We start from the raw sequence: 53,580 nt of genomic DNA, 5'->3' as shown, positions 1-53,580 counted from the left end.
ATTAAGAGCGATCGGACCTTGGGTCAATATGAGGGCGTTACCGGATTGCCTCGCGCGGACTGGTTTCGCGCGGAGGGAGACGGGGACGGCCGTGAACGGTTCCGCGACGAATGCGTTCTCCCAGATGGCGCACGCAAGAGGAGCGAGATGATGCCACGAGGTGACAAGAGCAGCTATACCGACAAGCAAAAGCGTCAGGCCGAGCATATCGAAGAAGGCTATGAGGACCGAGGCGTTTCCAAGAAGGAAGCCGAAAGCCGCGCCTGGGCCACGGTCAACAAGGAAAGCGGAGGCGGAAAGAAATCGGGCTCTGGCCGGGGTCATTCCGAAAATCACGCATCGTCGCGGAAAGGTGGGCGCAAGAGCGGCGCGAGCCGGAGTAGTAGCGATCGGTCGGCCGCGGCGAAGAAAGGCTGGGAGACGCGCCGGAAAAACAAGTCCTGAGCTTCACTCCCGCCGATCGGCCTTCAGCGACTTTGATCTGGGTTTATTTACCATATTTGTGTATCGGGGCTCCCGGGAGCGTGCAGAAAGACACGTGTTGCAGGGGGGCGCCGGCTTGGCACAGCAAGGCCATACCGTACTCGTGGTGGACGACGAACCACTGATCCGACTGATGCTCGAAGATCTGCTCGATGCGGACGGCTATGACGTTCTCGACGCGGCCGATGCCGACCAGGCCCTCACCGTTCTCGCGCATTGTCCCGATATCCGCGTAGTCTTGACGGACATCCAGATGCCGGGCTCGATGAACGGCCTCGAACTGGCGCATGTCCTGCGCGGAAGCAATCCAGATCTCGGGCTTATCATTGCCTCTGGCGCGACCTTTCCGCCCCGGTCCGATCTGCCGGCCGGCGCGCGCTTCTTCCCCAAGCCTTACGACATGGGCCATATTTCCTGCGCGGTGCGCGAACTGATCGAGGACCAGCGCTTTCCGGCGGAACGAAATCGCTCCGAACGGTAGCGCTCGCTCCCCTCAGAGCTTCATCAGGTTGAGACGCAGCGCGTTCAGGACCACCGTCAGAGACGATAGGGTCATCGCCGCGCCGGCGAACATGGGCGAGAGCAGCGTGCCGTTGATCGGGTAGAGGACGCCGGCCGCGATTGGCACGCCAATGCCGTTGAAGAGAAACGACAGGAACAGGTTCTGGCGGATATTGCGCATCGTCGCCCGGGCAAGGCGATGGGCGCTCACGATCGCCGAGAGATCGCCGCGCGCCAGCGTGATCGAAGCACTCTCGATCGCGACGTCCGTGCCGGTTCCCATGGCGATCCCGACACGCGCGCGCGCCAGGGCGGGAGCGTCGTTGATGCCGTCCCCGGCCATTGCGACATTTCGTCCCTCGCCGGTCAATCGTTCGACCGCGCGCGCCTTGTCCTCGGGTAGCAGCCCGGCGTGGACCTCATCGATCCCGCCCACCTTCTGCGCGACGGCCTGCGCGGTCACTTCATTGTCTCCGGTCAGCATGGCTATTCGGAGACCTTGCCCGCGCAGATAGGCGATCGCCTCGCTCGCCGCCGGCCGCACGGGGTCGGCCACCGCGACGAGGCCCGCAAAGCGGCCGTCAATCGCCACCAGCACGACGCCTGCACCCTGCGCGCGTAATTCCGAGATGCTGGCCAGGGCCGATGTCGCGTCCGCGCCCACGCTTTCCATCTGCGCTTCACTGCCGATCGCGACGATCCTGTCGGCGACCCGGGCCGTCACCCCAAGCCCCGTTTGGGATGCGAACTCGTCGCACGGCGCCAAATCAAGCTTCCGCTCACTGGCCTCCTCGACGATCGCGCGCGCCAGCGGATGTTCCGACCGGCTCTCCACCGCGGCGGCTAGGCCAAGGAGCTGGCTTTCGGACGCATCGCCAAACGTCCTGATCGCGATGACCTTGGGTTTGCCTTGCGTAAGCGTCCCGGTCTTGTCGATCACCAGCGTGTCGACCGAGTCCAGCGCCTGCAGCGCTTCGGCGTTCTTCACCAGGACGCCGGCGCGCGCGCCTCGGCCAGTCCCGACCATGATCGACATTGGCGTCGCGAGGCCAAGCGCGCACGGGCAGGCGATCACGAGGACGGCGATGGCGTTCAGGAGGGCGTGGCCGAAACGGGGTTCGGGACCCACGATCATCCACACGGCGAAGGTCACGCACGCAATGACCAGGATCGCCGGAACGAACCAGCCGGAGACGCGGTCGGCGATCGCCTGGATGGGAGCCCGGCTTCGTTGCGCCTCGGCGACCATGGTGACGATCCGCGAAAGCATCGTTCCGGCACCGACCGCGCGGGCGTCCATCGTGAGTGCGCCGGTACCATTAAGCGTCCCGCCTGTGACCACATCCCCCACATGCTTGGCGACCGGGACCGGCTCGCCGGTAAGCATAGATTCGTCGACATGCGACCGACCCTCGGTGACGACGCCATCGACCGGAATGGCCTCGCCTGGCTTGATCAGCAGACGATCGCCGACGCGAACCTCGGATACGGGCACGATCTCGCTGTTTCCCGCCGTGCCGATGCGCTCCGCGAATTTCGGCGCGAGATCGAGAAGGGCACGGATGGCCCGTCCGGTCGCCGCTCTTGCCCTGAGTTCGAGCAGCTGACCCAGAAGGACGAAGGTGACGACGACCCCCGCAGCCTCGTAATAGACCGGTGCCATGGTCCCATGGGCGTGCAGGCCCATAGGCAGGAAGGCCGGCGCGACCGTCGCTATGAGGCTATAGGCGAAAGCCGCGCCGACGCCCGTCGCGATCAGCGTGAACATGTTGAGGTGGCCCGTGCGGACCGAGATCCAGCCGCGCGTAAAGAAGGGCAGGCCGCACCAGAAGACGATCGGCGCACAGAGCGCGAGCTGCACCCAGGGCGAAAGCCGTGGCGGAACAAGGTGAAGGTCGAGCATCTCGCCGACCATCGCGACCAAGAGCAAGGGCACGCAGAGAATGACTGCGACGATCAGCCTGCGCGTGAAGTCCGCGATCTCGGGATTGGGGCCTTCGTCGGCCGAGGGAAGGGCCGGCTCCAACGCCATGCCGCAGATAGGGCAGGCGCCCGGTCCCTCCCGGCGGATGTCCGGGTGCATGGGACAGGTCCAGACGGCATGGTCTCCCGCCGCGTGGACCGGTTCCTTCGCGCCCGATTGATAGGCGGACGGATCGGCGAGATATTTTGTCCGGCAATGCCCGCTGCAGAAATAGACGTTCTCTGGTCCATCCTGGATAGTGTGCTGCGCCCCGTCGTGACGCACTTCCATGCCGCAGACCGGGTCGCGTGACACTTTACCGGGGGCCGCGCCGGCTTCGCCACAACAGCCGATAGTGTCACCGGGCATCAGAGTTCCTTCCCCTGGAAGGGATCATATGGCGATGACTGGGACCTGCGGATGTAAATGCTCATGTATGACACTTTACCGCGGGGCAAAGTGTCATACACGACAAAAACGACCCGGTGGTTCGGTAGGGATTCACTTTTCGTTCCAACTGTGCATGATTCTTCCATGCTTCACCGACCCGTTCACGCCCAACCCGACAGCGGACCGCTCGACATGCCGGGGCTGCTCGAAGTGCTCGCGCATAATTCGGCCAGGCCGCGCTATGCCTTCATGGTTCTCAACCTGATTGCCAAGGCGGCTGGCGCCAATGGCAGCGCCGGACCCGATGTGGTGCAGGGCGGGGCGGTGACGTCGCTTCGCGACTGGCTCTGCGATGCGCTCACCCCTATGGGCCACCGCGAGCCGGGCCGGATCGCGCTTGCTCACAGGGTCCGGCAGGATTTTGCGGCGGCGGGATCGCTCCCCGCCGATCCGGACGAGGCGGAGCGGCTCGTGGACGAGGAGACCCGCTCTCGCATCCGCACCTCGAGCAAGACCAATATCAGCCGCGCCGTCTCCGATCTTGTGCGTGCCGGGATGATCGTCCGCCACTATCAGGGCTACCGCGTCGATCATCACAATCGCGGTGCACAGCGGCAAGCAGTCTACACCCTAACACCGGTGGCGAGGCGGCTCCTGCAGGTCGAACCCCAGCCGGCGGCCCCGCCGCCGCCGATGCGCCAGGCAAGCTTGCCGCTCTTCGAGGCAGGCTCAGCCCGGTAGCACGGACGGGGCTGGCTGCGTCACCTTGACGATTGTCAGGCGTCGCTGGTGGCCGCTTCGGTCGGGCCACACGATGGATTGTCCCGGCCGAAGGCCGATCAACCCCGCGCCGACCGGCGTCAGGATCGAGACCCGGCCAGCCGAAATATCGGCCTGCCGTGGATAGACGAGCTCCACGGTGCGATCGGCCCCGCTCGCCTCGTCGATGAATTCGACCATCGATCCCATCGTCACGACGTCCCCGGGGATGGCGCTACGCGCATGCACGCTCGCCCGATCGATCTCGCCCAATAGCAAACTGCTGACCTCAGGCGACCGCCCGGCGGCACTCATGGCAAGGTCCGCCAGCGCATCGGCTTCGGTATCGATCATCGTGATGGGCGGCCGTCCGGCCGCATTGCTTCTCGTCATGGTTCCGGCTTCCCGCTGTCTGGAAGCGCCCTGCGGCCAGGTGGCGGCGAGCGCGAAATCAGAAGACTTGCCCCGGGTCCGGAGCGTCACGTGCCGGGGACCCGGGGCTAGATGCCCGCGAGCAGTTGCCCTCCATGGAGGCGAAATCGGAGACGGGCAGCGGAGTGGCGCATAAAGGGATGATGTCGAAGCCGGAGCGCGTAGTCAACGTGCGGGTGGGCGGTGCCTCAATGCGTCCACGGGGTCCGGTCGAGCAGGGCTTCGAGGCGCAGTTCGTCCTCCAGCGACACCACATCGTCTTTCGAAAGAGGCGGCACGCCGGCGACGAGGTCGATCGCCATCTGGAGATGGCCGGCGGCGCAATGCTGATTGCCGGCCCGGTCGAGACGCGCCAGGGCCTGCTTCATCAAGCCGACCGCGATTTCCGTGTCTCCCATGCGTCCTCCCCGGTCAGTCGGATTGTCAACGGCGGAGCAAGCCGTCCACGATCGCGCCGCAAGCGACCGGCGTCGAGCCTATCGCTTCCCATGACGATGGCCAATTTCTGCGCCCGCTCAGGCACAAGCGCAAACGCGTTTCTGTCCATTGCGGTTTATCTGGCTCGACGCCCACCAACCGACCGCACCTTGTGGTATCGTTTCATGCGATCGCCAGGAGCCGACTCTATTCGATGCTTGACCTATTCGCTTCCTCTTCGAGCGCAGCAGCAACCTGGCGCTTTGCCGGCGGTCCCGCCCTCATTCTCTCCCTCGTCCACATCGCATTGGTTCTTGGCTGCGGCCTGCACATTCTGCTGCGGCGACATCGCCAGCCGGAATCGCGCATGGCATGGCTCGTGGTGCTGGCGGCCGTCCCTTACCTCGGAGCCCTTTCCTATCTGATGCTCGGTACGACCAATATCGGAAGGGCGCGGATCGCACGGCTCACCGACAGCGCGAGACACCTGCCGCAGCCCTGTGTCGCTCCCGGATCCGATGGGCCCAACTGCCAGCCGGGTCCGATCGACGACTATAGCGCGCTCTTCCGGGTCGGGCAGTCGATCAGCGGATATGCGCCGGTGGGCGGCAACCGCGCGGAGCTGGCGATCGATTCCGACGCGATGATCGCCTCGCTCGTCCGCGACATCGATGCCGCGAAGGAAACGGTTCACCTGCTCTTCTACATCTGGCTTGGCGATCACAATGGAACCAAGGTCGCGAAGGCCCTGGTCCGCGCGGCGGGACGGGGCGTCGCATGCCGCGCGATGGTCGACGACATCGGTTCGCGCGAATTCATCAAAGGTCCCCTCTGGCGCGAACTCGCGCAGGCGGGCGTGAAACTTCGCCGCGCGCTGCCGGTCGGCAATCCGCTGATCCGCATGATCAACGGCCGGATCGATCTGCGCAATCACCGCAAGCTCGTAGTGCTCGACAACCATGTGACCTATTGCGGCAGCCAGAACTGCGCCGATCCGGCCTTTCTTCCCAAGGCGAAATTCGCGCCGTGGGTGGATGCCGTCATGCGGTTCGAAGGGCCGATCGTTCGTCAGAACCAGCACCTCTTCGCGGTCGACTGGATGGGCAATGGCGGCGACGACATCAGCGGCCTGCTGGCCGAGCCTCTGTCGACCGTAGAGCCCGGCTTCACGGCGCAGGTCGTCGCCACCGGGCCGACCTACCGAAACGCGGCCATGCCCGAGATGTTCGAAGCGCTGATGTATGCCGCCCGGCGCGATTTGTTCATCACCACCCCCTATTACGTCCCGACCCCCGGTGTGCAGGCGGGCCTCTGCGCTGCCGCCCATCGCGGCGTCGACACGACGATCATCCTTCCCGCGCGAAACGACGACTTCGCGATCGGCGGCGCCAGCCGAAGCCACTACGAGTCCCTGCTCGACGCGGGCGTCAGGGTCTTCGAGTACGAAAAGGGGCTTCTCCACGCCAAATCCCTCACGGTCGATGGCGAGATCACCTTCATCGGATCGGCGAACATGGATCGACGCAGTTTCGATCTGAACTTCGAGAACAATATCCTGCTGCATGACACGGCCGTCACGATCGCGATGCGCGCGCGCCAGGACAGCTATCTCAAGGATAGCCGCCAAGTCACGGCAGCCGATGTGGCCGGTTGGAGTGTCGGCCGGCGGTTGTGGAACAACGCCTTGGCGATCGTCGGCCCGGTTCTGTAGATCGCCTCTGCGGCATCGTCATGGGCAGGTATGATTTCGCTGCGCAGGGTGACCAGCAAACGCATGCAGCGCAGGCACGGTCACGACCGATTTGACAGCAAAGATATTGATGGAAGTCCGCAATAGTTTGCGATTTTCTGAGCGCTCCTTTCCGGTAGACGCAGGCCGTCCGCTCGCTCCGCCCTGCTTGCCCGCCCAGGAACGCCATGAACTTGAAGACGCTGATTGCCGCCGCGCTTTTCTGTTTGCTGCCATCCCATCTCCAGGCGCGCGAAGCCGACACGGCTCCTTTTCATTTCCAGAAACTCGAGAGCGACTATGAATGGGACGAAGACCTGGAAAAGCAGCGCGCCGTCGTCGCTCGCGCCGTGCCGCGCGGCATGTCCTTCTGGACCGCCCTGGATATCCTGAAGCAGGCTGGCGCGCGCTGCGTTGGCGATCGCCACGATCCGCAGGTTGCGCGATGCGTATATTCCGACTGGATCACGGTTCACGACTATGGCCGCGCCGACCTCTTCTGGACGGCCGTGGTCAGGCTCGCCGACGGAAAGGTCGAGACCCTGTCGCTCGATCGCGTGGTCGACGAGAAGTGACCGGCCGGTCTGTCGCGGGTCCTCCACACGCCATCACGGCACGCTTGCACATCCGTTAGGCGGGATTTCCCAGACCGGCGGTGGCCCGCGGACCGACATAACGCGTCCGGCCGAGCTCGGCGCGGCGGTTCGCGCTGCGCGCCTTCAGGAGATCGTGCCGCGAGAGGATGCCGAGAACCCGGCGCGTGCCTGGCTCGACGATCGGTATGCGGCCGATCCCGGATTCGATGATCAGATCGGCAACCACGCCGCTCGGCGTGTCGGGGTAGGCGACCGGCTGCATCGCGTCCGAGACCGCATCCGACAGCGGCGTTTGGTCTCCGAGGCGCTCGCTCTGCCATAGCAAAGCGTCGGTACGCGACACGAGCCCGAGCAGGCGACCTTCCGCATCGACAACGGGGTAGCTTCGATGGACAGCCTCGGCCGCGAAGAAAGCAACCGCGGCGTCGACCGTCATCGTTCCCGGCAAGGTCGCTGCAGTGCGAGTCATGATCTGCCCAGCCTGAAGGAGATCGAGCGGATCGACAGTATATTCCTGCAGGATGTGGCGGCCGCGCCGCGCGATCTTCTCCGTCAGGATCGATCGGCGCATCAGCAGCACGCTGACCGCGTAGGCGCCGCCGGCGGCCGCGATGGTGCAGGGTATCGCGTCGAAGTGACCGGTCAGCTCGACGGCGAAGATCGCACCGGTCATCGGCGCACGCATGGCGCCGCTCATGATCCCCGCCATGCCGACCATCGCCCAGAAACCGGCATCGCCGGGTAAGAACTGACCAAGCAGGAAGCCGGCAGAACCGCCCAGAATGAGCAATGGCGCGAGCACGCCGCCAGACGTTCCCGATCCCAGCGCGACCAGCCATACGACCGCCTTCACGACGAGAAGCGCTGCAATCACTCTGAGGGCCAGCGAGCCGCTCAGGATCGCCTCGATGCTGGCATAGCCCGCGCCGAGCACATGAGCGTCGACCAGGCCGCCCAAACCAACGACGATGGCGCCGATCGCGGGCCACCACATCCAATGGCACGGCAATCTGTGGAACAGGTCCTCGACACGGTAAAGCGCGGTCGAAAGCAGCGATGCCTCAAGCCCGACGACAAGGCCAATCCCCGCCGAGGCGAACAGCGCCCAATTGGCGTCGGGCGTCGGCGCGGCCATCGGGAACATGGGGCCTGACCCGATCAGCCAGGGTCGCCATGCCAGCGAAACCAGCGCCGCGACCACCACCGGCACGAAGCTGCGCGGCTTCCACTCGAACAGGAGGACCTCGACCGCGAGCAGGATCGCGGCCAGCGGCGTCCCGAAGATCGCCGTCATGCCGGCCGCGGCGCCCGCCACGAGCAAGGTCTTTCGCTCCGCGGCGCTCAGATGGAAGCATTGCGCGAACAGCGACCCGATCGCGCCGCCGGTCATGATGATCGGCCCCTCGGCGCCGAACGGCCCCCCGCTCCCGATCGAGATCGCCGATGACAAGGGCTTGAGCAATGCCACTTTCAGCGAGAGCCGGCTCTCGCCGAACAGGATCGTCTCGATCGCCTCCGGTATGCCGTGCCCGCGAATCTTGTCCGACCCGAAGCGCGCCATCAACCCCACGATCAGGCTGCCGATGACCGGGATGACCACGACCAACCCGCCAACCGATGCCTCCGTGATCACCACCGGATCAGCCGACAGACGGCCGAACCAGAAGAGGTTGGTCGCGATCGCTATGAGCTTGACCAGGATCCAGGCGCCCATGGCGCCACCTGTTCCCACCACGATCGCCATTGCCGCCAGCATGATCATGCGGCGATCGACGCTATGGTCGGCGAGCTGGTGACCTTCGACGGCGCGCGGAGGCGTAAGTGACATGAGTCGGCTGCAATCCTGTGACGTTGGCACGCCGCAATATATCGTGCTACGATATAATTCAATCGAGGGGATGACATTGAAATCGAAGAACAAGCCGCTGGGCGATGCGGATTATGCGGCGCTGGCCGCGTTCCGGCACGCGATCCGCCAGTTCCAGGCGTTCAGCGAGCAAAAGGCGATCGAGGTCGGCCTGACACCGCAGCAGCATCAGGCGCTGCTCGCGATCCGGGCCTGCCGCCCGGAGGATGCGAGCGTCGGACATGTCGCCGAACGTCTCATCCTCAAGCCGCACAGCGCGACGGGCCTCGTCAACCGTCTGGAAGCTCTCGAACTCATCGTCCGCACGGTGCCCAGCGACGATCGCCGCCGCGCACTGCTGCGCCTCACACCCAAGGCCTATGCCGTGCTCGATGCGCTCTCGCTCGTGCATCGCGGGGAAATTCAGCGCATGCGGCCGCTTCTCGGCGAGATATTCGCCCAACTCGACTGAGCGGCGAGTCCGACGTTGCGGCGTTAGCGGCGGATGCGTCCGAGCGCGGTGAGCGCGGCCCGCACCAGGAAATGGCGCTCGGCCGGAACCAGCGCGCGATCCGCGAAAATCTCCCGCCGCATACGGTCGGCGACCCGTCTGACCTCGCCGCGGCTTGGCGGTCTGGCCTCGCCCAGGCAGGCGGTTATCGCAGGATAGTGTCCGTTCATGGCTTCTCTCCGCTGGGGCCGATTAACTCACCCCTTTTTTCTCATGCCTTCGCAGCCGCCGGCGCGCCGATCGCTGTCAGCAGTTCCTTCAACTGGACGGGGAAGGGGAAGACGATCGTGTTGCTTCGCTCGTTGGCGATCACGTTGAGCGTCGAGAGATAGCGCAGCTGCATCGCCCCGGGGTCGGCCGCCAGGATCTGCGCGGCCTCGACCAGCTTCTGCGCCGCCTGGTGCTCGCCCTCGGCATTGATGACCTTGGCCCGGCGCTCCCGCTCGGCTTCCGCCTGCCGGGCGATCGCCCGGACCATGGATTCGTCGATATCGACGTGCTTGATCTCGACGTTCGCCACCTTGATGCCCCAGGCGTCGGTCTGCCCGTCGAGGATCTCCTGCACGTCCGCGTTCAATCGGTCCCGTTCGGCCAGCAATTCGTCGAGCTCGTGCTTGCCCAGCACCGATCGCAGCGTGGTCTGCGCGAGTTCGCTGGTCGCCTGCATGAAATTCTCGACCTGGATCGTCGCCCGCTCGGGGTCGACCACCCGGAAGTAGATGACGGCGTTGACCTTCACCGAGACATTGTCCTTGGAAATCACATCCTGCGTCGGCACGCTGTGGACGATCGTCCTCAAATCGATGCGCACGAGTTGCTGTCATCGGCACGAGCAGGATCAGACCCGGTCCCCTCACGCCGGCGAAGCGGCCGAGCGTGAAGACCACGCCGCGCTCATATTCGCGCAATATCCGGATGGCGCTCGCGAAGAGCAGCACGACAAGCGCAAGGAGGACCGCCACCGCGATCAGCACAGGGTTCTCCAGAACGGTCATTTTGCTCTCCATCACGCTTGCGTCAGTTCACTCCGCCCCGTCCCCGTCTCGGACGTGCTCGACCTCCAGGGTCAATCCGTCGATCCCGACCACTCTCGCAAGGCCGCCAGGCGCGAGGGCAGCGCCGCTTGCGCGCCACCGCTCGCCATGCACCAGCACATGGCCGCCACTGCCTTCCCAACTCAGCACCGGCCGGTCATCCCGAGCAGGGCTTCGCGCCCGGTGCGGATACCACGCCGCCGTACCGAGAGGCTCATCGTTGTCACCAGCCCGGCGGCGACGAGGGACAAAAGGCCGCCCAGGAGCAGCACAGGGGCATTGATCATAGTCGCTGCACCGGGACAGAGCAGGGCAGCCGCCCCGCCAGTTATCGCTACGATACCGAGCCCCGCGACCACGCCATGCGCGGGAGCCGACAGCTCGCTTGCGAGCAGCAGCAGGCCGATGACGATCAATATGGTCGCGCTCGCTCCGAGCGGAAGAATGGCATCCAGCATCGCTCATCCTCACCCAGGTCAGGCAAGGTCATCGCATCCAGAGGAGTCGGCTTGCCCAGACATGAAGGCCGCTGCCTTGTCGGTACTCTTGCAGCTCCTGGAGAGTGCGCTTCAAGATCAAGTGATGCAAACGAGTTATAATGCCGCTTGAGCGCAAAGATTTTGCAGAGAATCGTCCAGCGATGGGCAGGCGGTGTGTCTAAGGGGTCCGATCAGCGGGTGCCCAGGCGCTCCATCCGCCGCCGAGCGCCAGAAAGAGCGTGACCTGATCGTCATTGATCGCCGCCTGTCCTTCCGCTTCCGCCTGCTCGGCCGCGATCAGATCGCGCTCCGCTTCGATCGCAGGCAGCTCGCCAATCTTCCCGCCCCGCCGCAGTTCCCGGGTTCGGCGGGCAACGAGCGCAGCCTCGGTGCGCGCGGCCTCGAGGCTGCGCTGCTGGTCGACCCCGGCGGCATAGGAGGTGAGCGCGCTCTCCACCTCGCGCAGGGCTCGCAGCACAGCCCCGTCAAAGGTCGCAAGGTCCGCGCGCCCCTGAGCCTCGGCTGCGGCGATCCGCGCACGTGCCGCATGGCGGTTCAGCGTCCAGCTGATCGACGGGCCTATGCCGAACCGGTTCGTCAGCGGGGACAGGAGGTCCGCGGCGGCGCCGGTCGAGCCGAGCGAGCCTCCCAACCGGATATCGGGATAGAGCGCCGCCGTCGCGACGCCGATCCGCGCGGTCGACGCGGCGAGATGGCGTTCAGCCAGCCGAATGTCGGGCCGGCGCTTCAGCAGCGCCTGCCCGTCGCCAACCGGAATGGCCTCCCGGACCTGGAGCGGTCTGTTGCAACCCAGAAGGTCGGCGTCGGCCTCGGCCGGCGCCCGCCCCATAAGCGCCGTCAGCCGGTACAGGGCGTTGCGCTGGCGCGCTGCGAGCCGCGGAAGGCGCGATCGGCTGGTTTCGAGCGTAACCCGTCGCCGGTCGAGCTCGTAGGGTGCGGCCCGGCCATGGGCGACCAGAATGCGCGTCAGCCCCAGACCCCGTTCCTGCAACGCGACCGAGCGTTCGAGAACCTGGATCTGGAACCCGCCGTTGCAGATGTCGGTATAGGCCCGCGCCGTCTCGGCCGCGACGTTGACCTGTACCAGATCGCGCGCGGCGACCGCGGCCTCCGCATCGGCGCTGGCCGCTTCGATGCCGCGCTTCAAACCGCCGAACAGGTCGAGATCATAGCTCACCGCAATGCCGGCATTGTAGATTTGCCGGACCGGAGGCTGCACGTGCGAGAGCTCCGCCTCGGCCGAGCGCTGGGCATAGTTCGTGTCGGCGTCGAGCCGGCCCTGGACTTCGCGGCTTGCACCGGATGCATCGACGAGCGCAAGCGTGCGTTCGAGATTGGCCTCGGCGACCCGCAGGTCCGTGTTTGCCGCAAGAGCCTGCGCGACCAGGCCATCCAGCAGCGGGTCGTCATAGAGTTGCCACCAGCGGTCGGGAAGGGGCTCGGCCACCGTCACGGCCTGGCCCGAGCGAAACGGACCCTGCGCCGGAGCGGCGTTGACCAGGGCGCCGTCGGGCACATGGTAATCGGGACCGACGACCGTACAGCCGGCCAGCGCGAGGGCGGCGAGAAGCGGCGCCGCTCTCCTCACCACGGCAGGCTCCGATGCACGTCGCGCCCGTCATTGCGCGGATGCACGACCACGGTCGCGGTTTGCCCCGGGATCAGACGGACGTTGGGCGGAACCTTGTTGATCGCGATCCGTACCGGGATGCGCTGCGCCAGACGCACCCAGGTGAAGGAAGGGTTCACATTGGCGAGCTGGCCGTCGGTTCCTGCCCGCTCGCGATCCTCGACACCGCCGGCGATGCTCTGGACATGGCCGCTGATCTCGTCGGCAACGCCCATCAAATAGATGCTCGCCTTGTCGCCCACGCGGATCGCCGGAAGCTTGGTTTCCTCATAATAGCCCTCGACCCTGAGCGATCTCTCATAGACGAGCGCCAGCGCCGGCTTGCCGGGGACGAGATAGACTCCAGGCTGCAGCGAGACATTGGTCGCGGTCCCGTCGACCGGCGCCCGGACAAGCGTTCGCTCAAGATTGAACCGTGCGAGATCGCGGGCCGCCACCGCTTGTCCCATCGCCGCCTGCAATCCCTCCGCCTTCGCGCGTCCCTGCTCGATCGCCTCGGCGGCGATCACATCCGTCATCGCGCGATTGCGCCGGTCCTCGCGGACCGCTTGGGCGAGCGCCGTGCGCGCGTTGACCAGATTGGCCTCGGCCTGCTCGACCGCGAGGCGGTAGCGTGGCCGGTCGATGACGAAGAGGACATCGCCCTTCCGCACCGCCTGGTTGTCCGTGACCCTGACTTCGGAGACCAGCCCGCCGACATCCGCGGCGACCGGGACCATATCGGCGCGAACCTTGCCGTCGCGCGTGATCGGCTCGACCTGGTAGCGCAGCCACAGCGCATAGATGCCACCCAGGATGACGAGGATCACCACCAAGGTAATCGCGGACCGCAACAGATTCTGACGGTGGAGCATGGTCGGCTTGAAACCAGTCGCTAGAGGAGAGCGTCGGCGAGGGCGCTCAGCCCCCACCAGAGGAGAACGAAAAGCGCGAGCTCGAGCAGACTAGGGTGCCAGAGCAGGCGATAGGCCGGCAGCCGCTGCAGCAGCGGGCGCAGCGCATAGACCAGGATTGCCGCCACCACGCCCCAGGCGAGCGCGGCGGGCACATAGACGCCCAGCAGGTCGATTTCGTCGATCATCCGCCGTGCGTCCGCACGAGTGGAGGCGAGACCGGGAACAGGTTGCAGCGCATGCCGACCAGCGCCCTCAGCGCACGGCGCCGTGGTTCGTCGAGCTCGAGCTCTAGCAGCGCGTTCAGGGCCGCATCGATCTGGTCGCGCATCGCATCGGGCGGCACCGAGGCATGACCCTGGCGCCATTGTTCGCGATAGAAGCTTGCGAGCGTCGCCAAAGCCGCACCGAGGCGATGGCGCACATCGTGAGGCACACGGGGCAATGCTCTGCGGATCGGAATGATGTTTCGTCCGATGCGAAGATCGGCAAGGCCGTCGGCCGCGTGGAGGGCGTCGCCCGGGACCGCGAACGCCATGCGCGCTGCGACCTGACCCAGGCGATCGACGGCCATCGCCGTCCATCTGTCGGCAAGGAAGGGGCGCTTGATGTCGGCGAGCCCGGCAAGGTCGCCCCAGTTGGCGCGCAGGATACGGCGCGCCGTCCAGGACGCGTTCGCCGACCGGAACATCCGCGTGACCGCCAGCGTCGCCACGATCCCGGTGAGCTGCGCCAGCCCGGTGTTCACGAACAGCGCGAAGTCGGCCTGGAACCGCGCCAGAAATCCCATAGCCACGATGAAACAGGAGAACATCGGCAAGGCTTGCGGCGATCGCTTCGGGTCAGCCTGGATGTAGCCCATCCACAACAAGGCGGGCGCGAGCGTGATGATCAGCAATTCATAGCCATCGACGCGCGGCAGCACGACGAACAGGTAGAAGGCTGCCAGCGGAAAGGTCTTGAGCGTCGCGACCAGATACCGTCCTATGACCGGCGCCGGATCGTCCTGCGCTGCGAACGAACAGGTGATGAGCGCCGCGAAAGCGGCCGTCGCCGAGCCGTTCGGCCAGGCAAGCAGGATCCAGACTGCGCAGTAGAGCATGATCGCGCTCGCCGTCGCCAAGCCGGCCAACGCCGCAACGCCATGGTCGCGCGCAAGCACGAAGCTATCGGCGGTCATGGCTTTGAGCACAGGACGGCCGGGCGACCCGATCCTGTCGGCGAGCCGGCGGCTCGCTGCAAGCGCCGTCAGAAACTCGGCTATGCGAATGCACGCGCTTGCCGCGAGCAAGCTAGACCAGTCCGCCTCTGCTTCCGCCTCCAGCGCCATTGCCTCGCAGCGGCGCACCAGCGGCCCTACCTCGTCGAGCCGGCTGTCCTCGCGCAGGAGCCAATCCCCGATGTCTTCGAGCAGCGCCTCCAGGGCGGCCGTGAGGCCCGAGCTTTCGCGCAGCTGATCGAGCCGGTTGGCCGATGCCGACGCGAGCGGCAAGATGTTGGCAAGATGCTGCTGGAGCGCGATCACCCGCCGCTTCGTGGCGGGCGCCCAGCGCTGGTCGAATGGCAAGTGGATCGCGATCATACCGAGCTCGGTCACGTCGGCCGCGAGCGTGCGACGATGCTCGTTCTCCAGCCGGGTGTGATGGCGTCCGAGCGCTTCGGCGGTCCAGAGCCGGGCATGCCCCAGGAATGCCTGCGCCCGCGCGCGGATGACCGGCGTGGCGCTCCACGGTTGCAGCAGGGCATGAACCGTGGTCACGCAGAGAATGGCGAGGGTCATTTCCTCGACGCGCGCGATGGTCGTGTCGAAGATGTTCCCCGGATCGTCGAGATAGGGAAAGCTCATCACCGCCGAGCTGAAGGCGGCCATCTGGAAGAGGAACGCGCGCGGTGTGCGGTCGAGGACGGCCAGGTAGATGCACAAGCCGGTCCAGGCGGCGAGGCACAGCACCAGAAGCTCCGGTGTCGATTGCAGATTCGGTACGAAATAGACGGTGACCGCAGCGCCGGTGGCGATGCCGCCGAGCCGATAGAGAGCCTTCGGCCGGAAGGCGCCCGCCATGGGCTGGGCGGTGACGTAGACCGTGAGGAGCGCCCACCAGGGCCGCGGCAGGCTGGCCCAGAACGCGATGCCGAGCGTGAGCGCCGCGGCGATGAAGCTGCTCAGCGAAAAGAGCAGCTTTTGCGGATCGATGTCCAGCGCGAGGGAAGGCAGGCGGCGCGGGCCTGCAAGCGAAACCGTCATCATGGGCAACCGTGACAAATGACTTGCGGGATTTGTCACGATCGCCGGCGACCGTGGTCATTACCTCCCTTGAACTGCCGCCTCCAATAGTCGAGCGGAGGGCCGGGGGCGTAGATCAAAATATTGATGGATAAGCGCAAGAATTTTGCGCTGAAGAGCAGGGCGCGTCGCGGCTGCTACATTCGCGCGGTACTGACGACGCTCTTGCAGCCCTCAACTGCTCTGATCCTTCGTTCCATCGTCGCCGCGCTGGCTACGGTCCTGGCCCGCGCCCGACAGGACGAAAACAGCGATTGGCACGGCAAGGAAGATGAGCAGCATGATCTGCTCTTCGCTCAGGATCCGATAGTCCTGGAGCGCGTACAGCCCCAGCATCAAGGCTGCCATGATCAACGTCCACAGTGCGCCCGACCACGTAAAGGGCGAGCCCGCCGTCGATCGCTCCGGTGCCTGCCCCTTCATGAGGCATCCTCTCCTAGCTGGGCTTTTGCCGATTATCATCATGACAGCCCGTCCAAGACTGCGTGACGGCCAGAACCGACGCAAACGAATGTTTTTGAAGGATGAACGCAAAGTTTTTGTGCTCATAGCGCCCGTGCTACTGCGCGCCGCGCCGCCGATATCGCTGCCTCTCAAAAATAGTCTTGGAGAACGAGGGAGATTTCCCGGCCGCGTTCCAGCGTCAGCGCCATCGTCGTGCCAACGCTCTGCCCGCCAAGGCGTCGGCCGCGGGCGGGGTTGGAGGCATCGACCGGCACGCCATCGATGGCGATGATCCGGTCGCCCTCGACCAGGCCCTGCCGGTCGGCCGGACTGAGCGGCGAGACATGGCGGACCAGCAGGTGATCGCCGAAGCGTTGCGCCCCGATCCCCGAACGATCCCGCGGCAAGGGTGCTCTCAGCAAGGTCTCATCGGCGCGGATCCGAAGCTCGCGATCGAATACGAACGCGAGGTCAAAGGCTCCGAAAGCCGGCCAGCCCAAATTCAAAGGCGCGTCGAGCGACCAGTTGGGAATGACACAAGCCGGCACGTCGCGCAGGACATGATCTCCGATCCTGAGCGCGCGCAGGGTGATCTGCATGCCGACCGCCCTTCCTTCGAGCCCCGCCGACATGGTCGTCGAGCTCGGCCGGCAAAGCAGCCCTGCATCCCGCGCATAGCGCTCCGACATTGTGCAAACGAGGTTGCTCCCGAGATCGACGACGGCCCGCTCCGCCTCCAACCCTTCGATCTTTGCCGCGATGATCGGCAAACCATGAAAACTGCGGCCAAGTTCGAGCCGGGTATAGCCGGCGACCTTCTCCGGCGCGAAATCTGCCATGATACGCAATCGGCTCTGGCTGAACTGGCATTCGAGCACCGCGCGGGTCAGGAAATCTCTGCCGATGACCATCGCCCCCTCACCGGGAAAGGCGGCTTCGACCATCGCCAGATCGTGACAAGCGACATCCAGCCCGGTGGCCGCGATGCCTCCCGCTTCCAGTCGTCCGATTCTGTACAGAGGAAGCGAGTATCGCGCCGTGAACATCGTCGCCAATGTGCTTCCGACCGGCTGCGCGCCAATCTGTCCGAGCAGTTTCGCGCTGAGGACGCTGCGCGAAGCGCCGGTGTCGACGACGCCTCGAACCGGAAGGCCGTTCAGCCTGGCGGGAACGGACAGGTAACTCGCCGTCCCGGAGTCGAATGCGATCCATTCGGGTCGTGGCTGCGGCGCGCCAACCGAGAATCCCCCAAAGCTCACATGAACATTCTGCCTGTAGTGCATCGCAGCCAAACCGTTGATCCCCCTGACATGCCCAGGTCGCAAAGCCCTCCGACGGCCCTCGCGCGGCGGAATTCAGAGGTTTCGAGGACGATGACAAATGAAAGATATTGCTGTTTTCGAGCAGACTATTTGATGGCAACCGCGTTTCGTGGCGTCGCGCAAAAGCATGCGGCCGAACTCTCTTGTTCCGGTCTCGCCGTTACTGGGCGGACTCCATCGACGCCCAGGTGGCCGGGAATTTGGTCTTGCTTCCGGCTCTAGATAATCGATCCGGCGTCGTCATAGGCAATGGTGCCGGCCTCGCCTTCATCCTCCCAGGCGTCAACCAGAATGGCGAATTTCGCGCCCGCGAAATGCACGTCCGGCCGATGCCAGGCGCGTCTGACGGTGATCAGCTTTCCTTCGATCTCGATCTCCTCGCCGGCAACGGGGCTGCGAGAAAAGTAGAAGTTTCCGCTCGATCTTGCCGCGGCCTCGTGCGGCCCGGCCAGCACTTCAACCAACATGGGCGGCCTCCTTTCATGCGTTTTCCGGTTTGGGATAGCGCCACGGCTCACCCCGGCCGAGGGCAGCGGCATATTGCCGGCCAGCAAACTCCCAGTTCGCAAGTCGCTCGAACCAGCCCGAAAGCCACTTGGCCCGATCCTGCCGGTAATCGATATAATAGGCGTGCTCCCAGACGTCGCAGGTGAGGATCGGCGTCACGCCCTCATCGACAAGCGGACTGGCCGCGTCATGGGTCGATACGACTTCCAGCCTGCCGCCCCTTGCGATCAGCCAGACCCATCCGGAGCCAAAGTGCCCAGTCCCCTCGGCGATGAACCGCTTGCCCAAGCTCTCGACGTCCCCGAATGCCGCGACAATCGCATCCGCGAGCGCTTCGGTTGGAAGGGCAACGCTTGGCGTCATGCTCTCCCAGAAGAAGCCGTGGTTCCAGGCCTGAGCGGCATTGTTGAACAGCCCTTTGGCGCCGCTGCCATCCGCGATGCGGACGATCTCCTCGAGCGTGTGCGCCGAGAAATTCTGCTCGGCGAGTAGCCGGTTGAGCGTCTCGACATAGCGCGCATGGTGGCGCCCGTGATGGATCTCCAGCGTCTCCGCCGAGAGCACCGGCGACAGATCGCTCGCGCCATAGGGCAGGGGCGGCAGAAGAAAAGTCGGCGCTACGGCATCGACATGTGATGGGCTGATGCCCGGGCTAGTCAGGGTCAAGGTTCGCCTCCCCGATACGGGCGCCGAGCGCCGCGATGCAGAGCGCGATCGCCCGCATTTCATGTGTTCCATCCCAGTCGCCATGCGGCCCGCAGACACGCGGCCCGTGCGAGCCAGCCTCGATCCAGCACCCGGCCGGAACGATCGAAGCGGCCGCTTGCCAGGATTCCGAATAACGCAGCGCCCGCACGTGGCTGCCATCCTCCTGCCGCCAGATGCCGGCCTCGACAGGAACCAGGTCTCGCAGCGACGAGAACAGCGCGAGCGCGATCTCCGCGTCGAGGCCCCTCGCCGGTCGCTCGGCTTGCCTGCAGGACGCCATCGCAGTCTCGAGCGCGGCATGGGATGCGCGCGCGGAAAGAGGCAGCACGCCCGCCATCATGGGAACGACACCCCGGCAGCTTGGGCGCCGACCGCAGCTTGCGTCATAGGGGCGCACACGGCGCGCAACAAACCATCCCCGATGCCATAGACCCATCCGTGGAGCGTGATCGGTGCGCCTCGCTCCCAGGCGTCCCGGATGACGGGGTTACCGGCCAGCGCTCTCACCTGGGCGGCGACATTGCGTTCGCACAGATCGTGCGGATCCTCTTCGCGACCGGCGGCGCAAGCCGATCCGCCGCGATGCAGCGCGCGCACGGGATCGAGCCATTGCCCGATCGCATCGTCCGTCCGGGGCTCCATGGCGGCCTGGATGCCGCCACAGCCATAATGGCCGACTACGATGACGTGCTCGACCTCGAGCGCCTCCACGGCGAACTGCAGCGCCGCCGCGAAATTGGGGTCGGACGTGCTCGCGATATTGGCGACATTGCGGTGGACGAACATCTCGCCGGGATCGAGGTCGACGATCTCCGTCGCGGGCACCCGGCTGTCCGAACAACCGATCCAGAAATAGCGAGGACGCTGCTGTCCCACGAGACGGCTGAAGAAGCTCGGGTCCGCCTTGGTCTTCGCGCTGGCCCAGGCGCGGTTGCGGGCGAACAGGGCGGACAGATCGTCGCCACCGCGGCGGGCGGTGACGGCCAACTCCTCCTCGCTCGCCCGCTCCCCGCTCATTGCCCCGCCGTCTGCAGGTCGACGATCCGTAAGTAGGGCTTCAGCGTCTTGTACCCCTGCGGGAAGAGCCGCGAAGCCTCTTCGTCGGACAATTTGGGCGAGATCACGACCGGCTCGCCCGGTGACCAGTTCACGGGGGTCGCGACAGTGCGGGCATCGGTCAGCTGAAGACTGTCGATCGCGCGCAGCACTTCGGCAAAATTGCGTCCGGTGGAGGGCGGATAGGTCAGGATGAGCCGGACCTTTCGGGAGGGATCGATGACGAACACCGATCGGACCGTCACCGTCGGATCGCTCTCCGGATGGATCATGTCGTAAAGCTTGGACACGCGGCCGTCGGCGTCGGCGATCATCGGGAAATCAAGCTTCGCGCCCTGCGTCTCCTCGATATCGACTTCCCACTTATGGTGGGCTTCGACCGGGTCCACCGACAGTCCGATCGGCTTCACGTTCCGTTTGTCCCATTCGCCTCGCAGCTTCGCTACCTCGCCCAGTTCGGTCGTGCAGACGGGGGTGAAGTTCTTCGGATGGCTGAACAGGATGCCCCAGCTCGGACCCAGCCAATCGTGGAAGCTGATACGGCCGTGCGTGCTGTCCTGTTCGAAGTCGGGGGCGATCTGCCCAAGCTGAATGGTCATAAAGGTGAATCCTCGCTGCGGTGCCCGGCATTTTGGACAAGCTCGCAGCATCAAACAAACGAATGATATTCTGCATTAACAACAAAAATACTGGGTTTATCGCCGATCGGCTCGTGATGGGCCATCTTACCGATCGTCAGGAGTGCGATAGGAACGGCGACTACGAGCATCAGATTGGCATCGTCCTCGGCGATGAGACCGGCCCTGGCGAGAAACCAGAGGCACAGGCGGATCGAAACGAGCGCAATGGCGATCGCGACGACCCAATAGAGTGCCCTCGAGGCTCGGGTCCGCCGAGGAGGCGGCGCCCCGAACGCCGGTTGGTCGATGTCACGGTTCATCGCCGTCTCCCTTCGGGGGATCACGATCGTTGGCGGCGCTGGCTTGTGGCTTGCGGGCTTGAGCCAGACCTTCTGGCGGCGGCCAGACCCGGTAGATGTCGAACGGCGGCGGAACCTCGCCTTGCCTCGCAGCCCTGTCGCGCCGCGCCTGACGGTCTGCGTCGAGGACGATGAACGCGCCGCCCGCGACGGCGATCAGCACGACAAGAATGATAAGCAGGGTCTGGCTCCCGATGACGCCGGCATCGCGGAGGCAGAAGGCCGTCAGGGCGAGACCGATCTCCGCGGCCGCGATCGACAGCATGATGGGGATAAAATCCGACTTTTCAGTCGGCGGCGGCTCGCGCCGCAAGGGTCCTGGATATCTCATGGCCTACTCGGCCAGGCGGGCTGGCCGCTCTTCGTTTCTTGGAGAGACGCAATGCCGTCTTTCCTTGTGCCGCCATCTTCCACCCGTTACCATCCATCAAGCAAATGAATATTATTGAGCATTTAGCGTAAGGAATTTGATGGATGGACATCGGCATCGCGCGCACTTTCCTGGAGGTGGTCAAGACCGGCAGCTTCGTCAGCGCCGCGAGCAACCTCAATCTGACCCAGACGGCGGTCGGCGCGCGCATTCGGGTGCTCGAGGACCAGCTCGACCGCCCCGTCTTCATCCGGAACAAGGCCGGTGCCAAGCTGACGCCCGCCGGCGAGCAGTTCCTGCGCTTCGCCACGACCCTGGTTCAGGTCTGGGCCCGCGCCCAGCGTGCGGTGGCGCTGCCGCCGGGCCGCGAGACCGTCGTGACTATTGGCGCCGAGCTCAGTCTGTGGAGTCCGCTGCTCCGGCACTGGCTGCTCTGGATGCGCCAGGAGTGTCCGGAAATTGCGGTCAGCACGACGATCGACACCTCCGAGCGCCTCATGGAGCAGATCCAGGACGGTTCACTCGACGTCGCGATCCTCTATGCGGCGCCCAGCCGTCCCGGGGTCATCGCCGAGCTGCTGTTCGAAGAAAAACTCGTGCTTGTGCGGACCACTCCCGTGACGACCCCGCTTGCGCCCGAGGATCATGTCCAGATCGACTGGGGCGAGGACTTTGCCGCCAGCTATCAGGCGGCCTTCCCCGACCAGCCCAATGCCGTGGTTTCCATCAGTTATGGCCCGCTCGCGCTCGACTATATCCTGGCGACTGGCGGATCCGGCTATTTCCGCAAGGGCTTCATCCGCTCCTATCTCGACGAAGGCCGCCTCGCGCTGGTCCCCGACAGCCCGGAATTCTCCTATTCCGCCTATGTCGTCCACTCGACGAAGGCCGACCCGGGGTTGATGGATCGCATTCGGGCCGGCCTGCGCTCGGCCGCCGCGGTGTCGGCATGACCGCGGAGCCTGCCTCGCCCGTCTGCTACGCCGCTGAGGCCGACGACGTCTATATGGGCTATGCCGGCCGCGAGGAGATCGTGACGGCGCTCAACGAACTTCTCGAAGCCGAGCGCGCCGGAGCGAAAGTGGCGCTGGTGAGCAGCAAATCCGACGGGCCCGCAAGCTATCTCTCGCTCATGCGGCAGGTGCGGGCCGACGAGGCCAAATGGTGCGCGATGCTGTCCCGCCAGATCAAGCGCCTCGGCGCCACGCCTTCGCGCAAGACCGGCACGTTCAAGGAAAAAGCCCTCGCGATCAGCGATCCCGCCGAGCGTCTCGCCTTCCTCAACCGCGGCCAGTCCTGGGTCGTCCGCAAGCTCGAAGCCCTCCAGCCCCGCATCCGCGACGACACCCTGCACAGGGACTTGCGGGAGATGCTCGACAGCCACCGAGCCAATATCGCGCAAGCCGAAAGCGAGCTTGCGTCCCACGAGTCCAAGGCCTGATCGCTTGCCTGTCGCTACGCACCAATTCCGATAGGCGATTGGCCGCTCGCCAGCCGGAGCATTGTCGCCTTGTCGGTCAGGAGATCGGCGATCGTGTAGGAATCGAACACCGCGAGCATCGCTTGGGCGCCCTTTTGCAGAACGCCGGTCAGCCCGCAGGCCGGCGACAGGGCGCATCCTGAGCAATCGGCAAGCTGGAAGCCATCCTCCGTCCGCCGCACGACCTCCCCCACCGTGATGTCCTTCGCTGCCCGCGCGAGCCGCATGCCGCCGGCGCGGCCGCGCAGGGTCTCGACGAAGCCGTCATGGGCGAGCGCGTTGACCACCTTCATCAGGTGATTTTGCGATATGTCGTAGGTGCGGGAGATCTCGCCGATCGAACAGATGCGATCCTCGTGCAGCGCGAGGTGGATCAGCACCCTCAACGAATAATCGGTGTATCGAGTAAGCCGCACGAACCTCTCCTGGGAGGAAGGCGGTCTTATACCTGTATTCAAGGCGCATGTTAAGCGTGCGACCAGGCGCCAGACAAAGCGACGTCCCTTCGCGCGCGGATGAGGGATGCGCGCGAAGGAACGTCGAGCCTCGCACCTGGCGGCGGTGCGAGGAAACGGTGATCAGGCGGCCTCGAGCATACGGCCGAGGTCTTCCTGGGCGTCGCCAGCCGGACGGATGTCGAACTTGTCGACGAGCACGCCCAGCACTTCGGCGGTCAGGAACTGCGGCAGCGTCGGCCCCAGGTGAATGCGGCGCAAGCCCAGATGGAGCATCGTCAGGAGGACGGCGGTCGCCTTCTGTTCGAACCAGCTGATCGCATAGTGCAGCGGCAGGTCGTTGACCCTGACACCCAGCGCATCGGCCACCGCGACCGCCACCTTGATCGCGGAATAGGCGTCGTTGCACTGGCCCATGTCGAGAACGCGCGGCACGCCGTTGATGTCGCCGAGATCCTCGCGGTTGAACCGGAACTTGCCGCAGCCGAGCGTCAGCACGAGGCTGTCCCTGGGCGTCGCCATGGCGAGGTCATGGAAATAGTTGCGGCCAGGGCGCGCGCCGTCGCAACCGCCGATGAGGAACAGGTTCTTCACGTCGCCGCTGCCGATCATGCCGAGTAGCGTATCGGCGACCCCCATGACGGTGTTGTGCCCGAAGCCGATGGTGATCGTCTGCTCGCCGGCGTCCTCGCTGAACCCAGGCTGCGCCAGAGCGCAGGCGATCGCCGGCGAGAAATCATGGTCGGTCAGATGCGGCACGCCGTTCCACCCCACCGGCCCGGCGGTGAAGATCCGGTCCGCATAGCCCTTGATCTCGGGGTTGATGAGGCAATTCGAGGTCATCACGATCGCGCCGGGGAATGCCGCGAAATCACGCTGCTGGTCCTGCCAGGCGCCGCCATAATTGCCAACGAGGTGCGGGTACTTCTTGAGGCCGGGATAGGCATTCGCCGGCAGCAGCTCGCCGTGGGTGTAGACGTTGACGCCCTTGCCCTCGGTCTGCTGGAGGATCGCCTCGAGATCGCCCATGTCGTGCCCCGACACAAGCAGGCACTTACCCGCCTTCGGCGTCATGCGCACCTCGGTCGGCTCGGGGTGCCCGAAACGTCCGGTGTTGGCGGCATCGAGCAGTTCCATGACCTTGAGGTTGAGCGCGCCGATCGCGAGCGATTCCGCGACGAGCGTATCGACGTCGACCGGATCCTGCGCAAGGAACGCCGAGATGCGGTGGAATTCGGCGCTCACGGCGTCTTCCTCGGTACCCAGGACCCGGGCATGCTCGCTATAGGCGGCGGTCCCCTTCAGCCCATAGAGGATGAGGTTGCGAAGGCCGACGACGCTCGGGCCGTCCCGGTCCATGAACCGCTGGATCGCAGCGAACGGCGCCGCGGCCGCGAGTTCGGACGGGGTCGTGCCGGGGTTCCAGGTCGCGGGCTCGGGAAGCGCGGACAGATCGGCGCCCGCCTTCTCGGCGAGCAGCCGGGCATCATCGCGCGTCTCGAGCGCCTTGGCGATCAGAGCGTGGAACCGGCTTTCGTCGAAATTCACGTTGGTGAGCGTGGTGAACCAAGCGTGCGGCGTGAAGGCATCGATCGCCGCGTCGCGAGCGCCGGCCCGCGCCGCGCGATCGGCATAGACCGAGATGCCCTGCATGAGGCGAAGCAGCACATCCTGAAGATCGGCGACCGTGGCGGACTTCCCGCAAGAGCCGACCTTGGTGGCGCATCCGCCCTTGTTCGATTGTTCGCACTGCACGCAATACATCAGGAAATTCCTCTTCCAAAGATGGAGACGGAATTCCACTTATCGGCGGCTTCCAATGATTCATTTGACATGAATCAAAAGGCTTTGCCCTCCCGTCGATCATAAAGGCTGGGCGCCGGCAAGGAGGGCCGGCCTCGATGCAGCTCACCCGTCACACCGATTATGCGCTTCGCCTGCTGATCTACCTCGCAGGGATCGGGGACCAGCGCGCGCAGATCGCGGCGGTCGCTGAAGCCCAGGCAATTTCGCGCACCCATCTCATGAAGATCGCCAACGAGCTCGCGCGCGCGGGCTTCATCGATGCCACGCGCGGGCGCGGCGGCGGAATCCGGCTCGCGCGTCCGCCTGGCGAGATCAATCTCGGCGCGGTCATTCGCGCGATGGAGCCACCATGTCCGATGGTGGATTGCACCTCCTGCCGGCTCGTGCGCCGCTGCTCGCTTCCCGGGGTCCTCGACCAGGCATCCTCGGCGTTCCGGGCCGTGCTCGAGAGATACTCGCTGGCCGACATCGTCCGCGAGCGGGGCACCCTTCTCGCGGCCTGAAACGTCCGACGCGGAAACTCGCTTAGGCGTCCAGCAGGCTCTCGAGACCCCGGGCGACACAATGCGCAGGCTTGTCGGCGACCACGACCTTCAAGCCGGTGCCTTCCGCGATCATGTCGCGCATGAGCGGAACAAGCGCGCCGCCCCCGGTCAGCATGATACCCGCATCATGGATGTCCTGACTGAGGTCCGGCGCGGTCCGAGCCAGCACGTCGCGCACGACCTTTACGACTTGCGCGACATGCTGTTCGACGATGAGGTCAAGATCGTGCATCGCGACCGAAATGGTCTTCGGCATGCCGGTTCGCAGGCATCGTCCGCTCACCGGAAGGTCGGACGGAGCCGCAGGGCCCGCTTCTCTCAGCGATACATAGTCGAGCTTGAGCTGCTCGGCCGAGCGCTCCCCGATCAGGAATTTGTGGCGAAGATGAACCCGGTCGGCGAGCGCCCGGTTCAGCGTGTCGCCCCCGATCCGGACTGAACCGCTTCCACAAGGCCCGCCGAGCGAGAAGATCGCGACCTCGGTCGTTCCGGCGCCGCACTCGACCACCATCGCACCGCTGGGCCTATCTACAACGATACCGGCACCGATCGCGGCGGCGAAGGGTTCGGTCAGCAAGGTGACAGGTCCAAGCCCCGCATCCCTGCCGGCGGTGAGCATCGCGCTCCGCTCGGCCTGCGTCGCATCTGCGGGAATGCCGATGATCGCCGCTGGCGCGCGCCACCGGCGCCGGCCGGTCGATTTCGCCAAAGCGTAACGCAGCATGCGCTTTGCCGCGTCGATATCCTGCAGGACGCCGCGGCAAAGCGGCCGCGCGATCCGCAGGTTCGCCGGCGTGCGGTCGACCATGGCATAGGCCTCGCTGCCCGCCGCAAGAAGACTTGTCATGCCATGCCTGCCGCGGACGCAGCACAGCGAGGGCTCGTCGAACACGAGCCCATCGCCGCGCCGCAGGACACGCATGTTCGCGGTGCCGAAATCGATCGCGATCTCGGGCCGCCGCCGGGGCAGGAAGGAACTCATGGCATCATGCCTACCTTCCCGCGGCGCGATTGTCTTCCTCCCTGCAACGCGCTTCAGCTCATAGGCTCGCTTCCTGGGCGCGGATCGCCCGCCAGAAGCCGTCGATGCACCTGGCGAGGAAGGGTGGATCGGCCGCTTCTCCCAGCACATCCCTGAGAACGGCCGTGAGAGCATCACCGAATTGCGTCTGGTAGTGCCGATCTGCCCCCCTATGATCCACGCTTGGCGTACCGCCCTCGCTCCCGGCGACGTCGATCAGAAGGCCGACCAGTTCGGCGGAGGCCTGTAGATCGGCCGGCGAAGCGTCGACCGATTGCGGCCCGGCGAAATGCTGCGCCATCGCCGCCTCGATTTCCGGGCGATGCGCAGCAAGCAGCTGCTCGGGATGACATCCCGTGGTTTCCTGTTCCATGTTTGTAATTCCAGTCCTGCGGCGCGCCCGCGACGACGCGCGCCGTGAAAAGCGAAGGGGCTCGACCATGGGCGAACCCGGCTATCGGACCTCGGACGCGGCGCTCCTAGGAGGTGGCCCGCACCGAGGGGTGCAGGCGTGTCATCAGGCTACCGCCGTGCGTCTGCAGCCGAAGGAAGGCGGGGGTGCCACTCATCCCTGAGAGATAGGGCGCATCACTCAGAAAGCAACAAACCCCTGCCGTGCCGCACGCTTTTAGCGCAATAACTTTGCGTTAAATGCTCAATAATACTCATTTGCCTTATGGAAACCGCCGTCGCACAGTGCGGCTCCTGAGTGGAAATGATGCTCGCGACAACAGTGCCCGGGAGGATCCTGAAGTCTTCAGGCCGGAGCACGGGAAGGAGCTGAACGCCGAGGAACCACACGCATGACGGCAGCGGATCTGCCAGGGAATCCCCTGACCCTGGAACAATGGCGACAGGTCGACGCTCTGACCCGGTCGCTGGATCCGATGCAGGTGCGCTGGCTCAGCGGCTATTTCGCCGGGTTAGACGCCGGCTTGCGGCAGCCCCACCCGCTGCCGGCGTCGCCATCGGCCGGGAACGCCCGATCGCTGACCATCCTTTACGGCACCGAGACGGGCAACGCCGCCGATCTCGCGCGCAACCTGCAATCGGCCATCGTCGACACGGGCATGACCTGCACGCTCGCCGACATGGCGGATTACAAGCCCCGCAATCTGGCGCAGGAGCAGGATCTTCTCGTCATCGTCAGCACCTATGGCGAAGGCGATCCGCCGCAGCCGGCGACGGGCTTTTTCGAATTCGTCGAAGGGCGCAAGGCGACGAAGCTCGATCAGCTCCGCTTCGCCGTCCTGGCGCTCGGCGATTCGACCTACGAATTCTACTGCGAAGCCGGCAAGCGCCTCGACCGCCGCTTCGAGGATCTCGGCGCCGAGCGGCTTGCGCCGCGCGTCGATTGCGATGTCGATTACGAGGAACCGGCGGAGGCGTGGACGAAGGCCATCGTCGCACAGCTCGGCGCCGAACCGCGAAGCCTTCCCGCCGCGGCCGACGCGCCAGGATCGCTTCGCAATCCGGTACCGCCGGTCGCCTATGACAAGCGCAACCCGTTCCAGGCGACTGTGATCGAGAATATCCCGATCGTGGGACGCGGCTCCTCGAAAGAGACCCGCCACGTCGAGTTCTCGCTTGCCGGCTCGGGTCTCGTCTACGAACCGGGCGACGCGCTCGGTATCGGCGCCTCCAACGACCCGGTGCTCGTCGCGACCTTGCTCGAAGCCCTTGCGCTCACATCTGGCGCCGAGTTCGAACTCAAAGGCCGACACCTCACGCTCGGCGAAGCGCTGACCCATCACTATGAGATCACCGCCGCGACGCCGCGCTTCCTCGACTATTGGGCGATGCTGAGCGAAGCCGATGCGCTGAAGCAGCTCCAGGACAGCGACCGCGCCGGCGAGCGCTCCGTTTTCCTGCGCACCCACCACATCCTCGACATCGTCCTGCGCTTCCCCGTCCGGGGCGTGATGGCGCAGGGTTTCGTCTCGGCCCTACGGCCGCTCCAGCCGCGCCTCTATTCGCTCGCATCGAGCCTCGCGGCCGCGCCCGAGGAGGCCCATCTCACCGTGGCGCCGCTGCGCTACAGCCTGCACGGTTCGGAACGCAGCGGCGTCGCGTCCGGCTGTCTTGCGGATCGTGTCGAACTCGACACGACATTGCCGGTCTACATCCAGAGCAATCCACACTTCCGTTTGCCCCGTGACGATGCGCCGATCGTCATGATCGGCGCGGGAACGGGGGTCGCGCCGTACCGCGCCTTTCTCCAGGATCGCGAGGCGCGCGGATGCGGCGGCAAGAGCTGGCTCTTCTTCGGCGAGCGCAATTTCCGGACGGACTTCCTCTATCAGACCGAGTGGCAGACCTGGCTCAAGGAGGGGACGCTCGACCAGATCGATGTCGCCTTCTCGCGGGATCGAGCGGACAAGGTCTATGTCCAGCACCGCATGCAGGAGCGGGCGCGCGACCTCTTCGCGTGGCTGGAAGAAGGCGCCCATGTCTACGTCTGCGGAGATGCGGCCAATCTCGCCCCCGACGTCCACCAGGCGCTGATCGATATCGTCGCGAGCGAAGCGCACACCAGCCACGAAGCCGCGGAGGACTATGTCCGCTCGCTGCAGGCCGACCATCGCTACCAGCGCGACGTCTATTGAGGGATCAAGGATGACCGACAATGCCCTGATCGACCGAAGCCGCGACATTTCGCAGCCGCTCGAGCAACTCGGCGCGGACGAACGCATGAAGGAGACGAGCGACTATCTGCGCGGCACGATCGCGCTCGGCCTGCTCGACCGTATCACGGGCGCCGTGCCGTCCGTCGACGACGTGAAGCTCATGAAGTTTCATGGCATCTACCAGCAGGACGACCGCGACCTTCGCGACGAGCGCCGGCGCCAGAAGCTTGAGCCGGCTTTCCAGTTCATGATCCGCGTGCGCCTGCCGGGCGGTGTCTGCACGCCCAGGCAGTGGCTGAAGCTCGATGAACTCGCCCGCGCCCACGGCGGCGAGACGCTGCGCATCACGACGCGTCAGACCTTCCAGTTCCATTGGGTGCTGAAAGACAGCCTGCGGCCTATCATCCAGGGCCTGCACGAGACACTGCTCGATACCGTTGCGGCCTGCGGCGACGACAGCCGCGGCGTGATGTGTACGGTCGATCCCCAAAGTTCGCGTTTCCACGCCGCTGTCGCGGCCATGGCGAAGCGGGTTTCCGACCATGTCATCCCTAAGACCCGCGCCTATCACGAAATCTGGTACGGCAGCGAACGCGTCGCCGGCTCGGGTCCAGAAGAACCCTTCTACGGGCGCACCTACATGCCCCGGAAATTCAAGATCGGCTTCGCGCTGCCGCCATCCAACGATATCGACGTCTATGCTCAGGATCTGGGCTTCATCGCCATCGCGGGCGAGGATGGCCTCGCGGGATTCAACGTCGCGATCGGCGGCGGCATGGGCCGGACCGACCAGGCGCCCGAAACCTATCCCCGGCTCGCAAGCGTTATCGGCTTCATCCCCGCGGACCAGGTCGTCGCCTGCGCCGACGCGGTCATGACCGTCCAACGCGATTATGGCGATCGCAAGGACCGCCAGCACGCCCGCTTCAAATACACGATCGACGACAAGGGGCTCGACTGGATCACCGCCGAGATCGAACGCAACATGGGCTTCGCATTCGAGCCGCCGAGGGCGTTCACCTTCACCTCGAACGGCGACAGCTACGGATGGAATACGACGCCCGATGGCCGGCATCACCGCACCCTGATCATCGAGAACGGGCGGCTCGACCTGAGGCTACTCGACATGATCCGCGATATCGCCCGCATCCACCGGGGTGCGTTCCGGATCACGCCCAACCAGAATGTGATCGTCGCCGGCGTGAAAGACGAGGATCGCCCCGCGATCGACGCGATCCTCGCCGAGCACTGGCCGGAAATCGATAATTTCTCGGTCCTGCGCCGCAATGCGATCGCCTGCGTCGCGTTGCCGACCTGCGGCCTCGCCATGGCCGAAAGCGAGCGCTATCTGCCCAGCCTGCTGGACCGCATCGAAGCGATCCTGGCGGAGAACGGTCTTTCGGACGAACCCATCACCGTGCGGATGAGCGGCTGCCCGAACGGTTGCTCGCGTCCCTATATCGCCGAGATCGGGCTTACCGGACGGGCCCCGGGCAAATATAATCTCTATCTCGGGGGCGGATTTCATGGTGAGCGCCTCAATCGCATGGTGCGCGAGAATGTCGGTGAGCCGGTGATCCTCGAAGTGCTAGCCGACGCGCTCGGCCGCTATGCCCGCGAGCGCGAGCCGGGCGAGCATTTCGGCGATTTCACCATCCGAGCCGGGATTGTCCGCGCGGTTACCGAGGGGCGCTTTTTCAATGACTGATCGCATGAACGACGAGGATCACCGAGACCCGCGGCCGCAAACCATTTCGGCCGCCTATGGGGTGGCGACCGACGCCGGCTTCGGAGCGGTGGCGCCGCCCATCTATCTCTCCAGCACCTACGAGTTCGCGGGCTACGACCAGCCGCGCCGCTACGATTACGGCCGCGGCGGCAACCCGACGCGCGATCTTCTTGGAGAGGCGCTCGCCAAGCTCGAGGGAGGCGCGGGCGCCGTCATCACGGCAAGCGGCATGGCGGCGCTGGACCTGCTGGTGGGTAGACGGCGGCCGGGCGATCTCATCCTCGCCCCGCATGATTGCTACGGCGGCACGATGCGCCTCCTCAAAGCCCGGGCCGACCGGGGTCACTGCTCGGTGCGGTTCGTCGACCAGGCGGACGAGGCAGCCTTCGGCGCGGCGCTTGCCGATCTGCCCGCGCTCGTCCTCATCGAAACGCCCAGCAATCCCCTGATGCGGGTGGTCGACATCGAAGCGCTTGCCGCCCGGGCACGCAAGGCCGGAGCTGAAGTCGCGGTCGACAACACCTTCCTTTCGCCAGCGATCCAGCGGCCGATCGCGCTCGGAGCCGACTATGTCATCCATTCGACCACCAAATATCTGAACGGTCATTCCGATGTCATCGGCGGGGCCGTCGTCGCAGCAGACCCCGCTGCGGTCGAGGAACTGCGCCAATGGGCCAATGTCGTGGGCTCGGCCGGCGCTCCGTTCGATGCCTGGCTCACCCTGCGAGGCCTGCGCAGCCTGTTCCCGCGCATGGAGCAGCAGCAGATCAACGCCATGGCTGTGGCAAACCACCTCCAACGCCATCCGGCGGTGGCGAACGTCTACTATCCGGGGCTCGCGTCGCATCCCGGACACCTGATCGCCTCGCGCCAGCAGCGTGGGTTTGGGGCGATGCTGAGCTTCGAGCTCGCCGGCGGCGTTCCAGCCGTTCGTCAGTTCATCGACGCGGTGGAGTTCTTCACGCTCGCTGAATCGCTTGGGGGCGTCGAAAGCCTGGTGGCTCATCCAGCGACGATGACCCACGCCGACATGGGCGAGGAGGCCCGCGCCGTCGCCGGGATCAGCGACAGCCTGCTTCGCCTATCCGTCGGCCTTGAAGCCGAGCAGGATCTGATCGCCGGACTGAACAAAGGACTTGCCGCGTGCAGCGCGTGATCACCCACCGGCTGAGCGGTGAGAGCGGACGCTGATGCCCGCCTCCGTCGTCATCGTCGACCTATTCGGTCTCCTTCTTGCCGTGACCGGCTTTACGATGGCGTTCCGCCAGCATGTCGCGCGCGGGCTTCTCGGGCGGCCGCTTCGCCCGACCGCCCGCCAATCCGCGGACGACGACGAGGATCCGCTTACCTATGTGCTGCGTATCGCGGGCGTGATGGTCATGGTCTTCGGTGTCGTCATCGCCGGCATGGTGACGCTCATCCACCTTCGGTAGCGGAGAGCCCATGGACGTTTCGAAACCGCCCGCCACGCAAGCTCCCCCATGGCGTGTTTCGCAATGGTTCAACACGGACCGGGCGCTTGGCCTCGACGATTTCGACGGCCGGATCGTCGCTCTCCATGCTTTCCAGATGCTGTGTCCGGGCTGCGTTCAGGCGGGGTTGCCTCAGGCGCAGCGCATCGCCCGGACTTTCGACCCCGCGCGCGTCGCGGTGGTCGGCCTCCACACCGTCTTCGAACATCACGATGTCATGACGCCCGCGGCGCTCGCTGCCTTCATCCATGAATACCGCTTGAGCTTTCCTATCGGCTGCGACGAGGCTGGCGATCCGGGGCCGCTCCCCAGGACGATGCAGGCCTATGGCATGCGCGGAACGCCGAGCCTCATTCTGATCGACGGCAAGGGATTGATCCGCAAGCACAGCTTCGGCGTTGAAGATGACATGCAGGTCGGCGCGGACATCGCCGCTCTGCTTGCCGAACAAGGAGCGTTAGCGTGAGCATCGAACAGATTCCGCAGCAGCAGATCGAGGCGCTCGCGCAAGCGGTGGCCGAGCGGTTCAGTACGGAAAACCAAGGTCTGGAGGAACTGGCCCGCGCGGCTGCGGCGGCGCTTCTCCATCGGACCCCAGAAGCTGCATCGGGCGCCGAGGACGCCCTCGTATCCGACATCGCCGCACGGGCGCGCGTTATCCTCGCCCGGGAGCCCGCCGCAGATCCGGTCGACGAGGCCTCCACGGAATCCTTTCCGGCCAGCGATCCGCCGAGCTGGAACGGCCACGGGACACCGAAGGCGTGAAATCGGTCACTCTGCGCGTCAAGCGCATCTATGACCCGCCGTCCGACGACGACGGCCAACGCATTCTGGTCGACCGCATCTGGCCGCGCGGGGTCAAACGTGAAGCGGCGCGTCTCTCCGAGTGGCTGAAGGCGATCGCGCCGTCGGAAGATCTCCGCAAATGGTTCGCGCACGACCCGGCCCGCTTCGACGGCTTTCGCAGGCGGTATCGCGACGAGCTTGACCGCAATGCCGATGCCGTCGCCAGGCTGCGAGCCCTCGCCGCTCGCGGGACAGTGACGCTTCTCTACGCGGCCAAGGATGCCGCGCATAACCACGCCGTCGTCCTCGCGGAATATATCGGCCAACGGTCCCCATGATGCGCCCAGCCGACTGCGTGAAACGTCGGGGCGACCCCGCTTCACTTTCACCGCCGTTGGCATGCCGGTAAAGCTGAATGGTCCGATCAGCGCGCAAGAGGGTGGCAGGGATGACCAACTGCGTTGGCCCCTTCGACCTATTCTCCACGCGCTGATCGGGCACGCCGCGACCGATTGGCGATCCAGTCCCAAACTAAGGAACAACCCGTAACGACCCGGCCTGCGCGCCTGCCTAGGCTTCGTCAACCAACCGGGCGTTCCTGCCCTCCTGACGGCCAGGCGGCCGCCAACCACGGAGCAAAACCCTATGAGCGAAGTCGGTCACGATCTCCATGCGGCCTTTCCCCAGGATGCCGCGATCCTGCACAGCCTGAAGCTGGAAGACGCACATTATCGGGAGGTCGCAGCCCGCTATCACGACACGACCCGCGAAATCTCGCGCATCGAATCCGGGATCGAAGCGAGTTCCGACGAGCGACTGGAGAACCTCAAGAAGGAGCGGCTCGCAATGCTCGACGAGGTCGCCGGCCTGATCGCGGCGCGTAAGGTTCAAACCGCCGAGTAGTTCCCGACCGAGACCGGGTGAGGAGCGAATAGCGGCAGTCGTTCGTCGTCGGTTTTTTTCCTCTTGAAACCGAAATCGCGTTCACTAGCTAATTTCGTACCGGGCGCCGTGTTCGGGTCCGGCTGGACATAGAGGGCGCCGGCTCTCCTATACCGGCGCAGCTCATGGTCCAGATCGCTTCATCAGGAGGATTTGGAAATGAGAACCAACTTTGACTTTACCCCGTACCGCCGTTCGACGGTCGGCTTCGACCGTCTGTTCAACCTGCTCGAGGCGGGCGCGCGCGAGGATGACGGCTATCCGCCGTTCGACATTCTGAAGGTCGACGAGGACAGCTTCCGCATCACGCTCGCTGTCGCGGGCTTCCGGCCCGAGGATATCGAGCTGGTCGCTCAGCAGAATCTGCTCACCGTCACCGGCAAACGCGCCGATGATGACGGCAAGGGCGAATATCTGCACCGCGGCATTGCGGCGCGCGCTTTCGAACGGCGCTTCCAGCTTGCCGACTTCGTGGAAGCCGGGAACGCAACCTTCGAGAACGGTCTGCTTTCGGTCGATCTGAAACGGGTCGTGCCCGAGGCGATGAAACCGCGCCGCATCGAGATCGGCGGTAGCCAACCTGCCGCCACTCGCCTTGGCGAGGCGAAGGAGAAGGTGAGCGAAGCTGCCTGATCCTGCGCCCACCGGCCTGCCGGCGCCGCGTCCTCCCCGTACCCCCCGCGAGCGGCGTGCGGCAGGTTAGCCACAATCCAGCCAGAAGAGGAGATGACCATCATGGCTTTTCGTGATCTCATTCCCTGGAGCCGGCAGGAAAACCGGCTGCCGGGTCCGGTGAGCGCCGAGCGTGAGCGCGAATCCCAACCCCACCCGCTGCTCTCGTTGCATCGCGACGTGAACCGGCTTTTCGACGACATGCTGCGCGGCTTCGGAATGCCGGCCTTCGGCGGTTTCGACCGCGGCCTGTCGTGGCCCCATGTCGAACTTGCTGAGACCGACAAGGAGATCCGCGTGACCGCCGAGCTTCCCGGCCTCGACGAGACGGACGTCGAACTGACCGTCGAGGACGGGGCTCTCACCTTGCGCGGCGAGAAGCATGCCGAGGTCGAGGACAAGGACCGCGGCTATTCGGAGCGGAGCTACGGCAGCTTCGAGCGCCGGATTGGCCTGCCGCAGGGTATCGACCGCGACAAGGTGACCGCCAACTTCAAGAACGGCGTGCTCACCGTGCTCCTGCCACGGACGGAGGCGGCGAATGAGAATGTTCGCCGGATTCCCGTCAATGGTAAGGCGGCATGATCGATCGGTCCGGGACTTCGGTCCCGGGCCTTCGGCCAACGACAACTCGCTCGTGGCAGGCTCCAGGCTGCCGCTCGATGCGCGCGCCATCGTCGAGCCTGTGCCGATAGCCACCAACCAGGGCGGTCGAGCCAGGCGGGGCCTGTGGCGCGTCCGGTTTCACCCCCGATGGGGTCCGTCGGCCGATCCCCTCACGGGCTGGACCGGCGGCGGCGATCCGCTCGATACCATTGAACTCCGATTTCCGGACCGCATGTCGGCCGAGGCGTACTGCCGCCGCCAGGGATTGATCTTCACGAGCCATGGCGAGCCAGCCGCTCCCATGCCGTCGGCCCTGTCGCCGGCCTCGAAGCCGATGCCTGTCATCTGCTGCTGGCCCGCCGGTCCGCATCAGTTGTGTTGCGGCCAGTACAAGCTCGCAAGTTAGGCAATGTCACATCCGCAAAGCCCAAGGCCTCAAATCATGGAGGATTATGATGAAACTGCTTGTTCGCTCAGCCCTGCTCGCCGGCATTGCTGCCCTCGCGGTCGCGGGGACGGCGCTTGCCGGCAATTTTCGGGGCAAGGTGATGACGGTGAACCTGCCCGACGGTCTGATCGCCCGCGTCGAATACCAGGGTGACGTGGCGCCGAAGGTCACCGTCGAGCCGCCCGACGGCGAGCTGGAGGTTGCCTGGTCGGGGGCAAGCGGGGCGCCATTCACGATGCTCGACCGCATCTCGGGCGACCTGGATCGCCAGTTCGACACAATGGTCCGCCAAGTTCGCCTGCTGGAGGCATTGCCCACTACCGATATGGGTCTGGCAAATTGGCCTTCGGCGCAGGCTTTGCCGGCCAATGCGACACGCTACAGCTATGTCGCGACCTCGACCGGCAAGGGCTTCTGCGCGCGCAGCATGGAAATCATCTCGGAGGGTCCCCATCAGAAGCCCAGGATTACCACCTCGACGTCGGGCGATTGCGTCGCGGGTTCAGCGCCGCCACAAAAGCCCACGGCATCCGCCCATAATACTTGAGCCTCGTTTGATGACGGAGCGGCTTCCAGGCCGCTCCGTCAACTGCCCGGGGGTCGTCCGCGCTCCTGCCTGTGTGCGGCTTCGTCGAGCGCGCCTAGGACGCGGTCGATCACGCCGGCATTGCTTGCGGCCTTGGGCAATTCCCGCACCGCGAACTGCTGGAGACGGGTGAGGTCGGCCTTGGGAACTACGATCTCAATCGGCATCTTGCCCAAATGCTCGGGCTTCACTCCCTGCGCCGTCCGCCCCGAAGCAAGGAAATGATCGAGGAACCGCTTGCGGTCAGCGAAGCTCCAGCCCAGTGCTTCGAGTTCTGTTGGGCTGATGGTCAGCAGGGCGATCGCGAATTCCATGATGTCGTCGAAAGCGAGCCGCAGGCGCACATCGTCCTTGCGCGAACGCAGACGGCGAAAAAGGTCGCCTTTCACGGAAGCGATATCACGCCATCGACCGCGCGCCACTCAGCCGGACGGATCAACCGGTCATGCTCGATCCGGACTGAATGCAGGGCGGCCTCGATCTCGCGCCGCCAGTGGTCGAGAAAATCGAACAGCACCGGGAAATCTGGCGCGAGATCATATTCCTGCCATACGAACAGCTGCAGCAGCGATGGCGCGTCGGGCCGGTAGAAGTGAATCTCCGCCGTCGTCAGTCCATAGCCCTGCAGCTGTGCGATAAAGCCTCGCTCGGTCATTGTAACGGTCGTGTAGATTCCGAGCCATTGTCCAGGTCATGCATGGCCGCGAGGATTTCGTCGATCGAAACCGCGCGCCTGGCACCGGGCGGCTTTCTCAAGGCTGGTTGGTCCCGCACCGCGGATCGATCGGACGCCCAGGATGCGAGGATGGCGCGTTTCACCTCCGGCTCCAGGCTCGGATGACGCGAAACGTCGAAGGGATGAAGAAAACGGGAAAATGGCTGCGACATGGCCGTGCCTCCTTTCCTAGTGTCGCTCCTTTCAAATGCGTGGGCTGTGCCCAGCACGATAAGATTTGGTACGACCTTGAGTCGCGTCAAGAGGGATTTTCGTCTCCTAAGCCACTGATAAGGGCGACATTGGCACTCACACTTATCGAGTGCCAAATTTTTTCGTTCCCCCTCTTGAACGGAAAAATGAAGCTTCCTAGTTCCGCGGAACCTGTCGTTCGGATGAACGCAGGCTATCACAACTACGCTTTTGCATCTGGAGGTTATGCATGCATTTCCGACCCTTGCACGATCGTGTGCTTGTTCGCCGCATCGACGCCGAGGAGAAGACCTCGGGCGGCATCATCATTCCCGACTCGGCCAAGGAAAAACCGCAAGAGGGTGAAGTCCTCGCGGTCGGACCGGGCACCCGCGACGAAAGCGGAAGGCTGACGGAATCGACGGTTAAAACCGGCGACCGCGTGCTCTTCGGCAAATGGTCGGGGACCGAGGTCAAGATCGACGGCGAGGATCTGCTCATCATGAAAGAGAGCGACATCCTCGGCGTGATCGAGACCCAAGCCGAGCTCAAGCAGGCGGCCTGAGCCGACCCGCTTTTACTCAAACATCAGGAAGGAAATCTTAGAAAGGAGTTGAGGCAATGGCTGCCAAGGAAGTGAAGTTTGCGTCCGACGCGCGTGATCGCATGCTGCGCGGCGTGGATACGCTTGCAAACGCAGTGAAGGTGACCCTGGGCCCCAAGGGCCGCAACGTGGTCATCGAGAAGTCGTTCGGCGCGCCGCGCATCACCAAGGACGGCGTCACTGTCGCCAAGGAAATCGAACTCAAGGACAAGTTCGAGAACATGGGCGCACAGATGCTGCGCGAGGTGGCGAACAAGCAGAACGACAAGGCCGGTGACGGAACGACGACCGCCACCGTGCTGGCCCAGGCGATCGTGCGCGAGGGCTCGAAGGCCGTCGCCGCCGGCATGAATCCGATGGACCTGAAGCGGGGGATCGACATCGCTGTCACGGCGGTGGTCGAGGATCTCCAAGCCCACGCCAGGAAGGTCAGCGCCAACAGCGAGATCGCGCAGGTCGCGACCATCTCGGCGAACGGCGACGAGGAAGTCGGCCGCATTCTCGCCGAGGCGATGGAGAAGGTCGGCAACGAGGGCGTCATCACCGTCGAGGAGGCGAAGAGCCTCGCGACCGAACTCGAAACGGTCGAGGGCATGCAGTTCGACCGCGGCTACCTCTCGCCCTACTTCGTGACCAATGCCGAGAAGCTCAAGGTCGAGCTCGAGGATCCCTACATCCTCATCCACGAGAAGAAGCTCTCGAACCTGCAGGCGCTGATCCCGCTGCTCGAGCAGGTGGTGCAGTCGGGCCGGCCGCTGCTCATCATCGCCGAGGACGTCGAGGGCGAGGCGCTGGCGACCCTCGTCGTCAACAAGCTGCGCGGCGGTCTCAAGGTTGCGGCGGTCAAAGCGCCGGGCTTCGGCGATCGCCGCAAGGCGATGCTCGAGGATATTGCTGTCCTGACCGCCGGCGATGTCGTCAGCGAGGAACTCGGCACCAAGCTCGAGAGCGTCACGCTCGGCATGCTCGGCCGCGCCAAGAAGGTCATCATCGACAAGGACAACACGACCGTCGTCGATGGCGCCGGCGCCCGCGCGGACATCGATGCCCGCGTCACGCAGATCCGGGCGCAGATCGAGACAACGGCGAGCGACTATGACCGCGAGAAGCTGCAGGAGCGCGTGGCCAAGCTCGCTGGCGGCGTCGCGGTCATCCGCGTCGGCGGTGCGACCGAGGTCGAGGTCAAGGAAAAGAAGGACCGTGTCGACGACGCGCTCCATGCTACCCGGGCCGCGGTCGAAGAGGGCATCCTGCCGGGCGGCGGGATCCCGCTGCTGCGCGCCCTCAAGGTGCTCGATGGTCTCAAGGTCGGCAACGACGATCAGCAGTCGGGTATCGACATCGTCCGCCGCGCTCTGCGCGCGCCGGCGCGCCAGATCGCCGACAATGCCGGCGAGGACGGCGCCTTCATCGTCGGCAAGCTGCTCGAGAGCGAGGACTATAACTGGGGCTTCAACGCCGCGACCGGCGTCTACGAAGACCTGGTGAAGACCGGCGTCATCGATCCTGCGAAAGTCGTGCGGACCGCGCTGCAGGATGCGGCTTCGGTCGCCTCGCTGCTCATCACAACCGAAGCGCTCGTCGCGGAGGTGCCGAAGGAGGAGAAGGCCGCGCCGATGCCGGCGATGGACTACTGAAGCCAGAGGCGGGCCGCATATCGGGCCCGCCTCTCTCCATCCACCCCGCTGGCGGCCCGCCGCGCGCTGATCGGAAGTTTCTCGACGAGCGGAGGTTGACCGTTCGATCGTGAAGGATCACGGCCCGGGAGTGGCGCGATCCGCGCGAACGGCGGGTCCAGCAGATTTGCAGCTGAGCGCCGCGCGCGCCGCAAGCGGCAGGCGCGCCCGCAGAGGCTGTGTTCCCGCGAGGTTCTACCGTGTCGTCGATTTCTCTAATTCTGTGGAATGGGCCGGTCGCGCAGCTTTGGTCGACCGACGTTGTCGCGGCGCCCGACCGCTTCAAGGAGCCTGATGGTGACTCTTAAAGACACCGGGCGCAGCGACAATGGACATGAAGTCGCGCAGCCCACTGGCTGGGCAAAACCGTTGACACCGACCTTCCTCACAAAGCCCTGGGGCCGCCGAGACGGGTTGCCGGGATCTGAGAATGCGCAGACGCTCGGCGAGATCGTCTATCAGTCAAACAGCCTCGGCCTGGTCATCAAGTGGCTGCAGACCAGCGAGGCCCTGTCGGTGCAGGTCCATCCGCCCGGACCCCGGCGCAAGCACGAATGGTGGCACATCATCGAGGCGCGACCCGGAGCCTATATCGATCTCGGTCTGCAAGAGACGGTGACACCTGACCGGATCGCCGCGGCGGCGCGCGATGGCAGTCTGTCGGGTCTATTGAACCGCATCGTCCCATTGCCTGGCGACAGCTTCTACATCGAAGCCGGCACCATCCATGCGTTCGGCCCGGAACTGACTGTGCTCAAAGTCCAGGAAGCGAACGACGTCACCTACCGCATGTTCGACTATGGGCGGCCACGCGAGCTACAGGTAACGCAGGCCGTCGGCGAGGCGCTGCTCACGCCGAGCGTGCCGCGCGCCTTCCCCGACGACGATGCGCCTTTTGCCGTCACGCCCATCACGCTCCGAGCCGGAGAGAAGGTTGTGGTCACGCCCGAGCGCGCCTGCCTGGCCGTGATAAGCGGCGGAGGCGATCTCGCAGATCACGCCTTCACGGCGGGCGAATGCTGGCTCGCTCGCGGACCCGTGGCGCTCCAAGCGCACACCCAATCGACGTTCGTGCTGGCCGAACCCCGGCCGCGAAATGCGCAAACATCCGATGATGGAGCCAATGATGAGTGACCATGCCTCGACTCCACCGGTCCGCCATGTCGCGCTGATCGGGAATTTTCCGCCGCGTCGGTGCGGCATCGCGACCTTCACTGCCGATCTCCACGCCGCGCTGCGCGCGGCCGAGCCGGACGCGAAGCTGTCGACCGTCGCCATGACCGATCCCGGCATGGCCTATCAATACCCGGAAGAAGTGGGCTACGAAATCGCCCAGGGGCGGCTCAAGGACTATCTCGCCGCGGTCGAGCACATCAATGCCCGCAATCCCGACATCGTCTGCGTCCAGCACGAGTTCGGCATCTTTGGCGGGCCGTCGGGCGAGCATCTGGCGGTCATGCTGGAGAAGTTGCGCGCGCCCGTTGTCACGACGCTCCATACGATCTTGCCGGAACCGGACCCGGATCAGCGCCGGGTGCTGGAGCGCGTCGCCGCGGCTTCCTCGCGGCTCGTCGCCATGACCGAGATGGGCCGGACCATTCTGACCCGCGATCTTGGGATCGCCCCCGAGAAGGTCTCGGTCATTCCGCACGGCATTCCCGACCTGCCTTTCCTCGATCCGGCTTACGGGAAGCACCACTTCGGGCTCGACGGGCGCGACGTGGTGCTGACCTTCGGCCTGCTGTCGCCGAACAAGGGCATCGAGGTCATGATCGCCGCGCTTCCCGAACTCGTGGAGCGCCATCCCGATCTCACCTATGTAGTCCTTGGCGCGACCCACCCGCATCTGATAGCGCGCGAAGGGGAAGTCTATCGCCACGAACTCGAAGCGCGCGTGCGCGATCTCGACCTTGAGGATCACGTTCGCTTCGTGAACGACTATGTAGACGCGCCGACCCTTCAGGCCTGGCTCTCGGCAAGCGACATCTACGTTACACCGTACCTCTCGGAAGCCCAGATCACGAGCGGCACGCTCGCCTATAGCGTCGGGCTCGGCAAGGCCGTCGTCTCCACGCCCTACTGGCACGCGCAGGAACTATTGGCCGAAAGGCGCGGCCACCTCGTGCCATTTGCCTCGCCAAAGGCTCTCGCCGAGGCGATCGGCATGCTCCTCAGCGACAGAACACTCCGCGACGAACTGCGGCGCAATGCCTATGACGCGGGGCGCGACATGGTGTGGCCGGTGGTAGCGCAGCGTTACATGGCGTTGTTCCAGGAGGCTCGCGAAGAGGCAGTGGGTGGTATCGACCTGACGCCTCTGCAAACGACGTCGACCACCCCGCCACAGCCTCACCTCGGCGTAATCGAACGCATGAGCGACGATTGCGGCATGCTTCAGCATGCGCGCTCGACGATTCCCGATCGCCGGCACGGTTACTGCCTCGACGACAATGCCCGTGCGCTGATGCTCGCCGCGCAGTGCGAAGCCGAGGAGATCGACGGTCGACGCGCCGTCAGCCTGGCGCGGACCTATGCCTCGTTCGTCGATTTCGCCTGGGACGAGGCTGCCGGCCGCTTCCGCAACTTCATGGGCTATGATCGCCAGTGGCTCGAACGCGAGGGCTCCGAGGACAGCTTCGGGCGCGGACTCTGGGCGCTCGGCCGCACGGCCGAGCTGACCCGTAGCCATGGCCTTAAACTCTGGGCGACCTCGCTTTCGGACCGGGTCATCCCGTGCAGCAACTTCCTAGCTAGTCCGCGCGCCCGCGCATTCGCGATCCTGGGCCTGGCGGCCTATCTCAAGGTGTATCCCGGCCATCGCGCGGCGCGCGCCCAGATCGAGATCTATGCGACCCAACTGCTCGACCTCCTCAGAGCGCAGCGAAGGGAGGGATGGACCTGGTTAGAACCGGTGCTCGCCTACGACAATGCACGGCTACCCGAAGCGCTGCTCCGCGCGGGCATCGTGCTCGAAAGCAAAGATATGCGGGAAGAGGCTGTGGCCGCCCTACGCTGGCTGTGCGGTCAGCAGACCGCACCCGAGGGCCATTTCCGGCCCGTCGGGACGCAAAGCTTCGGAGTTGCCTATGACGCGGCGCGCCCTTTCGATCAGCAGCCGCTCGAAGCCTGGGCGACAATCGAAGCTTGCGCCCTCGCCTTCGAACAGACCGCCGACCGCTTCTGGGTCGAGCAGGCCGAAGCGGCCTTCGCATGGTACTTGGGGGCGAACGATATCGGCCTTCGCCTCGCTACGCCTGACGGCGGCTGCTTCGATGGCCTCCAGGTCGATAGGGTGAACCTCAACCAGGGTGCGGAATCCATCCTCGCCTATCAGTTCGCGATCATGGCGATCCGGCGCCTGCGCACGCGGGCGAACCATTGCACCCAGCAGGCCGACAACCCGGTCGGAAGCGCCGAGGGGGCGGCTGCATGCACCTAATGAGCCCCGGCGTTTCCTCGTTGTACGCGCCATCGACGGTGGGTGCGAGGTGATCGATGTCTTCGGCTTTGCAGCCCTGCAGGCCAGCGCAGGCGGTTCGCATGCTCTGCGAACTCTGTCGCGAAGGACTTGCTGCATGGTCGGCATGGATACCGGCAGCCGGTCTTGCTCTACTCTGGCTGTCGCCCCCTCACCCCACGACAGGCACCCTCGTCCTGACCTGCATTGTTTTGGTGATGTCGGTGCTCGCGGCCGTCCACCACGCCGAAGTGGTCGCCCACCGCACCGGCGAGCCGTTCGGCACATTGATCCTTGCCGTTGCGGTCACCATCATCGAGGCGTCCCTGATCCTCTCGATGATGATCAGCGGGCCGGCGAGCGGGACGCTGCCGCGCGATACGGTCTTTGCCGCGATCATGCTGATCCTGAATGGGCTGGTCGGCCTGTGCCTGCTCGTCGGCGGGATCCGGCATCGCGAACAATATTTCGTACTCGAAGGGGTGAACGCCGCGCTGTGCGTGCTGGCGGCGTTAGCAACACTCGTTCTCGTGTTGCCGACCTTCGCTTCAAGCTCGGCCCCCAGCTACTCGAAGGCGCAGCTCGGCTTCACCGCCATCGCCTCCCTGGCTCTCTATGCCACTTTCGTTTTTGTCCAGACGATCCGCCATCGCGACTATTTTCTGCCGCCAGGCGAGGGCGATCTCCTGGCCAATGCGCACGCGCTTCCACCCACCAGCCATCGCGCTGCCCTATCGCTGGTCTTGCTGCTCATCGCGTTGCTCGCGGTCGTGCTGCTGGCCAAGCATCTCGCGGGACCGCTGGAACTGGCCATTGCCGCCATCTCGCTTCCGAGAGCAATTGTCGGCGTCGTGGTCGCGGCGCTCGTACTTGCGCCGGAGAGCGTGGCGGCCTACCGGGCCGCACGCCGGAACCGCCTTCAGACCAGCTTGAACCTGGCGCTGGGGTCCGCGCTCGCGACGATCGGCCTTACCATTCCTACAGTGGCGGTAGCAGCACTCGTTATGGGCTGGCAGCTGTCGCTCGGCATCGGCCCGCGCGAAATAACTCTGCTCGCCCTGTCGCTGGGCGTCGCGATGCTTTCGTTCGGAACCGGGCGAACCACGATATTGCAGGGCGCAGTGCACCTGGTCCTGCTTGCAACTTACCTTTTCACCATTCTCTCGAACTGAACCAAGGCAAACGCGGCTGTCGCTTTGCGGCCGCTTAAAATGGAGACCGCCACATGAAATATCTGTTGTTGCGTCAGGGGAAGGAAGACGGCGAACCGGCAACCGCCGAGCATTTCGACAGCGAGTTCGAGGCCACTAACTGGGCACGATCATGGCTGCAATCGCATGCCGAGCATGATCGCTATGTCCTCAAGCCGGAAGACGATTCCCGAAACCTGCTCATGATCCGCACGGTCGCCGGGCAGTGGTACGCCATGCCGTTAGCCGATCCAGTCCGCTGACGAACGGCGGACGGGCGCAGGCTTCGCGCCGCGTGCTTTAAACAAATCCCGGTCAATCAATGCGGCGCGGAACCATCCGGGTTGCGCCCGGTCATCATATACCATTGTTCCAAGGTGCTGGGCGCACCGATCAGCCGCTAGATGGCTTCACATACACTATAGGCCGCGGCATGCTCTTCATGCTCGTCCAGAATAGCCAATGCCCGGCTGAGCAAACCTTTGGCTTCGACCAGCTCCTCGGTCAGCACGCGCTCCGTGAAGTGCATGACGCGTCTCCTCCCGTGCGAATTCAGGCTTATTTAACACAAATACGCAGGGGAGGTCATCGAATTTAGTTTCCATTTTGGGAGAAGCCGGAACGGACGCATCATTCAAATACTGTCCGAATGCCGGCAAGATTCAGTGTTTGCGAACGAATTCGGCTCTGAGAACCAGGCCCTTTATGCCTTCGTAGCGGCAATCGATCTCCTGGCTGTCGCCCGTCAGCCGGATCGATTTGATGACGGTGCCCTTGCGGAGCGTCTGGCCCGCGCCTTTCACCTTCAGATCCTTGATCGTGATGACGCTGTCGCCATCGGCGAGCAGGTTGCCGACAGAGTCCCGCACCTCGACCTGTTGCCCGGCCTCGGCGTTGGACGCCGCCTCTGCGGCGGAGATCCACTCGCCCGATGCTTCGTCATAGACATAGTCGTCGCTCGTATCGCTCATTGGAAAGCCTCTGTGATTACCGTTCAGTCGAGATTCGCTGCGCCAGAAGACGCCGCCGTGATAGCCGCCGCGGCGCGCAGGGCTGCCGGAAAGTCTTCGCACAGGACGACCCGCTCGCTTCCCGCACCGAGCCCGACGCGCTCCAGCATCGCGCGCGGTTGCGACTGGAGACCCGAAAGGATGACCCTGGTGTTCGCCGACGCCGCTTGACGGACGATCTCCTCGATCGTCGTCACCCCGCTCGCATCGAGGAGCGGAACGCGCCGCATTCGCAGGATCACCACCCTGGGAGAACGGCCGATGCGGCGCAGCGTGTCGAGCAGCTCATTGGCGACGCCGAAGAAGATCGGTCCGTCGATCCGGAAAACCTCGACCCCATCGGGCAGGGCGTCGCGCTGATCGATCTCCTCGCTTTCGCCCTCCCGTACCTCACCACTGCGATCGTTGGCGATCTCGACCGTCCTGCTCATGCGCATCATGAAGACCAGCGACGCGAGCGTCACGCCCACGCCGATCGCGACGGTCAAGTCGACAAGGACAGTGAGACCGAAGGTGAGCAGCAGCAGCGCGCGGTCGCCATTGGGCATGCGCAGGAGCTGAATGAAGCGGTGATGCTCGCTCATGCCCCATGCGACCATGAAGAGGATCGCAGCGAGCGCGGCGAGCGGCACATAGGCCATGAGGGCGGAGCCGAAGAGGACGAACAGCAGCAGGAACACGGCGTGAATCATGCCAGCCACGGGCGTGATGGCCCCGGCCCGGATATTGGTGGCCGTGCGTGCGATCGCGCCCGTCGCCGGCAAGCCGCCGAACAGCGCGGAAGCAAGGTTCGCGACGCCCTGACCGACCAGCTCCTGGTTCGAGCGATGCCGCGAGCCGATCATGCCGTCAGCGACCACCGCGGAGAGCAGAGCCTCGATCCCGGCCAGGAAGGCGATCGTGAAAGCCGACGACATGACCGCCTGGAGCTTCGCCAGCGACACGTCGGGCAGGGCAGGGGCCGACAACCCCGTCGGCAAATTCGGAAAGCGCGAGCCAATGGTCTCCACGGGCAAATGCAGCAGCGCCACGATCGCGGCCGCGACGACCACCGCGATCAGGAAGCCCGGCCATTTCGGCGCCCATTTGCGCAGAGCCACGATGAGCGCCAGCGACCCCACGCCGATGGCGAGCGTCACGCCCTGCACGCTGCCGAGCGCGCCGAAATAGGCCTCCCATTTTGGAATGAAGTCTGCCGGTACGGCCTTCATCGAGAGGCCGAGGAAATCCTTCACCTGGCTGGACGCGATGATCACCGCGATGCCAGCCGTGAATCCGGTGACCACCGGCTGGGGAATGAAGCGAACGAGACTGCCGAGACCCGAATAGCCCGCGACGATCAGCATGAGGCCGGCCATGAGGGTCGCGAGCAGCAAGCCGTCATAGCCATGCTGGGCGATGACGTTGAAGACGACGACCACGAAAGCGCCTGTCGGACCGCCCACCTGGACGCGCGACCCGCCGAGCGCGGATATCAGGAATCCGGCGATGACCGCCGTGACGAGGCCTTTGTCGGGCGACGCGCCGCTGGCGATCGCGAGCGCCATGGCGAGCGGCAACGCGACAATCGCAACGGTCAGGCCGGCGACCGCGTCGCGCCGAAAGCGGCCCAGCGAATAGCCTTCGCCGAAAACCGTGACGAGCTTGGGCGTAAACGCAGTCAGCCGCGCGCTATGATACATTGCTCCCGACCTCCGGCGCTTCGGCCTGGTCGAACAGGACCGAAAGCACCCGTCTCGGCTGCCGGCCCGCCGCCGTCTCCTTGAGCCGCACTCCACGCCCGGCGCCATTACTCGGCGCATTCTCGCCGATGATCTCGATGCCGGCCGCCTCGAGCGCATTGATGACCTTGACCAGCGTGTCGACCACGCTGCGCACCTGGCCCTCGGACGACTCCATGCGCTGGATCGTCGGCAGCGAAACGCCGGAAAGAGCGGCGAGCTGGCGCTGGTCGATACCGAGCATCGCCCGGGCAGCCCGCATCTGCTGAGAGGTGATCAATCGCGTCTCCATGATGTATGAGACATCAAATCACAATCTTACATATCATAGCTTCGATATGCTAGATGGATATTGCATGTTGCTCCGCGCGAATGGAGCATCCCCTCTATGGAGCCTTCCGCCATGCCGAACCTGTTTGCCCGAACCCTGCTTGCCGCTCTCGACGAGGATGCGAGGGTTCAGCGCAACCTGGGGACCGCCGAGCTCATCGAGCAGGCGGTCCGCAATGGTGAGGGTCTGCTCGCCGCCGACGGGCCGTTCGTCGTCGCCACGGGCAAGCACACCGGCCGCTCGGCACAGGACAAATATATCGTCCGCGACGCCGAGACCGAGACCAGCGTCTGGTGGGGCAAGACCAACGTCCCTATGACGCCCGAGCATTTCGCCAATCTTCGCGTCGATTTCATCAAGGCGCTTGAAGGCAGGGATCGCCTCTACGTCGCCGATCTGTTCGGCGGCTCGCAGGCGGAGCACCGGGTCAATGTCCGCGTTGTCACCGAGCTCGCCTGGCACAGTCTCTTCGTCCGCACGCTGCTCGTGCGCCCCTCGGCCGACGAGCTCGAAGGCTTTGCCGCCGAATATACGATCATCGACCTGCCGAGCTTCCGTGCCGACCCCGCGCGCCATGGCTGCCGCAGCGAGACGATCGTCGCGGTCAACCTTTCCGAAAAGCTGATCCTGATCGGCGGCACCGCCTATGCCGGCGAGATGAAGAAGAGCGTGTTCGGCATTCTCAACTACCTGCTGCCGACGCGCGGCGTGATGCCGATGCACTGCTCGGCAAATATCGGCCCCGCCGGCGACACGGCCGTGTTCTTCGGCCTGTCGGGGACCGGCAAGACGACGCTTTCGGCCGATGCCAGCCGCACCCTCATCGGCGATGACGAGCATGGCTGGTCGGATACCGCGGTCTTCAATTTCGAAGGCGGCTGCTATGCCAAGATGATCCGGCTCTCCCCCGACGCCGAGCCGGAGATCTACGCCACCACCAAACGCTTCGGCACGATCCTCGAGAACGTGGTGATCGATCCCGAGACCCGCCAGATCGATCTCGACGATGACAGTCTCGCCGAGAACAGCCGAGGCTCCTATCCTATCGACTTCATCCCGAATGCGAGTGCGGACAATCTCGGGCCCGTGCCGGCGAACATCATCTTCCTGACAGCTGACGCCTATGGGGTCCTGCCGCCGATCGCCAAGCTCACGCCCGACCAGGCGATGTACCACTTCCTTTCGGGCTATACCGCGCGGGTCGCCGGAACCGAAATCGGCGTGACGGAGCCCTCGGCCACCTTCTCGACCTGCTTTGGCGCACCCTTCATGCCGCGCCACCCCTCCGTCTACGGCAATCTTCTCAAGGAGCGGATCGCCAAGGGCGGGGTGAAATGCTGGCTGGTCAATACCGGATGGACGGGCGGCGCCTATGGGACGGGGCAGCGCATGCCGATCAAGGTCACCCGCGCCTTGCTGAACGCGGCGCTTTCCGGTGACCTCGACACTATCACATGCCGCATCGATCCCATCTTCGGATTCCAAGTCCCCGTAGCCGCGCCGGACGTCGACGACCGCATTCTCGATCCTCGCTCGACCTGGGCCGACCCCGCCGCCTATGACGCGACCGCCGAGAAGCTCGCTCGCCAGTTCGCCGAGAATTTCCGCCAGTTCGAGGACGCCGTCGATGCCGCCGTCATCGCCGCCGGCCCCCGTGTGCTCAGCGATGCCTGAACCGGACGCGTTCGACGCGCTGCGCGATCGGCTCGCCAGGAAAAGCCGCCCGGCAAAGCCCGCCCCGCAGGCCGATCATGCCCCTCCGGCCTCGGTCTGGGCTGCGATCGGCCGAGCTGTTCTCGGGCGGTGTCCCTCTTGCGGAACGGGGAAACTCTTCCGGCGCTTTCTGAAGCCGGTCACGCAATGCGCCTCGTGCGAGGAGGACTGGTCGCCGCAGCAGGCGGACGACTTCCCCGCCTATGTCTCGATTTTCCTCACCAGGCATATCCTGGCGCCGCTGATCATCGCGCTCGTCAAGGATTCAGACCTTTCCGTCGCGGCCTTGATGGCCATCATCTTTCCCCTGGCGATCGTGATGATGATCGGGCTGCTGCAACCGGCCAAGGGCGCCATCATTGCCGTCCAATGGTGGTTCGGCATGCATGGATTTCCGCGGCGCCGTCAGGACACCTCCGGATGAGCACAGGCGTTTCACGGTTACCGCCAAAGTAAGCCGGGCCCTTACCGTACCGGCACGTCCGCGCCGCTTTGGTTGCCGCGCTCGGCGGCTAAGGAAAGAGACTGCTATGGAAGACATCTATATCGTCAGCGGCGTGCGCACGGCGATCGGCGATTTTGGCGGCTCATTAAAAGCCTTCAGACCCGCTGAACTCGGCGGCAAGGTCGCCGCTGAAGCGCTCCGCCGCGCCGGCGTGGCTCCGGGAGACGTCGAACACGTCGTGTTCGGCCAGGTGGGAAACACCAGCGCGCGCGACGCCTTCCTTGCGCGCGTCTGCGCGCTCAATGCCGGTATTCCGAGCGAGGTGCCGGCCTTCACACTCAACCGTCTTTGCGGCTCGGGCATCCAGGCGATCGTCTCAGCAGCGCAGATGATGAAGCTGGGCGAGGCAGCGATCACCCTCGCCGGCGGCGCCGAGTCCATGACGAACACGCCGTTCCATGACCATTCGACGCGCTTTGGCCAGAAGATGGGCAACGTCATGCTCGAAGACGCGCTGACCATCGGTCTCTCGGACCCGATCGGCGACTATCATATGGGCATCACCGCCGAGAACATCGCTGAACGCCACCAGGTGTCGCGCCGGGACATGGACGTGCTGGCCGTCACCAGCCATCAGCGCGCTGCCCGCGCCCAGGCCGAGGGCCGCTTCAAGGAGCAGATACTCCCGATCGAGATCAAGACCCGCAAGGGCACGGTCCTGTTCGACGCCGACGAGCACGTGAAAGGCGACACCAACCTCGAAACGCTCGCCGCTATGAAGGCGGCGTTCAAGAAAGATGGCAAGGTCACCGCTGGCAACGCCTCAGGCATCAACGACGGCGCTGCCGCCGTGGTGATGGCGACACGTGCTGCGGTCGATGGGCGGGGCCTCAAGCCGCTGGCCCGCATTGTGGCCTGGGGCCACGCCGGGGTAGAGCCAGAATATATGGGCGAGGGCCCGATCAAGGCCGTGCCGATCGCGCTCAAGCGCGCCGGCCTAACGCTCGATCGGATCGACGTGATCGAGAGCAACGAGGCTTTCGCTGCCCAGGCTGCCGCGGTCGCCAAGGTGCTCGGTTTCGACCCCGAGAAGGTGAACCCAAACGGCTCGGGCGTCGGCCTCGGCCATCCGGTCGGCGCAACCGGGGTAATCCTGACTATCAAGACCCTTTACGAATTGAGACGAATCGGCGGGAAATATGGCTTGATCACAATGTGCATCGGGGGCGGCCAAGGTATCGCCCTCATCATCGAAAATTTAGTCTAGAGATTGTTCGAACCGGCTTCCCTGCTGCGGGGCAGCGTGCGGAGCCATTGATGATTATAACCTCGCAGCCCGCACGACGTCGTCCAGATAGCGGTCGAGCAGCAGTTGTTGTGATGTGAACTTGGCGATATTCGCGTCGCGCAGCCGTTCGAGATTGAGCAATTTCCAACGCACGGCCGGCAGTTCCGCGAGAGCTGGGCTTAGGCCGGCAGCATTCCAGTCGGGCTCTATCGCGAGGAAGCTCGTCAGAAACCGCCGGCTGCCCGACGCCCCGGCCATCTCTCCCGCCTGGCTGATCAACCGATCCCTTGCAGCCAGCAAGGTCTCCAGGCTTTCATTCTCGACCGTCATACCCACGAACTCGGCATCATATTGCGCGGAGATGTCGAGGCAGTGAGGGGCGAGCAGTTCGTGGATGGGACGGGGATGGCTGACGAGATAGATGAGGAAGGCGCGGAAGAGCTGTTCGTCGATACCGCCGTGGGAAAGGAGATGATGGATGTCGAAGAGATCGCGGGGATGCTGGCGATCGAGCGCCGCCGCCATCTTGCCTGCGTAAAGGTCGGGCAGCGAGACCACCTGCATCTCCGCAAAGCCGAACCGGTCCTCGACGGCCGGGACAACTGTCCGCACCTCGGGCGGGTAGACCGTGCCGCGCAGAACCGGGGAAACCTCGATCTTGATCGCGGCGCCGCCCGAATGGACGATCAGGCGCTTGCCGTCCGCCAGAAGATGCCGCTCGACCTTCAGGCCCCGCGCCTCGAGACGCTCGGCGACGCGGTCCAGCCCGTCGCTCACAGCGCGCAGCGAGGTCTCGCGGTCGGCGACCGGGAGATAGACGAGATCGATGTCGACCGAGAGGCGAGGGAGGTCGCGCACGAACAGGTTGATCGCCGTCCCGCCCTTCAAGGCGAAGTCCGCCTCCGGCGCGATCTGCGGAATCGCGCGCAGCAACAGCGCCACCTGGTCGATGTAGCGCTCCGACGTCATGCCTCGCCTTCCCGCGCCGCGACGAAGGAGGCCGGTACCGTGATCTGGTAGTGCGGATCGAGCCGGCCGCCGGCCGCGAGCTGTCGCTTGCCCTTGCCGAGATCGACCTGGGTCCGGTCGACATGTTTGGACCAGCCATGTCCATGGCGATCGGCGTAGAACAGGAACAGCCGTTTCGCCCGCACGCTGCGGCAGCTTGCGAGCAACTGCGTGACGAGCCGGGGTCGCAGATTGGAGAGCCCCTGGAACATCTCGTCGGCGAGTTCGAAGGCCACGTCTTCCGGAACTTCATCCAGCATTTCGATCGACGCGCGCTCCTCGCCGGCGACTCGCAGGAAATTGTCCCAGGGATCGGACCGCGACGGTTCCTTGACCGCGCTGCCGAGCCTGCCCGTGCCGAGCTCATAGCGCCGCCACTCGACGCCAAGCGAGACGTTCGAGAAGAGCAAACGCGTGCGGACGAAGAGCGCCGCGTCGAGCGGGAGCCGCCCGAGCCAGGGCGGCGCGCTGAACTCAGGATCGTAGAGATGAACCTTCGCAGGACCCCCGAGCTTGAGATAATGCCCCTGACCGAGAAGATCGAGCGCCGTGGGGCCGCCGACATAGAAGCTCGACGGCCGCAGCGCCTGGGCGGAAGCGACCGCGAGATCCCAGCGAAGCCCGGGTGAGGAACCGCCCGACCGCCGGTAGACCCGGGAGGCGACACGCTCGAGCCAGTGGTTCTTCACATAGGCATGGATCGAGGAGCGCGATATGCCCTGATCCTGCAGCCAGGCGCTGTCGACCAGCTGCCCGGGCGCCAGTCGGGACAGGAGTCGGTTTAGCGGAGGGCTCGTTTGTTCATCCATGACGAACATTTTGACATGGATGCAAACCAGCGGCAATGAGCTGGTTTAGAAATATGCTGAAGCGTTCACCCTGAGTTTGCTTCTTGGGGCATTTGTAAACCAACGACGCCGCTTTGGCGCGACCAAGCCGGACGAAAGGGAGGGGAGATGCGCGAGGTTCTCAAAATTGCGGCGGGCGTGTTCCTCGGCATGCTCGCCTTCTGGATCGTGACGACCATCCTGCCGACCTTCCTGCCGCCGAGCGCCGAGGCGCAGGCCGCACAAGACCTGCTGGAGCGCCAGTTCGCGCCGGCGCATTGAGCGGGAAATTCAGCGGGGCGAGGGGAAGTCGGCCCTAGGCCGACTTGCGCCCCCATTCCCGGTTGATGCCGAGCGCGGCCAGCGTGCACAGCGCGCCCGAGAGCAGATAGGCCCCGACCGCGATCAGCCCGAAATTGCTCGCGAGCAGCAGCGCAGCGAGCGGCGCGAAACCAGCGCCGATCAGCCATGCCGCCGTCGCCGTCGTGCCCGCTCCCGTATAGCGGTGCTTGGGCGAGAAGCTTCCGTTGACCGCGCCCGAGGATTGCCCGAACGCAAGACCCAAGAGCAGGAAGCCCAGCATCATGTAGGTCCACTCGCCGCTGTCGCCCTTGCCGAGCAGTTGCGGTGCGAACCCACTATAGGCCGCGATGAGGGCGGCCGATACGCCGAGCACCGTGCGCCGTCCGATCCGATCCGCGATCACGCCGGACAGCATGACCGCGACGACGCCGACGACCGCGCCGACGATCTCGATGACGAGGAAGCGCGCGGGCGCCTCATCGTGGAGAATGACCCAGGAGAGCGGGAACACCGTGACGAGATGGAACAGCGCGAAGCTCGCGAGCGGCGCGAAGGCCCCGAGCACGACGGT

General features: G+C 65.0%; 65 protein-coding genes and 1 pseudogene (1 of these 66 only partly in view). 31 read left to right on the top strand and 35 right to left on the bottom strand.

The annotated features are described in order from the left end of the window. The first annotated feature begins 150 nt into the window (after positions 1-150). Both ACM61V_RS18860 and ACM61V_RS18855 read left to right on the top strand, forming a co-directional pair. Positions 151-444, top strand: coding sequence for a plasmid stabilization protein (locus ACM61V_RS18860; protein ID WP_419714469.1), 294 nt, complete (start codon positions 151-153; stop codon positions 442-444). A gap of 115 nt (positions 445-559) precedes the next feature. Further along, the gene (locus ACM61V_RS18855) at positions 560-964 is read left to right on the top strand and encodes a response regulator (RefSeq protein WP_419714468.1); all 405 of its coding nucleotides are present in this window, start codon (positions 560-562) and stop codon (positions 962-964) included. 12 nt (positions 965-976) lie between these two features. Here ACM61V_RS18855 and ACM61V_RS18850 read toward each other — a convergent pair whose 3' ends face one another. Then, on the bottom strand, positions 977-3,316 hold the full coding sequence (locus ACM61V_RS18850) for a heavy metal translocating P-type ATPase (RefSeq protein ID WP_419714467.1): 2,340 nt from the start codon (positions 3,314-3,316) through the stop codon (positions 977-979). Positions 3,317-3,481: 165 nt separating this feature from the next. On the opposite strand from ACM61V_RS18850, the gene ACM61V_RS18845 reads away from it, so the two are divergent. Further along, positions 3,482-4,078 (top strand): hypothetical protein, encoded by a 597-nt coding sequence (locus tag ACM61V_RS18845; RefSeq protein ID WP_419714466.1) that lies wholly within the window; start codon positions 3,482-3,484, stop codon positions 4,076-4,078. On the opposite strand, the gene rnk is transcribed toward ACM61V_RS18845, so the two are convergent. Together rnk and ACM61V_RS18835 are read right to left on the bottom strand one after the other, a co-directional pair. Continuing rightward, the gene (rnk, locus tag ACM61V_RS18840) at positions 4,067-4,489 is read right to left on the bottom strand and encodes a nucleoside diphosphate kinase regulator (protein WP_419714465.1); all 423 of its coding nucleotides are present in this window, start codon (positions 4,487-4,489) and stop codon (positions 4,067-4,069) included. The two genes, ACM61V_RS18845 and rnk, sit on opposite strands and share 12 nt — an antisense overlap. Positions 4,490-4,716: 227 nt before the next feature. Next, positions 4,717-4,926 carry a hypothetical protein gene (locus tag ACM61V_RS18835; RefSeq protein WP_419714464.1) on the bottom strand — a complete coding sequence of 70 codons (210 nt, stop codon included), beginning with the start codon at positions 4,924-4,926 and terminating at the stop codon, positions 4,717-4,719. A gap of 233 nt (positions 4,927-5,159) precedes the next feature. On the opposite strand from ACM61V_RS18835, the gene cls reads away from it, so the two are divergent. Together cls and ACM61V_RS18825 are read left to right on the top strand one after the other, a co-directional pair. Next, a complete protein-coding gene (gene cls / locus ACM61V_RS18830) occupies positions 5,160-6,656 on the top strand; it encodes a cardiolipin synthase (protein ID WP_419714463.1) in 1,497 nt (498 codons plus the stop codon). Between the two features lie 206 nt (positions 6,657-6,862). Continuing rightward, a complete protein-coding gene (locus tag ACM61V_RS18825) occupies positions 6,863-7,249 on the top strand; it encodes a hypothetical protein (protein WP_419714462.1) in 387 nt (128 codons plus the stop codon). Positions 7,250-7,304: 55 nt separating this feature from the next. On the opposite strand, the gene ACM61V_RS18820 is transcribed toward ACM61V_RS18825, so the two are convergent. After that, complete coding sequence (locus tag ACM61V_RS18820; protein WP_419714461.1) at positions 7,305-9,098, bottom strand: chloride channel protein; 1,794 nt, start codon at positions 9,096-9,098, stop codon at positions 7,305-7,307. A gap of 70 nt (positions 9,099-9,168) precedes the next feature. Here ACM61V_RS18820 and ACM61V_RS18815 point away from each other — a divergent pair, with 70 nt between their 5' ends. Then, a complete protein-coding gene (locus tag ACM61V_RS18815) occupies positions 9,169-9,588 on the top strand; it encodes a MarR family winged helix-turn-helix transcriptional regulator (protein ID WP_419714580.1) in 420 nt (139 codons plus the stop codon). Positions 9,589-9,611: 23 nt separating this feature from the next. On the opposite strand, the gene ACM61V_RS18810 is transcribed toward ACM61V_RS18815, so the two are convergent. The 17 genes and pseudogenes from ACM61V_RS18810 to ACM61V_RS18730 all read right to left on the bottom strand — a co-directional run bounded on the left by ACM61V_RS18810 (position 9,612) and on the right by ACM61V_RS18730 (position 21,297). Continuing rightward, positions 9,612-9,797, bottom strand: coding sequence for a hypothetical protein (locus ACM61V_RS18810; RefSeq protein WP_419714460.1), 186 nt, complete (start codon positions 9,795-9,797; stop codon positions 9,612-9,614). Positions 9,798-9,838: 41 nt separating this feature from the next. Then, positions 9,839-10,622 (bottom strand): annotated as a pseudogene (locus ACM61V_RS18805) (slipin family protein). A 27-nt stretch (positions 10,623-10,649) separates the two neighbouring features. After that, complete coding sequence (locus ACM61V_RS18800; RefSeq protein WP_419714459.1) at positions 10,650-10,811, bottom strand: NfeD family protein; 162 nt, start codon at positions 10,809-10,811, stop codon at positions 10,650-10,652. After that, a complete protein-coding gene (locus tag ACM61V_RS18795) occupies positions 10,805-11,119 on the bottom strand; it encodes a hypothetical protein (protein WP_419714458.1) in 315 nt (104 codons plus the stop codon). The genes ACM61V_RS18800 and ACM61V_RS18795 overlap by 7 nt, the downstream gene beginning before the upstream one ends. 199 nt (positions 11,120-11,318) lie before the next feature. After that, positions 11,319-12,749 carry an efflux transporter outer membrane subunit gene (locus tag ACM61V_RS18790; RefSeq protein WP_419714457.1) on the bottom strand — a complete coding sequence of 477 codons (1,431 nt, stop codon included), beginning with the start codon at positions 12,747-12,749 and terminating at the stop codon, positions 11,319-11,321. Beyond that, complete coding sequence (locus tag ACM61V_RS18785; RefSeq protein ID WP_419714456.1) at positions 12,746-13,645, bottom strand: efflux RND transporter periplasmic adaptor subunit; 900 nt, start codon at positions 13,643-13,645, stop codon at positions 12,746-12,748. Before ACM61V_RS18785 ends, ACM61V_RS18790 begins: the two co-directional genes overlap by 4 nt. Positions 13,646-13,665: 20 nt before the next feature. Then, positions 13,666-13,872, bottom strand: coding sequence for a DUF1656 domain-containing protein (locus tag ACM61V_RS18780; protein ID WP_419714455.1), 207 nt, complete (start codon positions 13,870-13,872; stop codon positions 13,666-13,668). Next, on the bottom strand, positions 13,869-15,929 hold the full coding sequence (locus ACM61V_RS18775; protein ID WP_419714454.1) for an FUSC family protein: 2,061 nt from the start codon (positions 15,927-15,929) through the stop codon (positions 13,869-13,871). Before ACM61V_RS18775 ends, ACM61V_RS18780 begins: the two co-directional genes overlap by 4 nt. 213 nt (positions 15,930-16,142) lie before the next feature. Beyond that, entirely contained in the window at positions 16,143-16,391 is a 249-nt protein-coding gene (locus ACM61V_RS18770) for a hypothetical protein (protein ID WP_419714453.1), read from the bottom strand. Between the two features lie 170 nt (positions 16,392-16,561). Next, a complete protein-coding gene (locus tag ACM61V_RS18765; protein ID WP_419714452.1) occupies positions 16,562-17,695 on the bottom strand; it encodes an aspartyl protease family protein in 1,134 nt (377 codons plus the stop codon). 257 nt (positions 17,696-17,952) lie between these two features. Further along, positions 17,953-18,201 (bottom strand): hypothetical protein, encoded by a 249-nt coding sequence (locus ACM61V_RS18760; RefSeq protein WP_419714451.1) that lies wholly within the window; start codon positions 18,199-18,201, stop codon positions 17,953-17,955. A 13-nt stretch (positions 18,202-18,214) separates the two neighbouring features. Beyond that, complete coding sequence (locus ACM61V_RS18755; protein ID WP_419714450.1) at positions 18,215-18,907, bottom strand: superoxide dismutase; 693 nt, start codon at positions 18,905-18,907, stop codon at positions 18,215-18,217. Beyond that, on the bottom strand, positions 18,894-19,289 hold the full coding sequence (locus tag ACM61V_RS18750; RefSeq protein ID WP_419714449.1) for a hypothetical protein: 396 nt from the start codon (positions 19,287-19,289) through the stop codon (positions 18,894-18,896). Before ACM61V_RS18750 ends, ACM61V_RS18755 begins: the two co-directional genes overlap by 14 nt. Beyond that, a complete protein-coding gene (locus ACM61V_RS18745) occupies positions 19,286-19,966 on the bottom strand; it encodes a carbonic anhydrase (RefSeq protein ID WP_419714448.1) in 681 nt (226 codons plus the stop codon). Before ACM61V_RS18745 ends, ACM61V_RS18750 begins: the two co-directional genes overlap by 4 nt. After that, positions 19,963-20,604, bottom strand: coding sequence for a peroxiredoxin (locus ACM61V_RS18740; protein WP_419714447.1), 642 nt, complete (start codon positions 20,602-20,604; stop codon positions 19,963-19,965). The genes ACM61V_RS18745 and ACM61V_RS18740 overlap by 4 nt, the downstream gene beginning before the upstream one ends. A gap of 50 nt (positions 20,605-20,654) precedes the next feature. Further along, positions 20,655-20,945 (bottom strand): hypothetical protein, encoded by a 291-nt coding sequence (locus ACM61V_RS18735; protein WP_419714446.1) that lies wholly within the window; start codon positions 20,943-20,945, stop codon positions 20,655-20,657. Beyond that, the gene (locus ACM61V_RS18730) at positions 20,935-21,297 is read right to left on the bottom strand and encodes a hypothetical protein (protein ID WP_419714445.1); all 363 of its coding nucleotides are present in this window, start codon (positions 21,295-21,297) and stop codon (positions 20,935-20,937) included. The genes ACM61V_RS18735 and ACM61V_RS18730 overlap by 11 nt, the downstream gene beginning before the upstream one ends. A 161-nt stretch (positions 21,298-21,458) precedes the next feature. Between ACM61V_RS18730 and ACM61V_RS18725 the strand changes: the two genes are divergently transcribed. Next, positions 21,459-22,307 carry a LysR family transcriptional regulator gene (locus ACM61V_RS18725; RefSeq protein ID WP_419714444.1) on the top strand — a complete coding sequence of 283 codons (849 nt, stop codon included), beginning with the start codon at positions 21,459-21,461 and terminating at the stop codon, positions 22,305-22,307. Then, positions 22,304-22,795: a DUF6306 domain-containing protein gene (locus ACM61V_RS18720; protein WP_419714443.1), complete on the top strand. Its 492-nt coding sequence runs from the start codon at positions 22,304-22,306 to the stop codon at positions 22,793-22,795. The genes ACM61V_RS18725 and ACM61V_RS18720 overlap by 4 nt, the downstream gene beginning before the upstream one ends. A 14-nt stretch (positions 22,796-22,809) precedes the next feature. Here ACM61V_RS18720 and ACM61V_RS18715 read toward each other — a convergent pair whose 3' ends face one another. Together ACM61V_RS18715 and hcp are read right to left on the bottom strand one after the other, a co-directional pair. Then, positions 22,810-23,250 (bottom strand): Rrf2 family transcriptional regulator, encoded by a 441-nt coding sequence (locus ACM61V_RS18715; protein WP_419714442.1) that lies wholly within the window; start codon positions 23,248-23,250, stop codon positions 22,810-22,812. 162 nt (positions 23,251-23,412) lie between these two features. Continuing rightward, positions 23,413-25,053 carry a hydroxylamine reductase gene (hcp, locus tag ACM61V_RS18710; protein ID WP_419714441.1) on the bottom strand — a complete coding sequence of 547 codons (1,641 nt, stop codon included), beginning with the start codon at positions 25,051-25,053 and terminating at the stop codon, positions 23,413-23,415. Positions 25,054-25,190: 137 nt separating this feature from the next. On the opposite strand from hcp, the gene ACM61V_RS18705 reads away from it, so the two are divergent. Next, positions 25,191-25,598, top strand: coding sequence for an RrF2 family transcriptional regulator (locus tag ACM61V_RS18705; RefSeq protein WP_419714440.1), 408 nt, complete (start codon positions 25,191-25,193; stop codon positions 25,596-25,598). 22 nt (positions 25,599-25,620) lie between these two features. Here ACM61V_RS18705 and ACM61V_RS18700 read toward each other — a convergent pair whose 3' ends face one another. Together ACM61V_RS18700 and ACM61V_RS18695 are read right to left on the bottom strand one after the other, a co-directional pair. Then, the gene (locus tag ACM61V_RS18700; RefSeq protein ID WP_419714439.1) at positions 25,621-26,622 is read right to left on the bottom strand and encodes a rod shape-determining protein; all 1,002 of its coding nucleotides are present in this window, start codon (positions 26,620-26,622) and stop codon (positions 25,621-25,623) included. A 58-nt stretch (positions 26,623-26,680) separates the two neighbouring features. Next, positions 26,681-27,034, bottom strand: a complete 354-nt coding sequence (locus tag ACM61V_RS18695) for a hypothetical protein (RefSeq protein ID WP_107394438.1) — start codon at positions 27,032-27,034, stop codon at positions 26,681-26,683. A 430-nt stretch (positions 27,035-27,464) separates the two neighbouring features. Between ACM61V_RS18695 and ACM61V_RS18690 the strand changes: the two genes are divergently transcribed. From ACM61V_RS18690 to ACM61V_RS18635, 12 genes are all read left to right on the top strand, one after another. Beyond that, positions 27,465-29,267, top strand: coding sequence for an assimilatory sulfite reductase (NADPH) flavoprotein subunit (locus tag ACM61V_RS18690; RefSeq protein WP_419714438.1), 1,803 nt, complete (start codon positions 27,465-27,467; stop codon positions 29,265-29,267). A 10-nt stretch (positions 29,268-29,277) separates the two neighbouring features. After that, entirely contained in the window at positions 29,278-30,996 is a 1,719-nt protein-coding gene (locus ACM61V_RS18685; protein ID WP_419714437.1) for an NADPH-dependent assimilatory sulfite reductase hemoprotein subunit, read from the top strand. Positions 30,997-31,000: 4 nt separating this feature from the next. Then, on the top strand, positions 31,001-32,173 hold the full coding sequence (gene metB, locus ACM61V_RS18680) for a cystathionine gamma-synthase (protein ID WP_419714436.1): 1,173 nt from the start codon (positions 31,001-31,003) through the stop codon (positions 32,171-32,173). 34 nt (positions 32,174-32,207) lie between these two features. Continuing rightward, on the top strand, positions 32,208-32,450 hold the full coding sequence (locus tag ACM61V_RS18675; protein ID WP_419714435.1) for a hypothetical protein: 243 nt from the start codon (positions 32,208-32,210) through the stop codon (positions 32,448-32,450). A gap of 10 nt (positions 32,451-32,460) precedes the next feature. Next, positions 32,461-32,955 carry a peroxiredoxin family protein gene (locus ACM61V_RS18670; protein ID WP_419714434.1) on the top strand — a complete coding sequence of 165 codons (495 nt, stop codon included), beginning with the start codon at positions 32,461-32,463 and terminating at the stop codon, positions 32,953-32,955. Continuing rightward, positions 32,952-33,254 carry a hypothetical protein gene (locus ACM61V_RS18665; protein ID WP_419714433.1) on the top strand — a complete coding sequence of 101 codons (303 nt, stop codon included), beginning with the start codon at positions 32,952-32,954 and terminating at the stop codon, positions 33,252-33,254. The genes ACM61V_RS18670 and ACM61V_RS18665 overlap by 4 nt, the downstream gene beginning before the upstream one ends. Next, the gene (locus ACM61V_RS18660; RefSeq protein WP_419714432.1) at positions 33,251-33,613 is read left to right on the top strand and encodes a DUF488 domain-containing protein; all 363 of its coding nucleotides are present in this window, start codon (positions 33,251-33,253) and stop codon (positions 33,611-33,613) included. The genes ACM61V_RS18665 and ACM61V_RS18660 overlap by 4 nt, the downstream gene beginning before the upstream one ends. Before the next feature lie 307 nt (positions 33,614-33,920). Then, the gene (locus ACM61V_RS18655; protein ID WP_107394446.1) at positions 33,921-34,178 is read left to right on the top strand and encodes a YdcH family protein; all 258 of its coding nucleotides are present in this window, start codon (positions 33,921-33,923) and stop codon (positions 34,176-34,178) included. Positions 34,179-34,376: 198 nt separating this feature from the next. Then, positions 34,377-34,850: an Hsp20 family protein gene (locus ACM61V_RS18650; protein WP_419714431.1), complete on the top strand. Its 474-nt coding sequence runs from the start codon at positions 34,377-34,379 to the stop codon at positions 34,848-34,850. Between the two features lie 102 nt (positions 34,851-34,952). Continuing rightward, positions 34,953-35,474, top strand: coding sequence for an Hsp20/alpha crystallin family protein (locus tag ACM61V_RS18645; RefSeq protein ID WP_419714579.1), 522 nt, complete (start codon positions 34,953-34,955; stop codon positions 35,472-35,474). After that, the gene (locus ACM61V_RS18640; RefSeq protein ID WP_419714430.1) at positions 35,431-35,901 is read left to right on the top strand and encodes an NADH dehydrogenase ubiquinone Fe-S protein 4; all 471 of its coding nucleotides are present in this window, start codon (positions 35,431-35,433) and stop codon (positions 35,899-35,901) included. Before ACM61V_RS18645 ends, ACM61V_RS18640 begins: the two co-directional genes overlap by 44 nt. A 49-nt stretch (positions 35,902-35,950) precedes the next feature. Further along, positions 35,951-36,490 carry a hypothetical protein gene (locus ACM61V_RS18635; RefSeq protein WP_419714429.1) on the top strand — a complete coding sequence of 180 codons (540 nt, stop codon included), beginning with the start codon at positions 35,951-35,953 and terminating at the stop codon, positions 36,488-36,490. Positions 36,491-36,528: 38 nt separating this feature from the next. Here ACM61V_RS18635 and ACM61V_RS18630 read toward each other — a convergent pair whose 3' ends face one another. The 3 genes from ACM61V_RS18630 to ACM61V_RS18620 are packed head-to-tail and all read right to left on the bottom strand — an operon-like array spanning position 36,529 to position 37,417. Next, positions 36,529-36,918 (bottom strand): hypothetical protein, encoded by a 390-nt coding sequence (locus ACM61V_RS18630; RefSeq protein WP_419714428.1) that lies wholly within the window; start codon positions 36,916-36,918, stop codon positions 36,529-36,531. Then, positions 36,915-37,184: an usg protein gene (locus ACM61V_RS18625; protein WP_419714427.1), complete on the bottom strand. Its 270-nt coding sequence runs from the start codon at positions 37,182-37,184 to the stop codon at positions 36,915-36,917. The genes ACM61V_RS18630 and ACM61V_RS18625 overlap by 4 nt, the downstream gene beginning before the upstream one ends. After that, positions 37,181-37,417 carry a hypothetical protein gene (locus tag ACM61V_RS18620; RefSeq protein ID WP_419714426.1) on the bottom strand — a complete coding sequence of 79 codons (237 nt, stop codon included), beginning with the start codon at positions 37,415-37,417 and terminating at the stop codon, positions 37,181-37,183. Before ACM61V_RS18620 ends, ACM61V_RS18625 begins: the two co-directional genes overlap by 4 nt. 269 nt (positions 37,418-37,686) lie before the next feature. Between ACM61V_RS18620 and ACM61V_RS18615 the strand changes: the two genes are divergently transcribed. From ACM61V_RS18615 to ACM61V_RS18590, 6 genes are all read left to right on the top strand, one after another. Beyond that, entirely contained in the window at positions 37,687-38,001 is a 315-nt protein-coding gene (locus ACM61V_RS18615; protein WP_419714425.1) for a co-chaperone GroES, read from the top strand. A gap of 56 nt (positions 38,002-38,057) precedes the next feature. After that, positions 38,058-39,677, top strand: coding sequence for a chaperonin GroEL (gene groL / locus ACM61V_RS18610; RefSeq protein WP_419714424.1), 1,620 nt, complete (start codon positions 38,058-38,060; stop codon positions 39,675-39,677). A gap of 300 nt (positions 39,678-39,977) precedes the next feature. Then, entirely contained in the window at positions 39,978-40,850 is an 873-nt protein-coding gene (locus ACM61V_RS18605; RefSeq protein WP_419714423.1) for a class I mannose-6-phosphate isomerase, read from the top strand. After that, positions 40,843-43,155, top strand: coding sequence for a glycosyltransferase (locus ACM61V_RS18600; protein ID WP_419714422.1), 2,313 nt, complete (start codon positions 40,843-40,845; stop codon positions 43,153-43,155). Before ACM61V_RS18605 ends, ACM61V_RS18600 begins: the two co-directional genes overlap by 8 nt. A gap of 101 nt (positions 43,156-43,256) precedes the next feature. Next, the gene (locus ACM61V_RS18595) at positions 43,257-44,345 is read left to right on the top strand and encodes a calcium:proton antiporter (RefSeq protein WP_419714421.1); all 1,089 of its coding nucleotides are present in this window, start codon (positions 43,257-43,259) and stop codon (positions 44,343-44,345) included. 53 nt (positions 44,346-44,398) lie between these two features. Beyond that, positions 44,399-44,626: a hypothetical protein gene (locus ACM61V_RS18590; RefSeq protein WP_419714420.1), complete on the top strand. Its 228-nt coding sequence runs from the start codon at positions 44,399-44,401 to the stop codon at positions 44,624-44,626. A 137-nt stretch (positions 44,627-44,763) separates the two neighbouring features. Here the strand turns inward: ACM61V_RS18590 and ACM61V_RS18585 are convergent, their stop codons facing one another. From ACM61V_RS18585 to ACM61V_RS18570, 4 genes are all read right to left on the bottom strand, one after another. After that, the gene (locus tag ACM61V_RS18585; RefSeq protein WP_419714419.1) at positions 44,764-44,892 is read right to left on the bottom strand and encodes a hypothetical protein; all 129 of its coding nucleotides are present in this window, start codon (positions 44,890-44,892) and stop codon (positions 44,764-44,766) included. 133 nt (positions 44,893-45,025) lie between these two features. Then, a complete protein-coding gene (locus tag ACM61V_RS18580) occupies positions 45,026-45,334 on the bottom strand; it encodes an alkylphosphonate utilization protein (protein WP_419714418.1) in 309 nt (102 codons plus the stop codon). Positions 45,335-45,357: 23 nt separating this feature from the next. Next, positions 45,358-47,055, bottom strand: a complete 1,698-nt coding sequence (locus tag ACM61V_RS18575; RefSeq protein ID WP_419714417.1) for a SulP family inorganic anion transporter — start codon at positions 47,053-47,055, stop codon at positions 45,358-45,360. Beyond that, a complete protein-coding gene (locus ACM61V_RS18570) occupies positions 47,045-47,374 on the bottom strand; it encodes a helix-turn-helix domain-containing protein (RefSeq protein WP_419714578.1) in 330 nt (109 codons plus the stop codon). The genes ACM61V_RS18575 and ACM61V_RS18570 overlap by 11 nt, the downstream gene beginning before the upstream one ends. A gap of 123 nt (positions 47,375-47,497) precedes the next feature. On the opposite strand from ACM61V_RS18570, the gene ACM61V_RS18565 reads away from it, so the two are divergent. From ACM61V_RS18565 to bktB, 3 genes are all read left to right on the top strand, one after another. Beyond that, positions 47,498-49,099: a phosphoenolpyruvate carboxykinase gene (locus tag ACM61V_RS18565; protein ID WP_419714416.1), complete on the top strand. Its 1,602-nt coding sequence runs from the start codon at positions 47,498-47,500 to the stop codon at positions 49,097-49,099. Next, positions 49,092-49,562, top strand: a complete 471-nt coding sequence (locus tag ACM61V_RS18560; RefSeq protein WP_419714415.1) for a DUF983 domain-containing protein — start codon at positions 49,092-49,094, stop codon at positions 49,560-49,562. The genes ACM61V_RS18565 and ACM61V_RS18560 overlap by 8 nt, the downstream gene beginning before the upstream one ends. Before the next feature lie 106 nt (positions 49,563-49,668). Next, complete coding sequence (gene bktB / locus ACM61V_RS18555) at positions 49,669-50,850, top strand: beta-ketothiolase BktB (protein ID WP_419714577.1); 1,182 nt, start codon at positions 49,669-49,671, stop codon at positions 50,848-50,850. A gap of 54 nt (positions 50,851-50,904) precedes the next feature. Here the strand turns inward: bktB and ACM61V_RS18550 are convergent, their stop codons facing one another. Next, positions 50,905-51,840 (bottom strand): nucleotidyl transferase AbiEii/AbiGii toxin family protein, encoded by a 936-nt coding sequence (locus ACM61V_RS18550; RefSeq protein WP_419714414.1) that lies wholly within the window; start codon positions 51,838-51,840, stop codon positions 50,905-50,907. Next, the gene (locus tag ACM61V_RS18545) at positions 51,837-52,688 is read right to left on the bottom strand and encodes a type IV toxin-antitoxin system AbiEi family antitoxin domain-containing protein (protein ID WP_419714413.1); all 852 of its coding nucleotides are present in this window, start codon (positions 52,686-52,688) and stop codon (positions 51,837-51,839) included. Before ACM61V_RS18545 ends, ACM61V_RS18550 begins: the two co-directional genes overlap by 4 nt. A 147-nt stretch (positions 52,689-52,835) precedes the next feature. Here ACM61V_RS18545 and ACM61V_RS18540 point away from each other — a divergent pair, with 147 nt between their 5' ends. Continuing rightward, the gene (locus ACM61V_RS18540) at positions 52,836-52,988 is read left to right on the top strand and encodes a hypothetical protein (protein ID WP_419714412.1); all 153 of its coding nucleotides are present in this window, start codon (positions 52,836-52,838) and stop codon (positions 52,986-52,988) included. A gap of 34 nt (positions 52,989-53,022) precedes the next feature. Here ACM61V_RS18540 and ACM61V_RS18535 read toward each other — a convergent pair whose 3' ends face one another. Then, on the bottom strand, positions 53,023-53,580 hold the 3' end of the coding sequence (locus ACM61V_RS18535) for an MFS transporter (protein ID WP_419714411.1). The gene runs 774 nt beyond the window's last position; only the last 558 of its 1,332 coding nucleotides appear in the window; its start codon lies beyond the right edge, outside the window — the gene reads right to left on this strand; it ends in the stop codon at positions 53,023-53,025.

The organism is Sphingomonas sp. TX0543 (assembly GCF_048565505.1).
Lineage (GTDB): Bacteria > Pseudomonadota > Alphaproteobacteria > Sphingomonadales > Sphingomonadaceae > Sphingomonas.
The sequence above is the reverse complement of the archived record's forward strand: the minus strand, read 5'-3'. Positions and strand labels throughout refer to the sequence as shown.

Bases quoted from the DNA above. Each gene is read 5' to 3' on its own strand.
- ACM61V_RS18860 (WP_419714469.1), top strand. From the start codon at position 151: ATGCCACGAGGTGACAAGAGCAGCTATACCGACAAGCAAAAGCGTCAG.
- ACM61V_RS18850 (WP_419714467.1), bottom strand. From the start codon at position 3,316: ATGCCCGGTGACACTATCGGCTGTTGTGGCGAAGCCGGCGCGGCCCCC.
- ACM61V_RS18845 (WP_419714466.1), top strand. From the start codon at position 3,482: ATGCTTCACCGACCCGTTCACGCCCAACCCGACAGCGGACCGCTCGAC.
- rnk (WP_419714465.1), bottom strand. From the start codon at position 4,489: ATGACGAGAAGCAATGCGGCCGGACGGCCGCCCATCACGATGATCGAT.
- ACM61V_RS18835 (WP_419714464.1), bottom strand. From the start codon at position 4,926: ATGGGAGACACGGAAATCGCGGTCGGCTTGATGAAGCAGGCCCTGGCG.
- cls (WP_419714463.1), top strand. From the start codon at position 5,160: ATGCTTGACCTATTCGCTTCCTCTTCGAGCGCAGCAGCAACCTGGCGC.
- ACM61V_RS18825 (WP_419714462.1), top strand. From the start codon at position 6,863: ATGAACTTGAAGACGCTGATTGCCGCCGCGCTTTTCTGTTTGCTGCCA.
- ACM61V_RS18820 (WP_419714461.1), bottom strand. From the start codon at position 9,098: ATGTCACTTACGCCTCCGCGCGCCGTCGAAGGTCACCAGCTCGCCGAC.
- ACM61V_RS18815 (WP_419714580.1), top strand. From the start codon at position 9,169: ATGACATTGAAATCGAAGAACAAGCCGCTGGGCGATGCGGATTATGCG.
- ACM61V_RS18810 (WP_419714460.1), bottom strand. From the start codon at position 9,797: ATGAACGGACACTATCCTGCGATAACCGCCTGCCTGGGCGAGGCCAGA.
- ACM61V_RS18795 (WP_419714458.1), bottom strand. From the start codon at position 11,119: ATGCTGGATGCCATTCTTCCGCTCGGAGCGAGCGCGACCATATTGATC.
- ACM61V_RS18785 (WP_419714456.1), bottom strand. From the start codon at position 13,645: ATGCTCCACCGTCAGAATCTGTTGCGGTCCGCGATTACCTTGGTGGTG.
- ACM61V_RS18780 (WP_419714455.1), bottom strand. From the start codon at position 13,872: ATGATCGACGAAATCGACCTGCTGGGCGTCTATGTGCCCGCCGCGCTC.
- ACM61V_RS18775 (WP_419714454.1), bottom strand. From the start codon at position 15,929: ATGACGGTTTCGCTTGCAGGCCCGCGCCGCCTGCCTTCCCTCGCGCTG.
- ACM61V_RS18770 (WP_419714453.1), bottom strand. From the start codon at position 16,391: ATGAAGGGGCAGGCACCGGAGCGATCGACGGCGGGCTCGCCCTTTACG.
- ACM61V_RS18765 (WP_419714452.1), bottom strand. From the start codon at position 17,695: ATGCACTACAGGCAGAATGTTCATGTGAGCTTTGGGGGATTCTCGGTT.
- ACM61V_RS18760 (WP_419714451.1), bottom strand. From the start codon at position 18,201: ATGTTGGTTGAAGTGCTGGCCGGGCCGCACGAGGCCGCGGCAAGATCG.
- ACM61V_RS18750 (WP_419714449.1), bottom strand. From the start codon at position 19,289: ATGATGGCGGGCGTGCTGCCTCTTTCCGCGCGCGCATCCCATGCCGCG.
- ACM61V_RS18745 (WP_419714448.1), bottom strand. From the start codon at position 19,966: ATGAGCGGGGAGCGGGCGAGCGAGGAGGAGTTGGCCGTCACCGCCCGC.
- ACM61V_RS18740 (WP_419714447.1), bottom strand. From the start codon at position 20,604: ATGACCATTCAGCTTGGGCAGATCGCCCCCGACTTCGAACAGGACAGC.
- ACM61V_RS18735 (WP_419714446.1), bottom strand. From the start codon at position 20,945: ATGAACCGTGACATCGACCAACCGGCGTTCGGGGCGCCGCCTCCTCGG.
- ACM61V_RS18725 (WP_419714444.1), top strand. From the start codon at position 21,459: ATGGACATCGGCATCGCGCGCACTTTCCTGGAGGTGGTCAAGACCGGC.
- ACM61V_RS18720 (WP_419714443.1), top strand. From the start codon at position 22,304: ATGACCGCGGAGCCTGCCTCGCCCGTCTGCTACGCCGCTGAGGCCGAC.
- hcp (WP_419714441.1), bottom strand. From the start codon at position 25,053: ATGTATTGCGTGCAGTGCGAACAATCGAACAAGGGCGGATGCGCCACC.
- ACM61V_RS18705 (WP_419714440.1), top strand. From the start codon at position 25,191: ATGCAGCTCACCCGTCACACCGATTATGCGCTTCGCCTGCTGATCTAC.
- ACM61V_RS18700 (WP_419714439.1), bottom strand. From the start codon at position 26,622: ATGAGTTCCTTCCTGCCCCGGCGGCGGCCCGAGATCGCGATCGATTTC.
- ACM61V_RS18695 (WP_107394438.1), bottom strand. From the start codon at position 27,034: ATGGAACAGGAAACCACGGGATGTCATCCCGAGCAGCTGCTTGCTGCG.
- ACM61V_RS18690 (WP_419714438.1), top strand. From the start codon at position 27,465: ATGACGGCAGCGGATCTGCCAGGGAATCCCCTGACCCTGGAACAATGG.
- ACM61V_RS18685 (WP_419714437.1), top strand. From the start codon at position 29,278: ATGACCGACAATGCCCTGATCGACCGAAGCCGCGACATTTCGCAGCCG.
- metB (WP_419714436.1), top strand. From the start codon at position 31,001: ATGAACGACGAGGATCACCGAGACCCGCGGCCGCAAACCATTTCGGCC.
- ACM61V_RS18675 (WP_419714435.1), top strand. From the start codon at position 32,208: ATGCCCGCCTCCGTCGTCATCGTCGACCTATTCGGTCTCCTTCTTGCC.
- ACM61V_RS18670 (WP_419714434.1), top strand. From the start codon at position 32,461: ATGGACGTTTCGAAACCGCCCGCCACGCAAGCTCCCCCATGGCGTGTT.
- ACM61V_RS18655 (WP_107394446.1), top strand. From the start codon at position 33,921: ATGAGCGAAGTCGGTCACGATCTCCATGCGGCCTTTCCCCAGGATGCC.
- ACM61V_RS18650 (WP_419714431.1), top strand. From the start codon at position 34,377: ATGAGAACCAACTTTGACTTTACCCCGTACCGCCGTTCGACGGTCGGC.
- ACM61V_RS18645 (WP_419714579.1), top strand. From the start codon at position 34,953: ATGGCTTTTCGTGATCTCATTCCCTGGAGCCGGCAGGAAAACCGGCTG.
- ACM61V_RS18640 (WP_419714430.1), top strand. From the start codon at position 35,431: ATGAGAATGTTCGCCGGATTCCCGTCAATGGTAAGGCGGCATGATCGA.
- ACM61V_RS18635 (WP_419714429.1), top strand. From the start codon at position 35,951: ATGAAACTGCTTGTTCGCTCAGCCCTGCTCGCCGGCATTGCTGCCCTC.
- ACM61V_RS18625 (WP_419714427.1), bottom strand. From the start codon at position 37,184: ATGACCGAGCGAGGCTTTATCGCACAGCTGCAGGGCTATGGACTGACG.
- ACM61V_RS18620 (WP_419714426.1), bottom strand. From the start codon at position 37,417: ATGTCGCAGCCATTTTCCCGTTTTCTTCATCCCTTCGACGTTTCGCGT.
- ACM61V_RS18615 (WP_419714425.1), top strand. From the start codon at position 37,687: ATGCATTTCCGACCCTTGCACGATCGTGTGCTTGTTCGCCGCATCGAC.
- groL (WP_419714424.1), top strand. From the start codon at position 38,058: ATGGCTGCCAAGGAAGTGAAGTTTGCGTCCGACGCGCGTGATCGCATG.
- ACM61V_RS18600 (WP_419714422.1), top strand. From the start codon at position 40,843: ATGAGTGACCATGCCTCGACTCCACCGGTCCGCCATGTCGCGCTGATC.
- ACM61V_RS18595 (WP_419714421.1), top strand. From the start codon at position 43,257: ATGCTCTGCGAACTCTGTCGCGAAGGACTTGCTGCATGGTCGGCATGG.
- ACM61V_RS18590 (WP_419714420.1), top strand. From the start codon at position 44,399: ATGAAATATCTGTTGTTGCGTCAGGGGAAGGAAGACGGCGAACCGGCA.
- ACM61V_RS18585 (WP_419714419.1), bottom strand. From the start codon at position 44,892: ATGCACTTCACGGAGCGCGTGCTGACCGAGGAGCTGGTCGAAGCCAAA.
- ACM61V_RS18580 (WP_419714418.1), bottom strand. From the start codon at position 45,334: ATGAGCGATACGAGCGACGACTATGTCTATGACGAAGCATCGGGCGAG.
- ACM61V_RS18575 (WP_419714417.1), bottom strand. From the start codon at position 47,055: ATGTATCATAGCGCGCGGCTGACTGCGTTTACGCCCAAGCTCGTCACG.
- ACM61V_RS18565 (WP_419714416.1), top strand. From the start codon at position 47,498: ATGCCGAACCTGTTTGCCCGAACCCTGCTTGCCGCTCTCGACGAGGAT.
- ACM61V_RS18560 (WP_419714415.1), top strand. From the start codon at position 49,092: ATGCCTGAACCGGACGCGTTCGACGCGCTGCGCGATCGGCTCGCCAGG.
- bktB (WP_419714577.1), top strand. From the start codon at position 49,669: ATGGAAGACATCTATATCGTCAGCGGCGTGCGCACGGCGATCGGCGAT.
- ACM61V_RS18550 (WP_419714414.1), bottom strand. From the start codon at position 51,840: ATGACGTCGGAGCGCTACATCGACCAGGTGGCGCTGTTGCTGCGCGCG.
- ACM61V_RS18545 (WP_419714413.1), bottom strand. From the start codon at position 52,688: ATGGATGAACAAACGAGCCCTCCGCTAAACCGACTCCTGTCCCGACTG.
- ACM61V_RS18540 (WP_419714412.1), top strand. From the start codon at position 52,836: ATGCGCGAGGTTCTCAAAATTGCGGCGGGCGTGTTCCTCGGCATGCTC.